The organism is Collinsella sp. HCP3S3_D1, assembly GCF_052064015.1.
Taxonomy (GTDB): domain Bacteria; phylum Actinomycetota; class Coriobacteriia; order Coriobacteriales; family Coriobacteriaceae; genus Collinsella.
The window spans coordinates 1-57,671 of record NZ_JBQHWK010000007.1 but is presented as its reverse complement, the minus strand read 5'-3'; the positions used below and the strand labels follow the sequence as shown (position 1 = coordinate 57,671).

The window sequence follows — 57,671 nt, the reverse complement described above, 5'->3', positions numbered from 1 at the left end:
CCGATGTGGATCGGGCCGTTGGCATACGGAGGGCCGTCGTGCAGCACGAACTTCTTGTGACCCTTGTTCTTCTTTAGAACTTGCTCGTAGACCTTGTTGTCCTGCCAGTCCTTGAGTCGCTTGGGCTCGGACTTGGAAAGACCGGCACGCATGGGAAAACCGGTCTTGGGCAGATTCATCGTCTGCTTGTACTCGTTTGCCACGGTACCCCTTTCTTGTCATGGGCGCGCACGCCCTCTGGGCACCAAAAAAGCGCCCGTCCCTGCAAGCTGGGACGAAGCGCCACAAGACAGGCAGTCTGCCCGTAAAAGCTCTTCGCTTAACCACCCAGCTTAGATGCCCTCGCCCGCGTCGCCGCGCGCTCGCATCCGTTACTCGGCTGGCCTGTATCGACGACCATCTCGGCGATATCTACTAAGACGTGCCTGCGCGGCACGTCCGTTGGGACCGCAGCTCCGGGGTGATTTTCATCGGTCGCATGCACGGGTTCTCAGCGCTCCCCGCTCTCTGTAGCATGCGGACGGCCGACTACTCGTCCCCATCAACGCTTATGCGGAGTATGCTAGCACGTTCCGCGCCGGCGAAAAACCCTCAACACTGGTTTTATACGTTCGAAATTTCTCACGGATGTGGGCCTTCTCTAGGAGCAAAATACCTGAAAGCACTTTATCGAACGAAAGAAGGTTGCTATGCGCACGATCGGAATGAGCGACTATACCGTCGGCGAGGACTGCTTCGACGAGCTGCCCGGCGCGCTGGCCGAATACGGTGCGACCAAGGTCGCAATCATCGGTGGCAAGCGAGCACTGGCTGCAGCACTTCCCGGTATCGAAGCCGCGCTGGCAGGCACCGGCGTCGAGGTTCTGGAGACGCGCGTCTACGGCACCAACAGCACACGCGCCAATATCGCCAAGGTCGTAAACTCCCCCGCCTGCCAGCAGGCAGACGTGCTCATAGCCTGTGGTGGCGGCAAGGCACTCGACACCGTGAAGACCGCAGCTATCGAGCTCAAGAAGATCGTCTTTACGGTGCCGACGATCTGCTCCAACTGCTCCGCCGCTACCGCCATTGCCGTTGTCTACAACGACGACGGCTCGCTCGAGGGCTATTCGTACCCCAACCGACCGGCGCACATTTTCATCAACCCCAAGATCATCGCCGAGGCGCCAGCAGAGTACTTCTGGGCCGGCGTGGGCGATGCCCTGTCCAAGCAGCCCGAGGTCGAGTACGCCACGAGCGCCGGAAATTTGGAGCACACCGCCGGTCTTGGCCTGGCACTCGCCCACACCTGCTCCGAGCCGCTGTTTACCTATGGCGTCCAGGGTCTTGAGGACGTGCGCCAGGACCTGTCGAGCGAGGCCGTCAAGCAGATCGCGCTCGACATCGTGGTCAACACGGGATATGTCTCGAACCTGACCAACCAAAACGATTACTACTACAACTCGAGCGTGGCACACGCGTTCTACAACGCCACTTGCAGCATTCCGCGTGAGGGCACCTACCTGCACGGCGAGGTCGTAAGCCTGGGCGTGCTCGTGCTGTTCGCCTACACGGGCGACACCGAGAACCTTGAGCGCTATGCCGCCTTTAACAAGCAGATGGGCCTGCCTGTGACACTTGAGCAGGTCGGGCTTTCCGAGGCCGATATCCCTGCCCTGTGCGAGTACGCGCACGCCACCAACGAGTGGAAGCAGGGTAACCCCGAGCCCTTCACCGACGAGAAGTTCGCCGCCGCCATCAAGGCCGCCAACGCCTACGGCTACACGCTCCTCGCCTAACCTACCAAAAAGGGACAGGTTTATTTTGGCAGGTTTTATCTGGGAAAACGCCGTTGAACATCTGTTGAAATTGTTTTGCTTGCCAGTAAAGGGGGCGACCATCTACTCGATGGCCGCCCCCTTTCATTTGCTATTCCAACATGCTCGGGTCAAATTCACTTGCGGGAATCACGCGATACCCGTGGCGCAGGAGCAGGTCGACGAAAACGCCGTTACCCGGTGTGAGCGTACCGCTAAAGGTGCCGTCGTAGACGCGACCTGCACCGCACGAGGGACTACGGTCCTGTAAGATGCACGCGGCGATCTCTTCCGGCCCGCCCGCCTGCTCGCACATGTCGAGTGCGCGCTCGGCACCCAGGCGAAACTCACGATCGACCGAGGCGCCCTCGCAGGTACGGACTTCGCCGTTCACAATTTCGGACGGCTTGCGCGGTGTGGGCAGGCCGCCAAAAACCTCAGGGCACACGAGGAGCACCTCGGTTCCCGTGCGCTCGCAAGCCTCGACCAGCTCGCGATGGTAATTATCGAGCCCGTTATACTTGCAGCTCTCGCCCATCAAGCAGGCACTTACCACGATCTTCATATACAACTCTTCCCAAGCAAAACGCCCCATTTGGGGTGAACACTCAAATGGGGCGAAATCACTGCGCAACTAGTATTACTGCTGCTTTGGCATCAGCGGATTCTCACGCGTGAGGAGATTCATAAACTCCTCGCCCGTGATCGTCTCCTTCTTGTACAGATAACGAGCCAGCTCGTGGAGCTTAAACTTGTTCTCCTTCAGGATTTGCAGGGCGCGGTCGTGCGCATCCTCGATCAGCTTGGCGACAATCGCGTCCACGCGCTCGGCCGTACCGGGGGCGCAGGTGAGCGACGTATCCTGGTTAAGGTACGCGTTCTGCACGGTACCGAGCGCCATCATGCCAAACTCATCGGACATACCAAAGCGCGTCACCATGTTACGGGCGAGCTTGGTGGCCTGCTCGATATCGTTGGCGGCGCCGGTCGTCATCTCGCCAAAGATGAGCTCCTCGGCAGCACGGCCACCGCAATAGACGGCGAGCTTGTCCAGGATCTCCTGGCGCGTGGTCAGGAAGCGCTCATCCTCCTCGACCTGCATGGTGTAGCCCAGAGCACCGCTCGTGCGCGGCACGATGGTGATCTTTGTGACCGGCGCAGAGCCCTTCTGGCGAGCGGCAACGATGGCATGACCGATCTCGTGGTAAGAAACGACCTGCTTCTCGTGGTCGGACAGCACCGTGGACTTGCGCTGCTGACCGGCGATGACGACCTCCACCGACTCCTCAAAATCGTCCTGCGTGGCGCGCTTGCGACCCTCGCGGACGGCACGTAGGGCGCCCTCGTTGATGATGTTGGCCAGGTCGGCGCCCGAGGCACCGGGCGTGGCGCGGGCAATCGCGGTCAGGTCGATCGGCGGCTGCGTCTTCACGCTCTTGGCGTGCAGCTCAAGAATGTTCTTACGACCGGTCAGGTCGGGCAGCTCAACGGGGATGCGGCGATCAAAACGACCGGGGCGCAACAGGGCCGGGTCGAGGCTGTCGGGACGGTTGGTGGCAGCAAGGACGACGATACCCTTGTGGTTATCGAAGCCGTCCATCTCGGTCAGCAGCTGGTTGAGCGTCTGCTCGCGCTCGTCGTTACCACTAAAGCCGCCGCCGTCGCGCTTCTTGCCGATGGTGTCGATCTCATCGATAAAGACGATGCACGGGGCCTTTTCCTTGGCCTGCTTAAACAGATCGCGAACCTTGGCGGCGCCGCGGCCGACGAACATCTCAACAAACTCAGAGCCCGAAATACTAAAGAACGGAACACCCGCCTCGCCGGCCACAGCCTTGGCAAGCAGGGTTTTACCGGTACCCGGAGGGCCGACAAGGAGGGCACCGCGCGGCAGCTTGGCGCCAATCTCCTCGTAGCGCTGCGGCTTCTCCAGAAAGTCGACGACCTCCTTGAGGGACTCCTTGGCCTCTTCCTGGCCAGCAACATCCTTAAAGGTCACGCCCACATCCTTGGAGGCAATCACGCGCGCGCCGGACTTGCCCAGTCCACCGCCGCCAAAACCGCCGCCGCCAAAGTTCATCGACGGGCCGTCATCACCCATGGCCTTCTTCATGCGGCGGTTGAGCCACCAGCCGATCAGGAAGAAAATCGCCATAGGAAGAATGAGGGTGAGCAGGTAGTAAGTCATCAAACCCGAGTTCTTATCGGGAACGACCGACTCAAGCGAGGCGCCAGATTCAAGCACGCGATCGGTAAAGCCCGCATCATTCGGCACACCGGTCGTCTTGTAGGCGATGTTCTCGTCCTCGCCCTTCTTGGTGTAATAAATCGAGTAATCGTCCGTGTTGTACTCGACCTTATCGACGCTCTTCTTGTCGAGCGCTTTGACAAACGTCGAGTAATCGGTCTTCGTAATCTGCTGCGTGTGACCGATGTTGGGGAACAGAACGGTCGAGAGCACGAGGTAGACGACGAAGGCGATGAGCACGTAGAGGATCATATTCCGTCTACGTTTGTTGTCATCCATCTCCATCTGCTTGAACTCCATCTACTGGGGTTGATAATGCTAACTAGAATACCCAACCCGGCCGGCGATAAACCGACACCGGGCACGAAAGGACAGAGATGGCATCACTGGAAGTCGGCAAGGTTCAAATCTATACGGGCGACGGCAAGGGCAAGACGACGGCTGCGCTGGGGCTCGCGCTGCGCGCCACGGGCTATGGACTTAACGTGCTCATGCTTCAGTTTGCCAAGAAGCTGCACTGCGCCGAACATGACGCAGCTCCTCGATTGGGGCTTTGCATCGTACAAGCCGACCGCGAAACGCCCGAAGCCTGTGCCGCACAGATCATGGAGCTGGCGCGCGAGCAGATTAGCCAAGTCGACGTGCTGATCTTGGATGAGCTGGGAGAAGCCATGCGACGGGGCTTTGTGACGCGCGAAGATGTCGAAGCGTTGATCGCGATGAAACCAACCACCACGGAGCTCGTGCTCACTGGCCGCGGCTTGCTGCCCCTCGCCGACCTTGCCGACCTCGTAACCGAAATGCGCCCCGTCAAACACTACTTCGACGAAGGCCTCCTAGCCCGCCAAGGCATCGAATACTAATTGATCCAAAGGGGACGGAGGAAAACGAATCATCGACATCACCACGGAGAGCAATGATCCGTTTTCCTCTGTCTCATACGGATCATTAGGCAGTGGCGCGGCCTAGCCAGTTGCCGCTGTGGTGGTAGATGGTGAACATCGCGGCCGTGATGAGCCAGGTTACGGGGTAAACCAGCAACAGGAGCTCAAGCGACGGATCGAAAGGCATGATCGCAAACACCCAGATCACCCTGAGCACGACGGTGCCGAAAATCGTGAGAATCATGGGCTGCAAGCTCACGCCGGCACCGCGAATGGAGCCCGACGCGTTTTCGATAATCGAGAAAATCGCATAGAACGGCGCAATAAAATGGATGATGGTCGTGGTGTAGGCCGAAATCGAAGCATCGTCGACAAACAGACGCGACAGAGGACCCGAGAACACCAGCAGCACGGCAGACAGGCCACCAATGAGCATAAACGACAGCACGAGCGACGTATGGTAGCCCTTGCGCATGCGCTCGTAGTTGCGCGCGCCAAAGTTCTGTGCCGAGAACGTGGTGATCGACACGCCAAGCGCCTCGGTAACCATCCAGACAATGCCATCTAAGCGGCCCGAAAGACCCCAAGCCGTGGTGACATCGGCACCAAACGAGTTGACCGACACCTGAATCAAGACGTTGGAAATCGAATACGCAGCAGACTGAAAGCCAAGCGGCAGACCACACGAGATCATGCTCTTGCAAATACCAGGATCAATGCCGAGTTTGGACAGTGAAAGCCGCCACGCACCCGGTGCGTGCATCATGCGAATCACGATCATCGTGGCGTTGGAGCAAATGGTCAGCGCCACCGCAATGCCGCAGCCCAGAGCCTCCATATGCAGCACGGCAACAAAAATGATATCCAGCACCACATTAACGAGGCAGCCGGAAGCGATGATCACGGCAGGGCCACGCGTGTCGCCCACGGCACGCAGCAGTGCCGTTCCCATATTGAGCAGCAGCGCCGCAACCATGGCGGCAAAATAGCAACGAGCATAGGCCACACCCTCGGCCAATAGTTCATGCGGCGTATTCATAAGCACCAGCATGGGCTCAACGAACACTATGCCCAGAATCGAGACGACGATACCGCCCACCAGAGCGAGCGTCATGGCCGTATGGACCGAACGACTCAGTCGCTCATCATCGTGCTGGCCAAAATACTGACCCGTAATAACAGCACAGCCGGCGCCAACACCGACGCAAAAACCGATGCAGAGCTCCGTGAGCACCATCGTGGCCTGGATGCCGCCCAACGCGAGCTTTCCGCCAAACTGACCGACGATATAGGTACCGATAAGTGTGTAGGCCTGCTGAAAGAACGAACTAAAAAAGATGGGAACGCACAGCGAAAGCAACTGCTGCCAAATAACACCCTGTGTTACATCGATAGCCGTAGATTTCTTAGCCACACGCCCTCCCCACCAGCGCACGTCAAACAACAAAACGTCAATTTAAGACCAAGGCCAGCACCAGCTTAGCACCGACCGGCGTCAACCGAAACACCCGGACTCAGAGCCCGGTGCAAAATATCTGACTAGTGATACAGTCCCGGCTGGTAGTGGTACTCGTTGCTCACGTGCGGACACAACTGCCAAAAAGCGACAGCACTCGCCGCGGCCACGTTGAGCGAATCGACCCCATGCGCCATCGGAATACGCACAGCCCGGTCACAGCCCGCGATGGTCTTGGCGCCCAGGCCGGCGCCCTCGGTGCCCATAAAGATCGCCAACCGGTCAATCTCTTGCAACGCGGGATCGTCCAACGACACCGAATCATCCGTCAATGCCATGGCGGCACACGAAAAGCCGGCATCGTGCAGCGCCGCCAGCCCATCATGCGGCCATACGCGCGCCTCGCTGCCAATGCGCGTCCAGGGCACCTGGAACACCGTGCCCATGCTCACGCGGGCCGAGCGGCGGTACAGCGGGTCACAGCAAGTGGGGCTCACCAAAATGCCATCGACATTCAACGCTGCCGCCGAGCGGAAAATCGCACCCACATTAGTATGGTCGACAATACCCTCGAGCACGCACACGCGCACCGGGCGCTCACCCGCCACCTCGACGACGCCGCCCAAGAACTCATCAACCGGAATCTGACGCGGGCGACGGAACGCCGCGAGCGCACCGCGCGTCACGTTAAAGCCCGTCAACTGCTCCATGAGCTCCATGGAGGCCACGAACACAGGAACCGGACCTGCGCCCTCGCGTACAACCAGACGCTCGAACAGCGGCATCATCTGATCGAGCCAGCGCTCACCCAAAAGAAAGCTCACCGGCTCGTATCCGGCACACACCGCGCGCTCGATGACCTTGGCGCTCTCGGCGATAAAGATGCCCTTTTGCGGCTCCAGCACGCAGCGCAGCTCGCGCTCCGTCAGTCGCACGTAGGCGTCGAGCCGCTCATCATTAAGGGAATCGATTCGCAGCACCTCAACGGCATCAGTCATAGCAGCCAGCCCGTACCCTTCTTTACAGCACATCTATACCAAACGAGGCGACGCTAAGCGCCGCCCCATGCATTCAATCAACCCGGTAATACCGTTCACGCCAGACGATTTAAGCATCAACACGACGATATGTCACAAACTCATAATCGAGGCCTTCGTCACCCTCGCCCGCGGCAATCGTGGCAACCCCGTCGCGCCGCGCAACTTCCCACGCAGGATCGACATCCAAATTGGGAAAGTACGTGTCCACGGCATGGGTGCAATGGTTGTGCGTGACCTCGGCCTCCACGCAGTACGGCAAAAACTGCCGATACACCTCGCCGCCACCGATCACCCACGCAACAGGTTCATCGACCACGGCGGCCAAGGCCTCGTCGATACTATGCACCACGTCGACGCCCTCGGGAGCAAAGCCCTCGTCGCGGGTGAGCACAATGTTGCGACGGTTCTTAAGCGGACGCCCGCCGGGAAAACTCAGCAGGGTCTTGCGTCCCATAATGACCGGGCAACCTTTGGTGCACGCCACAAAATGGCGCATGTCGGCACGGTTGAACACGACCATGTCGCCCTCGCACCCAATGCCCCAGTCATCGCACACGGCGACAATGGCAGAAAGCTTACACGTCATGCGCGTCACCTACACCGCAATGGGGATGTTCTTGACCTGCGGGCCGTGCTCATAGCCCTCAACGATCAAGTCGTCGGTCGTAAACGCGTAGAAATCATGCACATCGGGGTTGAGCGTTACCTTGGGCGCGGCAAACTGCGGACGCTCGATAAGCTCGCGGACGATATCGACATGACGGTCGTAAATATGGGCATCGGCGATCACATGCAGCAACTCGCCCGCGATCATATCGACCGACTGCGCGACCATCATCAGCAAAATGGCGTACTGGCACACATTCCAGTTGTTCGCGGCCAAAATGTCCTGGCTGCGCTGGTTGAGAATCATGTTGAGTGTTGGCTTGTCATCCTGCGGGCGCTGCGTGACGTTATAGGTCACGCTGTAGGCGCACGGATACAGGTGCATCTCGGACAGGTCGCTAAACACGTACGTATTGGTCATGATGCGGCGGCTGTACGGCGTGTGCTTAAGGTCGTACAGCACACGGTCCATCTGGTCAAAGTCACCCTCGGCATAATGGCTCTTCTGCCCAATCTGATACCCATAGGCCTTTCCGATGGAACCGGTCTCGTCGGCCCACTCATCCCAAATATGGCTGTTGAGGTCATGCACGTTATTGGACTTCTTTTGATAGATCCATAGAATCTCGTCCATGGCAGATTTGAGGGCCGTACGACGCAGGGTAAGCGCCGGAAACTCCTCACGCAGGTCGTAGCGTGCCGTAACGCCAAAGTTTTTAATGGTATAGGCAGGGGTGCCGTCCTCCCACACCGGACGAACCTTTTGGCCCTCGGTAGTGGTGCCATGGTCCAGAATATCGCGGCACATGGCTACAAACTGTTGATCAGCTTTGCTCATTGACCCTCCTGTCAGTCGCCTATAAGCGATTTTTATTGTAGCCCAGGCGCGCAGCATCGAATTGCACACTTGGGGCGGCACACGCAATGCACGGCAGTACGGCACCGCATTCGCAAATGCTGCACCTTTAGCTTTTTTGACATATGCCAAAAATAGCTTGAGTGGCTCCGCATACGCGCTATCCTATTGTTGACATATGTCAGATTTGGAGAGTGTATGGCAGGAAGACGCGAAAAATTGCGCCGCGTTGGGATCATTCCCGAATATCGCGGCTTTACCCCTGACGGCCTTGCCAGCGGAGACGCCATCGACATGACGGTCGATGAGCTCGAAGTCCTACGGCTTTGCGACCTGGAAGGCCTCAATCAGGAGGCCGTCGCCCAGCAAATGGGCATCGCCCGTGCCACCGTGGCGGCCATCTGCAGCCGCGCGCATCGGAAGGTGGCAAACGCGCTGGTCAACGGGCGAGCACTTAGTATCGAGGGCGGCAATATCGCATACTCCCCCACACCTACGACGACGGCCATATGGCCAGCAAAGGAGGTCGGCACCATGAGGGTGGCAACGACGTACGACAACGGCAACATCTTTATGCACTTTGGCCGCAGCGAGCAGTTCAAAATCTATGACATCCAGGATGGCAAGGTACTCGACGAGCAGGTCGTAGGCACCGGCGGCACTGGTCACGGCGCCCTAGCGGGTCTGCTCGCCAACGGTGGCGTCGATACGCTCATCTGCGGCGGTATCGGCGGCGGCGCCATCAACGCGCTCACCCAGGCAGGCATCACGGTCTATGCGGGCGCCCAGGGCAGCTGCGACGCCTGCGTCGAGGCCCTCATTGACGGCACGCTCGCGCAGACCGGCGAGGCCACCTGCGACTGCCATGGCCACGACCACGAGCACGCCCACGAGCATGGCGAGGCCTGCGGCTGCCACGGCCACCACGACCATGATGGGCACGAGGGCTGTGGCTGCCACTAGTGGCAAGCACCTCAACGCCAACACGCTTCCGCGCGTGAGAAAACCTGTGAACGAACGGCGAAGGCCGCCTGGAGTACCATCCAGGCGGCCTTCGCCATACTCGACTCAACCAGTCGTTACTTTTTATTACGCATCTGCGCTTCCATCTGGCGCAGCAGGTCCATATCGGACTTGGGACCACCTGTTCCCATGCCACCCAGGCCACCCAGGCCGCCCATGCCGCCCAGGCCCATGGCATCCAGACCGGGAATATTGGACATGCGCATCTTTTTGCCTTTTTTACCCTTCTTGCCCTTCTTGCCGCCGGCTTGCGCCTGGTTGGCCATCGAGCGCATGCGGCCCATCATCTTGTTCATCTCGCCCCACTGCTTCATAAGGCTATTGACCTCGGTGGGGGTCACGCCGGCACCCTTGGCGATGCGGGCGCGACGCTGGCCGTTGATGATGGAAGGACGCAGGCGCTCCTCCTTGGTCATCGACATTATGATGGCCTCGTTCTTATCGAAGATGCCCTCATCCAGGTTGCCGCCCATCTGGTTGAGCGCGCGCTGGCCGCCGGGAAGCATGCCCAGAATGCCCTTCATACCGCCCATCTTCTTGACGGCCTTCATCTGGTCGAGCATGTCGTTCATGGTAAAGCCCTCGCGCAGCATGCGCTCGGCAGCCTCGAGCTGCTCGGCATCGGCTGCCTCCTGGGCTTTCTCGATAATGCCGACGACGTCGCCCATGCCCAAGATGCGCTTGGCCATGCGATCGGGATAGAACGGCTCCAGCGAATCGGGCTTCTCGCCCATGCTCACGAACTTGATGGGCTTGCCGGTCACCTGGCGCACCGAAAGCGCGCCGCCGCCACGGGCATCGCCGTCGAGCTTGGAGATGATCACGCCGTCAAAGTCGGTGCGCTCGGCGAAGGTCGAGACAACGTTGACGATATCCTGGCCGGTCATGGCATCGACGACCATCAGCACCTGATCGGGCTTGACGGCCTTCTTGATGTCCACGGCCTCCTGCATCATCTGCTCGTCGATCTGCAGACGACCGGCGGTATCGACGATGACCACATCGCGCAGGTGGTCGACGGCCTCCTGGATGGCGCCCTTGGCAATATCGACCGGGTGCTCGCCGTCACCGCGAAAGACCGGCACGCCGATCTCTCCACCAAGCGTGGCCAGCTGGTCGGCAGCGGCGGGACGGTAGACGTCGCACGCGGCGAGCAGCGGCGAGCGGCCCTGCTTCTTGAGCAGGTATGCCAGCTTTACAGCCGCCGTGGTCTTACCGGAGCCCTGCAGGCCCACGAGCATAATGACGTTGGGAATGCGGTTGCTAAAGACGAGCTTGCTCTCGGTGGAGCCGAGCATCTCGGTGAGCTCGTCGAGCACGATCTTGACGACGTTTTGCGCCGGCGTCAGCGATTCCATGACCTCGGCGGTCATGCAGCGCTCCTTGGTCTTGGCGACAAACTCCTTGACGACCTTAAAGTTGACGTCGGCCTCGAGCAGCGCCATGCGAATGTCGCGCATGGCCGAGGTGATATCGGCCTCGGTCAGCTTGCCCTTGCCGCGCAGGCGGTCAAATGTGTCGTTGAGGCGATCGCTCAGAGAATCAAACACTGGTCACTCCTTAGTTGGACTCGCCCACCAGGGCGCGGCAGAAATCTTTGGCATTAAACTCCTGCAGGTCATCGACCTGCTCGCCCACGCCCACGCGCAGAATCGGGAGCTTGAGCTTCTCGGCCACGGCCATGGCGATACCGCCCTTTGCCGTGCCGTCGAGCTTAGTCATGATGATACCGTCCAGACCCAGCGCCTCATTAAACTCGAGTGCCTGGTTCAGGCCGTTTTGGCCCGTCGCGGCATCGATCACGAGGACGACCGAGACGGGCATGGGGCCGGCAGCCATATTGGCGGCGCGCTTACGCGTCACGTTGACCACCTTGGCAAGCTCGCGCATGAGCTCGGGGCTCGTGTGCAGACGACCGGCGGTGTCGATGAGCACCAGGTCGCTGCCGCGCTTATCGGCCTCGTCGAGCACGTCGTAGCAAACGCTTGCCGGGTCTGAGCCGCGGTCGCGCTTTATGACGGGGACGCCGGCGCGCTGGCCCCACACATCGAGCTGTTCGATGGCGGCAGCGCGGAAGGTATCGGCCGAGCCGATCACGACGTTCTTGCCACGGGCGGCCATGGCGCTCGCGATCTTGCCGACCGTAGTGGTCTTGCCGGCACCGTTGATGCCCACAAACAGCACGCAGCTCGGCGTGTCGGCGAACGGATCGCGCTCGACGGGTACAAAATGCTGCTCGAGCTGCTCGGCCAGGGCCCGACGTAGTTGCGGGGCGGTCTTGAGGTTCTTCTTGGCCGCGGCATCGCGCAGGTCGTCGGAGACCTGGATGGCGACCTCGGCACCCATGTCACCCATGACGAGGGTGTCCTCTAGGTCCTCCCAAAAATCCTCGTCGACCTCGCCGCCAAAGTAAAAGACCTCGTTGAGGGCCTCGCGGCTGCGCTCAAGTCCGCGCGAGAGAGCATCGAAGAATCCCATTATGCATTCACGACCTTTCCGGTTTCGCGATCGAGTTTTTGCGAGACGACGCGACTGACGCCGTCAGCTTGCATCGAGACGCCGTAGAGGACGTCAGCGTCCTCCATAGTACGGCGCTGATGCGAGATAACCAAGAGCTGCGTATCGGAACGCAGCACGTCAAGCGCGCCGATGAGCTTGGACAGGTTGGCGTCATCGAGCGCCGCCTCGACCTCGTCCAGCACATAGAACGGCACCGTACGCGTGCGATACACGGCAAAGAGCAGGGCGAGCGCCGTCAGGCTCTTCTCGCCGCCCGACATGAGCATCATCTTGGTGATGCGCTTGCCGCGCGGCTGCGCCACGACCTCGATGCCCGTCTCGGCCGGATGCTCAGGGTCGGTCATCTCCAGATGCGCCTGGCCACCCGGGAACAGCATGGCGAAGATCTCGCGGAAGTTCGCATCGACCTTTTCGAAGGTCACCAGGAAGGCTTTACGCATCTTGCGGTCGATGGCCACGGTAATCTTGGTGAGCGCCTTGCGCGCGCTCTCCAGATCGGCCAGCTGCTCCTCGATGTAATCGGCGCGGCGCTTGAGCTGCTCGTACTCCTCCATGGCAACCTGGTTCACAGGGCCCAGGTTGTTGATCTGGCGCACGAGCTGGTTGAGCTCGCGCTCGGCGGCGTCGCGGTCGGTGGGAGCAGGAAGCATGAGCGCTTCCTCAAGCACCGTGGTGCCATCGGCAGTAATGGCCTTGATGGCCGCCTCTACCTGCACCTCGAGCTTGCCGCGCGCGACCTTGAACTCGTTTTGTGTCGCCGTGGCGGCATCGACCCGCTCCTTGGCGCGGGAGACCTCGGCCTTGGCATCCTCGATGGTTTTCTTGAGCGAAGCCGAGTCTGCCTCCTCGAGTGAGGCCTGGTCACGCAGGCGCGCGGCCCAATCAGATGCACGCTCCAGCAGGGCCGAATAGCGCTCGTGCATGGGATCGACACGCAGGCGCAGCAGCTCGAGCGAGCGCGAAGCCTGACGTGTTCCGCGGATACGGCGGTCAATGCCCTCCAGGCGATGCTCCAGATCGGGCACGCGGCCCTTCAGAGAACGCAGGCGCTCGCTCGTCTGGGCCAGGCGCACCTTGGCATCGGCAAGCTTACCGGCTGCCTCGGAATCGTCACGGCGCACGCGATCGAGCTCGTCGTTGGCTTCGGCAATCTGGAGACCCAGGTCGCTTGCCTGCGCACGGGCCTCGTCGCGCGAACGGGTGAGCTCGTCAACGCGCGGGCGCGCGGCGCGAACGGCCTCGGCCGCCTGCTCGCGGCGCCTGGAGATGCGCGCACGCTCGACCTCGGCGTTGTTGGCGCTTTGCTCCAGGCGGCCAATCTCGGAGAGCAGCGAGCGGCGCTCGCCCTCAAGACGGGCGATCTCGCCGGCGGCATCACCCTCGGCGACACGCGCCTCCTCGACGGCCGCATTGGCCTCGATAACCTGGTTCGACACATGCTCAAAAACGGCAGCCAAATCGGGCTCCAGGCCTTCGAGCTCGCGAATGCGGCGCTTCCGCTCCAGGGCACCCGAGGCCTCGCCGGCATCGAGCCCCACGCGCACCAGGCCACCAAAGCTCACGCGAGCGCCATCGGGCGTCACATAAGTCACACCGTCAACGACTGGTGCCGCCAGCGCACAAGGCAAGTCATCGACCACGTAATAGCCGCCGAGCAGCGCCTCGACAATCGGGCCATAACCGGCACGCACGGACAGGCGATCAACCAGACGCGAACCGGCAGCACCCTCGGCAGCAGCAGAGCCGCTCACACCACGCGCCACCAGCAGTGCCTCGCCCGAGGCCTTCTTTTGGTCCAAAGCCGCACGACCGGCACGCTCAAGCGTGGCGGCGTCATCAAACAACAGGGCATCGATATCGCCGGCAAGCAGCTGCTCGACCAGGCCCTCAAGCTCACGCGGCGCCTCGAGCACGTCGCCCAGACGGCCCGTTACGTCATCGCCCAATGCCCCTACCAGACGGCTCACCAACGGCGAGCTATCGGCCATACGGGCATCGAGCTTCTTTTGGCTCGCAAGCTCAGAGCGCACCTCGGACAGCTTGTTGCGCGACTCGCTCTCACGGGCGCGCAAGTCCTTCAACGCCGCACGGGCGACCTCGGTGGCCTGGCGCGCATCGGCCTGGGCTTGGCGAGCCTGATCGAGCGCGCCGTCGAGCTCCTCGGCGCGGTCGCGACGACTCTCGAGCGAGGCCGTGACCTCCTCGAGCTGCTCGTCAATCTGCTCCAGGCGCGAGGCATACATGTTGTCCTCGACCTCGGCATTGCTCAGCGAGTCTTTCACCTTGGCAAGCTCGAGCGCAGCCTTGTCGGCCACGCGCTGCACATCGCGTTGCTCGCGCGTAAGCTGCGAAATCTGATTGTCGAGCGCAACACGGCGCTCGTGGAGCTCGGCGGCGGCAGGGCCGGCGGCGTCAACGTCGTCCTGGGCCTGCATGTGCGCACCGGTCACTTCCTCAAGCTGGGCACGTGCATCCTCGAGCTCCTCGACCACGCGACGACGCTGATGCTCGGAGCTCGAAATCTGGCCGCGCATATCGGACAGGCGCGACACCATATTGTGGCCCTTTTCCTCGAGCAGGCGCATATCGGAGTTAATACGGCCGACCACATCTTGCATATGACGGCGCTGCTCACCCAAGTCGCCCACAAACAGGCCCTTTTCCTCGAGCATCACCTGGAGCTTCTCGAGCTCGCGCTCCTTTTCGCCCAAGCGGTACTGCGCAAGCTCCAGCTCGGCGGCACCCTCTTTGGAACGGCTCTCCAGATCGTTCCACTGCGACTGCAGCGAACGAAGCTCGTCAACGGCCAGCATCTGCGTAAGCTCGTTCGCGCGCGAGGACAGCTCTTTGTACTTGCGCGCGCGATCGACCTGACGCTCCAACGGTCGCAGCTGACGGGCAATCTCCTTATTGATGTCGCGGGCACGAGTAAGGTGCTCGTCCATCGACTTAATCTTTTTGAGCGCACGCTCCTTGCGGCGCTTGTGCTTGGAAATGCCGGCAGCCTCCTCGATAAGGGCGCGGCGCTCCTCGGGACGGCTCTGCAAAATGGCATCGAGCTTGCCCTGGCTGATAATGGAATGCGTATCCTTACCCAAGCCCGAATCGTGCAAAATGTCCTGGATATCCATCAGGCGGCACGGACTCGAATTGATGAGGTATTCGCTCTCGCCCGAACGATACATGCGGCGGGTGATGGCAACCTCATCAAAGTCGACAGGCAGCACATGGTCCGAGTTATCGAGCACCAGCGTGACCTCGGCGACGCCCACCGGCTTGCGCGCCGACGAGCCCGAAAAGATGACGTCCTCCATGGCCTGGCCGCGCAGCTGCTTGGCGCTCTGCTCACCCAGTACCCACAGAATCGAATCGGAGATATTCGATTTTCCCGAGCCGTTAGGACCGACGATGACGGTCAGGCCCGGCTCAAACGTCATATGGGCGCGGTCGGCAAACGACTTGAACCCTTTGAGCGTAAGGGACTTGAGATACACGGTTCCTCGCTTAAACGGGCTTCTTGTTGAGAATCACACCGTTGGTGGTGTAACCCATGCGGTCGAGCGCCTCGAGTGCAGCGGCTCCCTCGGCCTCTTTCTTAGAGGCGCCGGTGCCGCGGCCCTGACGGATACCGTCGACAAGCACCACGGCGGTAAAGGTGGGCGCATGTGCCGGGCCCTCGGAGCCTACCAGCTTGTATGCCGGGGGCTCGTGACCGTCTGCCTGCACGCACTCCTGCAAGAACGACTTGGGGTTCGCGGGGTGCTCGGCACGCTCGGAGGCCAAATGGGGCTTAAGCGTGCGGTGGATGAACTCCGCCGCCGCATCCCAGCCGGCATCGAGGTACAACGCACCCACGAGCGACTCATAGACGTTCTCGAGCGCCGAGTTAAGGCCACGCGCGCCGGTACCGGTCTCGGAGGCGCCAAAGATGATGATGTCGTCGATGCCCAGCTCGTGCGAAACCTCGGACAGCGTGGCACCCGAAACAAGCGATACCTTCAGACGCGTGAGCTTGCCTTCATCGAACTCGGGATAAGACTCAAAGAGCGAACGGGCAACCACGGCGCCCAGAATGGAGTCACCCAAAAACTCAAGCCGCTCATAGCTGGCAGAGACCGGCTGCCCCTCTACTGCCGAGGGGTGGGTGAGCGCCGCGCGTAGCAGCACCTTGTTATTAAACTCATGGCCCAGGATTTCCTGAGCGCGCGTGAGTCGTTGAGATAAAGCCAAGACCTAGGCCTCCCTGGCGTTTTCGATAGCGTCGACGGCGTCGGCAACGGAGGTGAGCGACAACAGGGTCTCGTCATCGATCTCGAGGTCAAACTCGTCCTCGATGGCCGTCACCAGCTGCAGGCGCTCGAGCGAATTGGCATCGAGGTCATCAAAAGTCGTCTCATCACTGATCTCGGCAACGTCGACGCCCAGCACGTCGGCAGCGACCTCGGCGATCTTGTCAAAGATTTCGGAGCGATCCATAGCGCATCCTCTCATAAGTCGTGGAATACAATGTGTCGCGCGGGCGGAAGCCGCATTGCAGCACGGCTCCGATTCTACCCCACGATGCATAGCTTGAGCCACGTAACGGAGCTCTTGCTAAACGATACCTTCCATGGAATTGGCAATGCTTTCGATAAGCCCGGCTCGAACGGCCTGAGCCGCGGCGAGCGTACCGTTCTTAACGGCTTCGGCCGACGTGGCGCCATGGCCAATCAAAACGACGCCGCGAAGGCCCAGCAGGATCGCGCCGCCCTTGGCATCGCCCGAGAGCTTGGCTTTCATCTGGCGCATCTGCTTTTTGATGAGCAGCGCGGCGATCTTGGTGCCGAGCGAAGACATAAAGGCGCCCTTGAGCTCTTGCAGCAAAAACTTGGCAGCGCCCTCGGTTGCCTTGAGCGCAATATTGCCCGACATGCCGTCGGCGACCACAACGTCAAAATTGCCCGACGTAAGATCGGTGCCCTCGCAGTTGCCCACAAAACCGGGGACCGCGGCTTTCATAGCCGGGAAGCACGCCTTGGTAAAGTTAGAACCCTTCTCGTCCTCGGTGCCGTTGCCAAGCAGGCCCACACGCGGATGTTCGATGCCCAGGACCACGCGGGCATAGGCTGCACCCATCTGGGCAAAGCGAACCATGTCGTCGACCTCGACATCGGGGTTGGCCCCCATGTCACACAGTACCGTAAGGCCACCGGCGCGGTTGGGCAGCGCATTGGTGAGGCATGGGCGCACCGGCTGCTTCTTACCCTCTACCAAATATCTAAACGGCGTCACGTAGGCGGTGGCGGCAGCCGTCATGGCGCCGGTCGACCCCGCGGAGAAAAACGCGTCCGCGTTGCCCTTCTTAATAGCACGGCAGGCAAGCACGATCGAAGACTTACGCTTGGTCATCACGGCGCGGATGGGATCGTCGTCCATGGCGATGACATCGGGGGCCTCCAGAGCCTCCACGCGCGCGTGCGCCGCGGCAAAGGGGTTGACGATATCGGCGGGGCCAACAGCGATGACCTCGATATCGGGATCGGCGGCAAGTGCGGCCTCAATACCGTCGAGGACAACTTGGGGCTTCTCGTCTCCGCCCACAACGTCTACACAAACGCGAACGTTACTCATTTCAAGTGCTCCTTATACAAAAATGGCCGACTCATTGAGCCGGCCATTGTGGTTCCAGTTGGAACGGCATCGTATCCAGAGTATACAGTTACTCGGTAACGATAACCTCGCGGTCCTTGTAGAAACCGCAGCTGGGGCACACGTGGTGCGGGAGCTTGACAGCGCCGCAACGGGGGCACGTGGACTGAGCCGCAGCCGAGATCTTCATGTTGGCGGAACGACGGGTATGGGTGCGGATACGACCCTGCTTTTGTTTAGGTACGGGCATAGTGACCTTCCTTATGAACTATCCAGTGTGGCGATTACGCGCAAGTAGCGATACTACCACATTTTTACTCATCAAGATTGAGATTCTTCAATGCTGCAAATGGATTTTCCGTGGCAGCGGCCCATTCGGCCTCGGCCTGGGCGGCGCAATCGCATTGCTCGACGTTGAGATTGATCCCGCAGGTGGGGCACAGGCCGCGGCAATCGGGCTTGCAGAGCACCACAAACGGCGTGTCCATGACAACGGCGTCGTTAATGGGCTCCCCCAGATCGACAATGCGGTCCTCGCCCAAAAGCTCGTAACCGTCCTCGTAGGCCTCGGGATCCTCGGGCTCCTCAAAGAGATAGAACTCCTCGATCTCGCCGGCGATATCAAACGAGGCGAGCTCAAGGCAGCGGTCGCATTCGCCGGTGACGTGCGCTCGAACCATGCCGGAGAGCAGAACACCGGTGCCCGCATTGGTAAAAACCACGTCGTAAGCAATGCCGTCCTGCAGCTGGTACTCCTTCTCGCCCACCGTGTAGGTGGCGACATCGACCTTGCCGGTCAGCGGATACGAGTCTCCGGGAAACTCGAGCTGCTCGGAAAGATCGACGGTAACGCTCGGGAACTCAGCCATTACCACTGACCGTTCTGCTGGGCGGCACCCTCGTTGAGCTGCTGACGGCAACGGGTAACGGTGCCGGTCAGGCTCTTGAGGTTCTCCTCGAGATGCGTAAAGACCTGCTCGGCATAATCCTCAGCCGCATAGCGCGTCTCGCGCTCGTACTGCTGGGCACGATCACGGATATCGTCGGCCTGCTGCTGCGCCAAGCGGACGATCTCCTGCTCACCGGCAATGGTGAGTGCCTGCTGCTGAGCATCGGCAATGATGGAATCGGCCTGAGCGGCGGCGGAAGCCATAAGCTCGTCGCGCTCCTTGAGGATGCGACGGGACTTCTGCCACTCCTCGGGATAGCTCATACGGATCTCGTCAAGGATGTTAAAGAAGACGTCGGCATCGATAACCTTCATCTGGGCATTCTTGCCGAACGGCGTCTTAGCCTCTTCGATGAGCCCCTCGAGCTCCTCGACAAGGCTCACGATCCTGTCGCCAGGAAAATTCTCGCCCGGCATCCGGTCTCCTTTCATAGGTAACATGTCATCGTGTTAGTTTACCACATGCCATCAGGCAATATGAAACGTCACGAAAAGCGATGTTTAAGCGCTTCGACCACATTGGGCGGCACAAACGTCGACACATCGCTTCCGAGCGATGCGATCTGACGAACCACCGAGCTCGAGATATAGCCGTACTGCGGCGCACTCATGACAAAAATGGACTCAAGCTCGTTGTCCAGGCGATAGTTGAGGTCCGCCTGCTGCAGCTCGTACTCAAAGTCGGTCATGGCGCGCAGGCCCTTGACCACAGCACCCGCACCCTGCTCACGGGCAAAATCGACCAACAGGCCGGTAAAGGGCAGTACCTCGACACCGTCAATATCGCCCAGGGCCTCGCGGGCCAACGCCACGCGCTCATCGAGCATAAAGGTGGTACCCACGCCGTTTTTGCCCTGCGACTCCGCCACGGCGACAATCACGCTGGGAAAAATGCGGCGGGCGCGGCGGATTACATCGATGTGACCAAACGTGATGGGGTCAAACGTACCCGGAACGATCACGCGGTTGATAGTGTCATTCATGGGTATCCTCCAGAGGCACGTCCTCGTCAATATCGCTGTCATTAGCATGGTCGCACTCGTCCGCGGCCACCCAGCGCAGCAAGTCAACCGAGGTAATGCCGTAGCGTTTCTCTCGCACGGTCTCAAAACCAGCCGGATGAGCGCCCGCGTCGCTTGCGGCATGCTCAAACAGGGCAAAGGCCCCTGGTGCCAGCAAGCCCTGCTGGGCAAGATTGCGCAGCAGCTCCTCGACCGGCTCGGCACCAAAGGCATAGGGTGGATCGAGCAGGACCAGATCAAAGGGGCCACCCGGAACACGGCCGCGCGAGGCGCTCGCCAACACATCGCCGGTAACGACGCGCCAACGCGAGCGGTCGCGACACAGCGACTCGATATTCTTAGTGATCAGTCGGGCGGCATTGCGATCGATCTCGAACGTGATGAGCGAGCGAGCGCCGCGCGAGAGCATCTCGATTCCCAAGGCACCGGAGCCGCCAAAGGCATCCAGCACGCGGACCTCGTCCAGATCGAAATCGAATGCCGACATGACCATGGACGCACATGCCTCGCGCACGCGGTCGGTCGTGGGACGGGTGACATCGCGCCCACGCGGCTCTTCGATCTTGCGGCCGCGCCATTCACCGCCGATGATTCTCATCCTCCGCTGACCTCCTTGAAGATATGTCGATAACGCGTGGCGACCGCATCGCGCAAGGGACGCGTCGCCACGGAGTCAAGGTTGCAAGCATACCGCAAGAGCTCGACCGCGTCCAAATGGGCCCATTCGATAAGATCCTCGTCGGCGTCCAGGTCCACAAAACGCAGGGTCACACCGCCATGTTGGCGATAACCCAAGATTTCGCCCTCGTGGCGCAAACGCAGGTCCATCTGCGCAAGTGCAAAACCGTCAGCGGTCTTTTCGAGCGCCCGCAGGCGGTCTTGCGCAGCAGACACACCGCCATTGCCCTTGGAATGCGTCATGACCAGGCACGTGCCCGACACGCTGCCGCGGCCCACGCGGCCTCTAAGCTGATGCAGGGCCGCCAAGCCAAAGCGCTCGCCGTTCTCGATAACCATGACGGTGGCGTTGGGCACGTCGACGCCCACCTCGACCACCGTAGTCGAGACGAGCACGTCGATCTCGCCGCGCTTAAAGGCGTCGATCACGCGGTCCTTCTCCCCCGCCGGCATGCGGCCGTGAAGACGCTCGACGGAAAGCCCCGGCAATGCCAGACGCAGGCGGTCGAGCTCGGTCGCGGTGTCGTGCAACGGCACGGGCACCGTCACGCGACCTTCATCGTCGCGAGCAATGCCGGGAACGTCTTCCAAATCGTCCGCGGAGTCACTCGGCTCCACAAGCGGGCAGATAACGTAAGCCTGCTGTCCTTGGGCATGCGCCTCGCGAATGGCACCGTAGGCCAGGTCGCGGCTCGACTCGGTGAGCACGCGCGTCGAGACGCCGGCCCCGGGGACGGGGCGATGACGAATGATGGACGTGTCCAGGTCGCCATAGACCGAAAGCGCCAGTGTGCGCGGAATAGGCGTGGCCGTCATAACGAGCAAGTCCGCACCTGGGCCTTTGGCACGCAGGGCATTGCGCTGCCCCACGCCAAACCGATGCTGCTCGTCGATAACGACGAGTGAAAGATGTTTAAACGTTACGTTATCCGAAAGGACCGCATGGGTACCAAAGAGCACATTGAGCTCACCAGACTGCAGCCGTGCATGGATGCGCTCGCGCTCGGCGGCCGGGGTAGCACCCGTCAGGAGCGCCCAGGACATACCGGCCTGCGAGAGCAAAGGGCCGGTCTTATCGGCATATTGACGCGCCAGCACGCCCGTGGGTGCCATGACGCAGGACTGGGTACCCGAATCGGCCGCGACTGCCAGCGCGCAGGCGGCGACGGCGGTCTTGCCGGTACCGACATCGCCCAGCAGCAAGCGGTTCATCACGTGGTCGCCATCGCACATGTCATGCAGGATGTCTTGGAACGCGGCCTCCTGCTCGTCGCTCAGCGAAAACGGCAGGGCCCGCCTAAGCGCCGTCAAATGACCACCCGCGGTATGGGTGTAGGGAACCACCTCGACCATACCGCCGTCGTTGCGCAGACGAAGCGCCAGCTGAAGATAGAGGCATTCCTCATAGGCAAGCCGTGCGCGCGCGATATCGCGCTCGGCCATACTTGAGGGAAAGTGAATCGAACGCAGCGCACGGGCGCTGCTCATAAGGCGGCGCTTGGCGCGCAGGGGCGCGGGAATCGGGTCGAAGGGATTGCCGACAATCTCGAGCGCGCCGCTCACGATACGGCGCATCCAAGCCTGGCTCACACCGTCGCTCACATAGTGAACCGGCAGGATGGTGCCCGCGGCACGCCCGTCCTCGAGCTTTTCGAAATGCGGCGAGGCCATCTGCTTAAAGCCATAGGCAAATTCGACCTTACCCATCACGGCCAGGCGGTCGCCCTGCTTGAGCTGCTGGGCAATCCAGGGCTGGCGGAAAAAAGCGACTTGCAGCACGCCCGTCTCGTCCACAAGCGAGACCTCGGTAACCTGCATACGCGGGCGGGGCTGCTTTTGAACGATACGATCGACCGTGGCGACGATCGTGCACACCGTACCGATAGGCGCCATCTCGATGGACCAGGAGCGTGTAAAGTCCAGATATCGATGAGGGATATGGAGAAGGAGGTCCCCCACCGTCCTAATTCCCAGACGGCGAAGGGCCTCCTCACGTTTACCCGAAACATATTTGAGTCGCGCGATATCCTCGTCGAGCGCATTGCTCTGGGCAAAGCGCTCCGAGACGCGCGGCACGGAGCACAGCTCGGACATGGGCAGATGCCTACTCGATCGAGAAGATCACGGGATAGAGCGGCTGCTCGCCACGATGGGCGTCAATCTCCAGGTCGGGCTGAGCCTCCTCGATGGCGTCGACGATCTCCTGGAAGGCCTCATCGGACAGCTCCTCGCCGGCCAGAATCGTCAGCGCGTCGCCCTCCTCTTCCTCCTGCATGCGGTTGATGCAGTCGAGCGTTACCTGCTTCACATCGGAGCCGACCACGTCGATGGAGCCGGCAATGATACCCATGACGTCACCGGAGTGAATCGGCGAGCCGTCAGAGGCGCTGGAATCGCGCACGGCACGGGTGACCTCGCCATCGCGAACCTCGCTGATGGCATCGACCATGGCGGCGACGGCGTCCTCGAGCTCGGAATCGGGCAGCACCGCGAACAGAGCGGAGAACGCCTGCGGAACGGTCTTGGTGGGAACCACGGCGACCTTTTTGTCGGTGCAGGCAGAAGCGGCAGCCTCGGCAGCCATACGGATATTGCCGTTATTGGGCAGGATGATGACCGAAGTCGCGTTGACCTGGTCCACCGCGCCCAACAGGTCGGCGGTCGAGGGGTTCATGGTCTGGCCACCCGAAACGACTACGTCAACGCCGAGGGACTTGAGGATGTCGGCCTCACCGGAACCGGCGGCAACGGCGACAAAACCCAGGGCCTTGGCGGGCTCGGCGGCCTTTTCCTGGTCCTCGTGGATCTTAGCGGTACGGTCGTGGGCCTCCATCTCCATGTTGTGGATAAAGACCTCGTAGATCTGGCCAAGCTGCAGCATGTGCTCGAGCACCAGGTTGGGGGTGTTGGAGTGCACGTGGATCTTGTAGTCGGGGTAGGCGCCCACGAGCAGCTCGCAGTCGCCCATGGAACCCAGGAACTTAAGGCACTCGTCCTCGTCAAACGGGGCGTCGGCCTTAAAGAGGAACTCGTTGCAGTAGCGGAACTCCGAGCCCTCCCAGTCGTCGTTGGCCTCGATCTCGACGCGACCGAGGGCCGCATCGCGGGCAGAGCCAGCGGAATCAAACGTGGTGGAGAAATCCTCGACAACGGTGCTGCGGCCCAGAGCAGCGGCAACAAAGTTTTCCAGGAAGATGGCAAAGCCAAAGGCGCCGGAGTCGACCACGCCGTTCTCCTTCAGAACGGGCAGCAGATCGGGCGTGCGAGCCACAGACTGGTAGGCCTCGACGACGATGGCGTCGAGCGCGTCCTCGGCCGAGAACTTCTTCTTCTCGCACTCGTCGGCCTTGGTCGAGACGTCGCGCAGGACCGTAAGAATCGTGCCCTCGATGGGCTTGCGGACGGCCTGGAAGGCGACCTTGACGGCGCGACGGAAAGCATGCGCGATGTCGGCAGACGTGATGGGCTCATCGACAGAGACGAGGCCCTCGGCCACGCCGCGCAGGATCTGCGAGGTGATAACGCCGGAGTTGCCGCGGGCGCCCATGAGGGAGCCGTGGGTGATGGCGCCGGCGATGGCCTCCATATCGGCATCGGCGGGAAGGGCGGAAAGCTCCTTGGTCACCGAGGCGAGCGTGAGCGACATGTTGGTGCCGGTGTCGCCGTCGGGCACGGGAAAGACGTTGAGTTTATTGATCTCCTCGGCCTTGTCGGAAACGGCAGCCGCAGCGATCGGAAAACAGGTGCGAATGGTCTTTACAATCATGAGTATTTGAATCTCCGTTTTCGGATGCTAGTTCAGACGGCTCTTAAGCGCGTCGATGTGAATGCCGATCTTAAGGCTGGCGGGATCGATCTGGGCGATCTCCTGCAGGGTGAAAGCAACGGAGCTCGAAAGATTGTGGCAGACGGACTTCATGTTGACGCCGTTCTCGAGCACGACGTGAAGGTCGACCGTAAGGCCGTTCTCGTCGGCGGAGACAAGCACGCCCTTGCGGAGGCGCTGACCGGCAAGCAGGCGCACGCTCTCGGCGCCCTGGAGCTGCTCGGCCATACCGACGACGCCATAGCACGTCATCGCGGCATAACCGGCAATATCGGCAATAACGTCGTTCGAGACGCTCAGGCTGCCGTTAATGGTCTCAGACACAAGAATCTCCTTATCTGGTGCTCGCGGCACCATGTCGTGGGAGCAATCATTGCAATATTCTACAACGACCGCGCCATGTTGAGGTGGTGGGTCGCGGGATTACATCCTCGACACGAAATGTTGATATGGCAACGTTTGCGTTAAGCAATCGCGGCATGAAAAAACCCGCCGCAAAAGCGACGGGTTTCACAATCTGGCTCCCCGGGTAGGACTCGAACCTACAACAGCGCGGTTAACAGCCGCGTGCTCTACCATTGAGCTACCGAGGAATTTAAAGCCCAGCAGATTGGGCTGAGAAATTCTGGCTCCCCGGGTAGGACTCGAACCTACAACAGCGCGGTTAACAGCCGCGTGCTCTACCATTGAGCTACCGAGGAATAGGTGCATGCTCTCAAGCAACGAAGTTTATTATACGGACGAATCAGCTCAGGGCAAGAACTTTTTTAAGAAATTTTCCGACCCAGTCGTTGGGGACGTTCTTAAACGACTAGTCATTCAAGAACGTCCCCAACGACTAATCAACCTGACGCCCAGGGTAGTCTTTTTGGGACGGGGCTTTTTTAGCTACCCAATCTGGGGCCTTTAACGCTTGAGCCACGCATTGAGATAGGGCAGCTAAAAAAGCCCCGTCCCAAAAAGACTACCCGTGCCCCAACTGCCGGCCCTTGTTACATGAAAGCGCCCTCAAGCGGATGTGCTTGAGGGCGCTTCTTGCTTAACTAGCTTTCGATATAGTCTTTGAGCTTGCTGCTGCGGCTGGGGTGGCGGAGCTTGGCCAGGGTCTTGGACTCGATCTGGCGGATGCGCTCGCGCGTGACGCCAAACTCGCGGCCGACTTCCTCGAGCGTGCGGGGATGTCCGTCGACAAGTCCAAAGCGCAGCTCAATAACCTTGCGCTCACGATCGGCAAGCGAGTCGAGCACCTGGGTGAGCTGCTCCTGCAGCATGGAGAAGCTGGCGGCATCGGGCGGAACGATGGCCTGGGAGTCCTCGATAAAGTCGCCCAGCTGGGAATCCTCTTCCTCGCCGATAGGAGTCTCGAGCGACACGGGCTCCTGCGAGATCTTCTGAATCTCGCGGACGCGGTCGGCACTCATGTCCATCTCGGCACCGATCTCCTCGGGGGTCGGGTCGCGACCCAGATCCTGGAGGAGCTGGCGCTGCACGCGGACAAGCTTGTTGATGGTCTCGACCATGTGCACGGGAATACGGATGGTACGGGCCTGGTCGGCGATGGCGCGCGTGATGGCCTGACGGATCCACCACGTAGCGTACGTGGAGAACTTGAAGCCCTTCTGGTAGTCGAACTTCTCGACGGCGCGGATCAGACCGAGGTTGCCCTCCTGGATCAGATCCAGGAACAGCATGCCGCGACCGACGTAGCGCTTGGCGATGGAGACGACCAGACGGAGGTTGGCGCTGATGAGCGCCTGCTTGGCCTCGAGGCCCACGTTCTCGATACGAGTCAGACGACGCATCTCGGCGCGGGTGAGCTCGATCTCGCCCGCCTCGGCGGCCTCGAGCTTCTCGGTGGCCTCGAGACCGGCCTCGATCTTCATGGCCAGATCGACCTCTTCGGAGGCGGTCAGCAGGTCGACTTTGCCGATCTCCTTAAGGTACATTCGAACCGGGTCACCGGTCAGCATCACCGTGGAGGCATCGATGCCACGCACGCGAGAACGCGAGCGGGACGTGCGGACGGTGCGCTTCTTTTTGCTCTTGCAAGAACCCATCTCGACATCGGCCTGACGGGCCATCTTAAGCTCGTGATCGTCGAGCGAGCCGGAATCGTGCTCCTCGTCGTCATCGAAATCGTCGGTATCGTTATCGTCATCGTCGACGTCCATGGGGGCGTCGTCGTTTCCGCTCGCGGAGATAATCTGGATGCCGCTGTTGCGCAGCGCGGAATAGACCGCGTTGAGCTGCTCGTCAGAAACATCGATATCCTTCAGGACGACCTGGATCTCGTCCTCGGTTACCGAAGTCCTGTTTGAGCCGTTGCCCATGAGCTTAGCAACGTAGGATTCCAGCCCAGTACCCGTGCTCTCAGTCTTATTTGGCACAGATTCTCCCTTCGTAGTCCACAGGACACATTACTTTAGCACACACTTACACGTCTATACCCAAAATTCAGACTGGATATAGCAGATAACATGCCGATTGACCACAACATCTAGGCCTGATCGGGACCCGCGGCCTCCAAACCAATCAACCGGAACGGATCGGCCACGCCGCCAATCGATTTCTGGAGCTCGCGCTGGCGCAAAGAATCCTGCGCGGCCTGCATGGTCAATGCACGGCGCGCGTCATCGTCGAGCGACCGGTCCTGGCGCAGCTTGGCCTGAGCAGCCCGCATACGGCGCTTGATGGTGTAAAGCTCAAGCGTATCGAGCATAAAGACGATGTTCGTCTCGGTGGGGTGCTTGCTCGTCGCCGAGATGCGCCCGGCGCTGACAAGCGAAGCCGCCTCGGGACACACCGCGCGCGCGGCGTCCATGCACGCCGCGGGGTCGGTGCCCGGCGGCGTCGCGAGCACGGCCCACGCGATGGACTCGTGACGGGGGTCTACCCACTCAATCGAGCAGATGCGATCGGTGTACGTGCGGAATAGGTCGGGGTAGCTGGTGAGCATCGTCAACAGCTCGCGCTCCCCCGCCAGAGACTTCCGCTCCAGATCGGTCAGCACAATCGGCGTCGCCGGAACGGAAGCGGTCGAAGCAGACCCCGCGGGCGCCGCGTCCATGCCAGCAGGCACATCGATCGGCGGCATATCGTCGACGACCTCGACCGGCGCGGCCCCGTAGGCCTCGAGCGGCACATAGTCGTACGGTTCCTCCTCGACCGGTGCGGATACCGGCGGCGTCGTCCCCGACGCCCAGGCGCCGCGAGATGCCCCCTGCGGACCGGACACCCGACCGCCCGCGCTGCCTGCGCGCTCGGTCTGTGCCCGCTGGCGCTCGTAGTTCTGCTCGCGACGACGCTCGGCGTCCTCGCGTTTGGCGACATCGCGAAACACACGGCCCGAGCTCGAGCGTACCGTCTCCAAATCCAGGCCCAGAAGGTCGGCGATCTGGATAAAGTACGTATCGATCATGTAGCTATCGCGCAGCGGATAGATGAGCGTCAGCGCATCCTCGAGCGCCTTGGCGCGACCGCCCGGCGTGGTAATGTCGCTCGACTCCTGCAGTGAGCGGTACACAAAGTCCATGAGGGGCTCGGCGGCGTCGATACGCGCCTGCAGTGCCTCGCCACCATGCGCGGAGATGAACTCCATAGGGTCGTTGCCGTCGGGAAGCACCACGCAGCGCAGGTCCATCGAGTCCTGCTCGATAAACTGAATCGCGCGGCGCGCGGCCTTTTGACCGGCGGCGTCACCATCGAACATATACACGATGCGCTTGGCAAAACGGGTAAGCGTCTTTACGTGATGTTCCGTCAGCGCCGTGCCCAGCGTGGCGACGACGTTTTTGATCCCCGCCTCCCAGCAGGCGATGCAGTCGGTATATCCCTCCACCACGATGGCGGTATCCTGCGCGACGATAAACTCCTTGGCCCAGTTAAAGCCGTAGAGGTTTCTCTTTTTATGAAACACACTCGTCTCGGCGGTGTTGAGGTACTTGGGTTGGCCGTCGCCCATAATACGACCGCCAAAGGCGATGTTATGACCCTGTTCGTCAAAGATGGGAAACATCACGCGGTCGTAAAAACGATCGGCAAGCTGTCCGCGCCCGCGGCTCACGGCCACGTTGGCGTCGATCATCTCCTGCGGGGTAAAGCCCTTCTGCGACAGATGGGCCACCAACATATTGCGACCCGGCGCAAAGCCCAGGCAGTAGCGACGGCAGACGTCGCCACCCATACCGCGGCTGGCAAAGTACTCACGCGGACGGCTGTCCTTACCGCGCATGAGCATGGTGTGATAGAACTGGGCCGTCTCGGCGCAGAGGTCATAGATGCGGGCGCGCTTGGTGCCGCGATCGCGCTGCGCGCCGGTATCGTGCAGCTCAATGCCGGCACGATCGGCCAGGTAGCGAATCGACTCGGGAAAGCTCAGGTTCTCGCGCTTCATGATGTAGGTGAAGACGTCGCCGCCCTCGCCACAGCCAAAGCAGTGCCACACCTGCGTAGCGGGGATAATGTGAAACGATGGGGTCTTTTCGCCATGGAAGGGGCAGCAACCCCAAAACTCATGGCCGCGGGGCTTGAGCTCAACCGTTTCCTGCACAATGGCAACCAGGTCGGACGCAGCGCGCACCTGGTCTTTCTCCTCATCGCTAATCACGGATGCTCACCCCCTGCTCACCCAAGTTATGACGGATATCGTCAATATTACCCTCGACGGTCGCGATAAGCTCGTCCAGCGAATCGAACACGCGCGAAGGACGCAGCCAACGCGTAAACGCCAACGAAACCGAACGTCCATACAGGTCGCCCGCATACCCGATCAAGTTGGCCTCGAGATGCGCCGAAGCGGCATCGTCGGCATACGTCGGCGGCAGGCCCACGTTGACGGCAGCGGGCCACACGGTATCGTCGACCAGCACAAGGCCCTCGTAGACGCCATCGGCAGGCAGCTGGATTCCATTTGGCACCAGCAGGTTTGCCGTAGGAAATCCCATATCGGAGCCCTCGTGGCGGCCGCGGATCACGCCGCCGCGCACCATATAGGGACGGCCGAGTAGATCGGCTGCCAGCTCAACGTGGCCCACGCTCAGCTCACGTCGAATGCGGGTGGCGCAGATAGCCTCGCCGGCCTCGCACAGCAAATTGTGCCCATACACGTCAACACCGCGCTCGACACCCCATGCCTGCATCTCGACAACGCCCGAGGCACCGCCGCGGCCCAGCCTAAAATCGCTGCCAACGCGAATGGAGCGAATGTCGACAACATGCGCCAACAGCTCAAGAAAGCCCACGTGGTCGAGCGACGCTACCGCAGGCGTAAAGGGAACAGCCACCACGGCATCGACCCCAGTCTGAGCCAAGGCATGCAGGCGGTCGGCCGTCGTCATCAATTTTTGAGCGGGCGCAGGGCTCACCACAACATCTGGATCAGGGTCAAACGTTACGACTACCGCTTTGCAGCCGTGGACGCGCGCATCGCGAATGACCGCGTCGATCAGCTCACGATGTCCCCTATGCACGCCATCGAACACGCCGATGGCAATCGAGGCGGCACCCATAGACTCGCAGTCACCAAAAGCATCAGGCAAAACGATGCGGGCCTCCGCCGCCGCGCCCACAAAAAATGTGCGCGCGAGCTCGCGAGGGTCCAGCATCATCGAACACCGCCGATCGCCTGCGGAAAGACGTGCTCCATCACAAAGCGACCATCCTCGATACGAGCCAAAGCCTTGAGCTCGCCATCGAGCACCAGCGCAAACGGTGCCTTAGACACATCGAAGCCGGCGAGCGCGCGATCAATAGGAGTACGACGTCCGCACAGCAGATCGTCCGCAAGATTGCCCGGCAAGTCGACACGCGTGGCGCCGAGGGCCGAAATGGGGTCCAAGGCAAAGCCGGCAGCGGACTCGGCAGAAAGTTCCTCGACCGCATGGCAGGCGCCGATGGAGACAATGCCAGAAGCGGTACGGCGCAGCGCGGAAATATGCGCGGCACTATCGCAGGCGCGACCCAGGTCGCGAGCGAGCGCACGGATATAGGTGCCCTTGCTCACCGAGAAGGCAACGGTCCAAATGCAGGAATCGCCCTCGCCACTCACGGCGATCAGGTCGGCAGAATATACCTCGACCGGGCGCGCAGGCAACTCAACGGCATTGCCCTCACGTGCAGACTTATAGGCGCGCACGCCGTTGACCGAAATAGCCGAAAACGCCGGCGGGATCTGCATCTGAGGGCCCAGCATGGCGCTCAAGCGCTCACGGGCATAGGCCGGATCGCGCAGCTCGGGTGCAATGGCAACCGTACGGATGGCCTCGCCTTCCGCATCGTCGGTATTGGTCTCGGCGCCAAACGAGATATCGGCGACGTAACTTTTGGTATCGAGGGTAAGCATGCCCAGCAGACGCGTAGCCTGGCCCACGCCCACCACCATGACACCCGACGCCATGGGGTCGAGCGTGCCGGCATGACCGACGCGCCGCTCATGGAGGGCGCGCCGGCACCGCGATACCACGTCGTGGGACGTGCAGCCCACCGGTTTATCGACGGCGAGCAGCATATTCAATTGAGAAGGCGTACGACGAGCCATGTACCATCCAAAAAGTTAGAGCTCGACGATCACCGAAGCGGGATCCTCCCCCACCAGCTCGGCCAGCATGGGAAGTGCCGCGGTGAGCGTCTCGAAAATCGTTCCGTTATTGGTAAAGCCGGCAGCAGCGTGATGTCCGCCTCCGCCAAAGTTGGCCGCAATCTCGGAGACATCCATGTCGCCCTTGGAGCGCAGGTTTCCGCGCACCTTGGTATCGCCCTCGATGCCCTTAAGGAACAGGCAGACCTCGACACCCATCACCGAGCGCACCACATCGACCAAGCCGTCGCACTCATCCGAGGTGACGCCACATTCCTTAAGGTCGCTTTCGTACGCGTAGCTATACGCCACGCGCCCGTGCGCGACCGTCTTGATGCGGCCCATGACGATGGACTTGAGGTGCAAGAACTCGACGCGCATGCTCTGATAGACCTCGAGCGCGACACGCGCCGGGTCGGCACCGTGCGCCACCAGGCGCGAAGCCGCATGGAACGCAGCGGCATCGGCATTCTGATACTGAAAACGACCGGTATCGGTAACCAGGCCACAGAGCAGACAGGTGGCGATGCGATCGCGAACGACAATGCCGCAATCATCCAGAAAGCGGTCGATGATCATGGCGCACGCCGCAGCATCGACACGCCTCAGGCTTACCTCGGCAAACTCCTCGCGCGCCGGATGGTGGTCAAAGCACACCACATGTTTGGAGCGGCGGAGCACGTCGGCCGAGTTGTTCAGACGCTCGACAACCGGCACATCCACCGAGATAAACAGGTCGGGATCGCCCGTAAAGCTCGAAGCCGGCACCAGACGATCGGCGCCTTCCATAAAGCGGTAAATACGCGGAACGGGATCGTCGTCTGCGAGCAGCAGCGCGATGTCCTTGTCGGGGAACGCCTTCATGAGCGAGAGACCCAAGCCCAACACGGAGCCCAGGGCATCGCCGTCGGGAGAGGTATGACCCGAGATCGCAATGGAGGACGCACCCTCGATAAGCTCGAGGATGCGTCGTTTAATATCTGCAGACTCGCACGAGACGAGGTCGGCGGAATTAGTCATCTAAAGCTGCCTCCTGGGCGGCATCCGCTATGGGATAGCCGTCCTCGTCCTTTTCGATCGCCAGCGTGGCCGGGACATTCTCCAGCGCACGCGTAATGCGCTCGGCCTCATCGGTCGAGCGATCGATGCGAAAATCGAGCTCGGGCGTGACGCGCCAGTCGAGCGAGCGAGCCAACAGGCTGCGAATGCGGCCCTTGGCGCTGGCGAGCGCCTCCATGACCTCATCGTAGCGGCTCGCATCGCATGACACGTACACGCGCGCGAACGAACGGTCCACCGCGACCTCGACCGCGGTCAGGGTGACCAGGTCGAGACGCGGATCGGAAACCTCAAAGAGAAGGATATAACCGAGCTTCTCGCGAAGCTGCTCGCCCAGACGGCGGGTTGCCTGCGTTTGCTTCATAGCGCTACCCCCTACTCGGTACGGGCAACCTGGTCGATACGGTAACCCTCGATCTGGTCGCCGGGCTTGATGTCCTGGAAGTTCTCCAGGCCAATGCCGCCCTCGGAACCGCTCTTGAGGCTCTTGGCCTCGTCCTTGTAGTGGCGCATCGAGGCGATCTTACCGTTAAAGACAACGATGCCGTCGCGCACCAGGCGCACGGAATCGGTCGCGGCGATCTCGCCCTCCTCGACGCGGACACCGGCGGCGATACCGACTTTGGGCACCTTAAAGGTGTCCAGGACGGTCGCAGTACCCGTGGAGACCTCGACCTCGGTGGGCTTGAGCATGCCGATACGGGCAGCGTCGAGCTCCTCGAGGCACTTGTAGATAACGTCGTAGCAACGAATCTCGACGCCCTCGCGCTCGGCAGCGGAGCGGGCCTTACCGTCGGGACGCACGCCAAAGCCAATAATGATGGCGTTGGAGGCGTCGGCCAGGACGACGTCGGTCTCGTTGATGGCACCGACCGCGGAGTGGATCGTGTTGATGCGGACCTCGGACTGATCCATCTTGTCGAGCGAGTCCTGAAGGGCCTCGATGGAGCCCTGGACGTCGGCCTTGATGATCAGGTTGAGCTCCTTGACCTCGGCGTCGGCGATGGTCTCGAAGAGGTTCTCGAGCGTGACGTGCTTCACGCGGCTCTGCTCCTCGATGCGGGCCTTGAGCGAGCGCTCATCGGCCAGGGCGCGCGCCTCACGCTCGTCCTCGAACACGCGGAACTCGTCGCCGGCGTTGGGGACGGACTGCAGGCCCAGGATCTCGACGGCGTCGGAGGGACCGGCCTCGGTGACGGCGCGGCCCTTGGGGTCGAGCATGGCGCGAACGCGGCCATAGGTGAGGCCGGCGACCAGCGTATCGCCCACGTGCAGGGTACCGCGGGTCACGAGCACGGTAGCGACCGAGCCGCGGCCCTTGTCGAGCTTGGCCTCGAGGACGTTGCCCGAGGCGAAGGTATCGGGGTTGGCCTTGAGCTCGAGCACGTCGGCCTGGAGCAGCACGGTCTCCAGAAGATCGTCGATACCGATCTTCTGCTTGGCCGAGATGTTGACGAACATGTTCTGTCCGCCCCACTCCTCGGGGATGACGCCGTACTCGGTGAGTTCCTGGCGCACGCGGTCGGGGTTGGCGCCGGGCTTATCGATCTTGTTGACGGCGACGACGATGGGAACGCCGGCGGCCTTGGCGTGGTTGATCGACTCGACCGTCTGGGGCATGACGCCGTCGTCGGCGGCGACGATCAGGATGACGATGTCGGTCACCTTGGCGCCACGGGCACGCATGGCCGTAAAGGTAGCGTGGCCCGGGGTATCGATGAAGGTGATCTTGCGGTCGTTGATCATGACCTGCGATGCGCCGATGGCCTGGGTAATGCCGCCAGCCTCGCCGGCAGCGACGCCGGTGTGGCGGATGGCGTCGAGCAGGCTCGTCTTGCCGTGGTCGACGTGACCCATGACGGTGACGACCGGGGCGCGGGGCTTAAGGTCGGCGGGATCGTCGTAGAACGAGAAGGTGTTCTCCTCCTCGGGGGTGATGATCCTGATCTGACGGCCCAAGTCGTCGGCAACGAGCTCGACAAGGTCGTCGGACATGGACTGCGTCATGGTGAGCGGCGTGCCCAGCAGGAACAGGCGCTTGATGATGTCGTTGGCCGGAACGTCGAGCGCCTCGGCAAGCTCCTGGACGGTAACGCCCTGGGAGACCTTGATGGCGTCGAGCTCCTCGGGGTTCACGCCCTGGGCCAGCGCCTCCTCAATCTTGCGCTCCTCCTGAGCCCTAGCGGCCTCGCGCTCGCGCTTCTCCTTGCGCTTCTTGCGGCGACCGGTGGACTCGCGAGAGGCCTCCTCGACGGCGGCACGGGCCTCCTCGAGAACCTTCTCGCGGCTGTACTCCTCGGCCTCGCGCGCCATGCGGCTGTAGTGGTCCTCTTCGCTGTTGTGACCACCCTTGCGCTTCTTGCCCTTGCCCTGCTTATCGGGGTTGGGGAAATCCATGCCGGCAGCGACATTGTTGCTGGCGTTGGTGCGATGGCTGTGCGGGCGGTTCTCGGAGGCGTTGCGGTCGTTGCGACGGCCGCCACGACGATCGTTGTTGCCGCCGCGACGGTTGCCGCGCTCGGCCTTGGCCTTGTCCTCGGCGTCCTTCTTCTCCTTGAGCACGGTCTCCTGCGCGGCGATCTGATCGAGCAGCGAACGGAAGCGCGAACCGGAGTCGGAAGCGGGAACGGCGCGGCGCTGGGCCTCGCGAGCAGCCTCCTCCTTCTCGCGGGCAAGGCGCTCCTGCTCGGCCTTCTTCTTGGCCTCGGCCTCGGCACGGGCTGCCTCCTCGGCGGCCTGGGCGGCGGCAAACTGGCGGCGCTCCTCCTCGCGTGCCTTCTCGGCGGCGATGCGCTCGCGCTCGGCCTCGGCGGCACGCGCTGCCTCCTCGGCGGCGGCAGCCTCCTCCTCGGCCTGCTTGGCGGCCTCGACTTCCTGGGCGCGGGCCTCGATCACCGAGGCAAGCTGCTTGCGGACCATGGCAACATAAGCGTCCTCCAGGGCGGAGGAAGCAGACTTAGCGGGAATCTTCATTTCGGCGAGGTGACCCATCAGTTCCTTGGAGGTCATGCCGAACTCTTTGGCCAGGGTGGACACACGGACTTTTGCCATATGACTTCACCTACCCTTTCTGGCACCTTGGGTGCCTAGAGACTGAACGAGCGTGGGATGTGCGCCGGAACCTGTCCAGCGCAACCGCGCGCTAGATCAGGTCCTCCGCATCATCGAAGGCGTCGGTGTCGTGGACACCGCAGAAACGGGAACCGGGACGGGCCTGGTTGCGGCACTGGATGCCGTCCTCGGACACGTACTCGCAGCGACGGGCGTCGTCATCCTCCTCGTCACCGATCAGGTCGGCGGCGGGCTCCTCGTGAACGGGAACGTTCTTGAGGATGTCGGCGGCAAGGGTCTCGGACTTAATGTCGATGTGCCAGCCGGTCAGGCGTGCGGCCAGGCGGGCGTTCTGGCCCTCCTTGCCGATGGCGAGCGAAAGCTGGTCGTCGGGCACAATGACGCCGGCATAGGCCTTCTCCTCGTCGATAAGGACGCGAGTGACCTTGGCGGGCGACAGGGCGTTGGCGACGTAGACGGCCGGATCGGCATCCCACAGGATGACGTCGACGCGCTCACCGCGCAGCTCACCCACGACGGCGCGCACACGGCTGCCCTTGGGACCGACGCAGGCGCCCACGGGATCCAGGCGGTCGTCGAGCGAGTGGACGGCGACCTTGGAGCGCTGGCCGGGCTCGCGGGCGATCGACTTGATCTGGACGGTGCCCTCATAGATCTCGGGCACCTCCTGCTCAAACAGACGACGCATGAGCTCGGGGTGGGTACGCGAGATAACGATCGGCGGACGGCTGTGCTCGCCGCGAACCGGCGGAAGCGTGGAGTTGGGGTCGCGAACGTCAATGATCACGGCCTTGATGTGCTGGTTGTGCAGATAGCGCTCGCCCATGGGGCGCTCGTTGCGCTCGTTCTCGTAGCGGCGCTGATCAAAGTGCGGAAGCTCGGCCTCGACGCCTTCGCGGATCTTGACGATCGTAAAGTCGGGTGTGGACTGCAGTACGGTACCGCTGATGAGGTCGCCGATACGGCCGGAGAACTCCTCGTAGATCTGCTCGCGGGCGGAGTTGCGCACGATGGCGTTGATCTCGGCCTTGGCGTGCTGGGCGGCGATGCGGCTGGTGTTCTTGGGGGTGACGTCGATCTCCTCGAACTCGGTGAAGTTGCCCTCCTCGTCCATGGAATCGTCGATCGGCTCAAGGCGGTAGACATAGATCTTGCCGGTGGTGCGGTCGATGGTCACCTTGGCGCCCCACTCAAGATGCAGGATCTCGGCATAGCTCTTGGCGAGCGACTGCTCCAGGCGGTCGATCAGGTAGAGCTGGTCGATGTGCTTCTCCTGGCAAAGCTCCATCAGGGCGGACATCATGTCGGATGCTGCCATGTTAGTTTCCTTCCTTCGCGGGCTTGAAGTCATAGACGGGCTTCAACTTGCACTTTTTAACATCGGAAAAATCGAGGGTGACAGACTCGCCGTCCTCGAGCTCGAGGGTTACGTTGGTCTCGGTCGCGGCGGCAATCTTGCCGGAGTACTTGCGACGGCCCTCGGTGGCGGTGGAGGAAAGCTCGCAGTCCTCGCCCACAAAGCGGGCAAAGTCACGCGGACGGCGCAGCGGGCGCGCCATACCCGGGCTCGACACCTCGAGGGTATAGCTCGAAGAGATGGGGTCGAGCTCCTCAATCACGTCGCCGACCCACTTGGTGTTGGCCGTGACGTCGTTGAGCGACAGGCTCTGACCCTCGGCACCCTCGATACGCACACGCACGCAGGGGGCCTTGGTGGCACCCACGAGCTCAACGTCGACAATATCGACATCGTGCTGGGGGGCGACGGCCTCGAGCGCGTCGATGATCGCCTGCTCGATCTTGGTCTTGACCATTGCGGCACCTCCATCCATACAAAAAAGAAGCGGGGCCGAAACCCCACTTCTTTCAATTACAACTTCATTTGCAAGCAAACTATACCAATACCTGCGAAAACGTGCAACCATAGCACAAACCCGCAGGTCAGCGTGAGCACAGGTTCTCCACAAGAAATGGATAATTGGATGTAGTCGCAAGTATCCATATCCAAAAAGAGGGACGACCCAGCCGGATCGTCCCTCGTCTATTGTGCATCAACTATATGCGCGAGGTTTACTTAACCACCAGGTTGACCAGCTTGCCGGGCACGCAGATGGCCTTGACGACCGTCTTGCCCTCGAGCCACTTGGCAACAGCGGCCTCGGCGGCAGCCTGCATCTCCTCGTTGGAGGCATCGCGGGCCACATCGATGCGGCCGCGGACCTTACCGAGCACCTGGACGACGATCTGCACCGTGTCCTCGATGGACTCGGCCAGGTCAAACTCGGGCCAGGCGGCGGTGTAGGCGTTGCCCTCGCAGCCGAGCGCCTCGTGCCACAGCTCGTCGGCCCAGAACGGGCAGATGGGGGCAAGGACGCTCACGATGTCCTTGGCCACGCCGTAGCACAGTGCCTTGTCGCGCGATGCGCCCTCGGTGGCGTTGAGGTAGGCGCTCGCCGCGTTGACGAGCTCCATGACGGCCGAGATCGCGGTGTTAAACTGGCCGCGATCGAAGTCCTCGGTGCACTTGGCGATGGTGCGGTGACGCTCGCGATAGAGCTTCATCGCGGTCTCGTCGAGCACGGACTTGTCGAAGGCAACGTTGGCGTCACCCGACTGGACAAGCTGCCACACGATACGCCAGGCGCGCTTGATAAAGCGGTTGGCACCCTCGACGGCCTTGGGATCCCAGTCAAAGTCCTTCTCGGGCGGGGCGATAAACAGGATCGCCAGGCGCATGGTGTCGGCGCCGTAGGGCTCGATAACCGAGCTCGGGGGCACGACGTTGCCCTTGGACTTGGACATGGTGTCGCCGTTCTCGTCCTTGACCATGCCCTGGCACAGCAGGTTGGTAAAGGGCTCGTCCACGCTGAGCAGGCCCAGGTCGCGCAGCGCCTTGGTAAAGAAGCGGCTGTAGAGCAGGTGCAAAATGGCGTGCTCGATGCCGCCGATGTAGTTATCGACGGGCATCCAACGGTCTGCCGCCTCGCGGGAGAAGGGCAGCTCGGTGTTGTGCGGGTCGGTATAGCGCAGGTAATACCAGCTGGAGCAGGTGAAGGTGTCCATGGTATCGGTCTCGCGCTTGGCCGGGCGGCCGCAGACCGGGCAGGTGGTCTCGTAGAAGTCCTTGCACTCGGCGAGGGTCTCGCCGGCGCCCAGGTCCAGGTTCTCGGGCAGCGTCACCGGCAGCTGGTCCTCGGGCACGGGCACAATGCCGCAGTGCTCGCAATGGATGGCCGGGATGGGGTTGCCCCAATAGCGCTGACGGCTGATGAGCCAGTCGCGCAGGCGGAACTCGACCTTGCGACGACCGCAGCCCATGGCCTCGAGGTCGGCCACGATGGCAGCCTCGCCCTCGGAGTGCTTACCGCCGCGCATGCCGGTGTACTTGCCGGACTGGACGAGCGTGCCCTCGGCAGCGTGGGCGCAATCCCAGTCGACGGTCTCGGCATGGAAGGTATCGATGGTCTCGCCACTGGCCTCGACGGCAGCGCGGTCATCATCGTCCAGGATGATCGGGACGATCGGGAGGTCGTACTTGCGGGCAAACTCAAAGTCGCGCTGGTCGCCGCAGGGAACGGCCATGACGGCGCCGGTGCCGTAATCGGCAACGACATAGTCGGCAACCCACACGGGAACCTTCTCGCCGTTGACGGGGTTAACCACGTAGCGGCCCGTAAAGGCACCGTGCTTCTCGAGGGTGCCCTGGGCACGCTCGACGGCAGAGATATGCTTGGAGTCCTCGACGATCTTGGTCACGGCCTCCTCGTACTCCGTGCCCTCGACGAGCTCATGCAGACGAGCGTACTCGGGAGCCAGGACAAAGAAGGAGACGCCAAAGAGCGTGTCGGCACGCGTGGTGAAGACGGTGATCTTGCCTTCGTCGCCCTCGATGGGATCGCCGTTGGCATCACACAGGGTAAAGTCGACCTCGGCGCCCTCGGAGCGGCCGATCCAGTTGGCCTGCATCTGCTTAACGCGCTCGGGCCAGCCGGGGAGCTTCTCCAGATCGTCGAGCAGCTCCTGGGAGTACTCGGTAATCTTGTAGTACCACTGCTCCAGGTCGCGCTTCTCGGGCTCGGTGCCGCAGCGCCAGCACTTGCCCTCGGTAACCTGCTCGTTGGCCAGAACGGTCTTACAGGTGGGACACCAATTGACCGGGTTCTTCTTGCGGTAGACCAGGCCCTTTTCCCACATCTTCTCAAAGATCCACTGACCCCAGCGGTAGTAGTCGGGGCTGCAGGTCTTGACCATGCGATCCAGATCGTAGGAGAAGCCCATGCGCTTCATCGTGGCGAGCGCCTGGTCCATGTTCTTATACGTCCAGGCGGCAGCCTGCGTGTTGTGCTTGATGGCGGCGTTCTCGGCGGGCAGGCCAAAGGCGTCAAAGCCAATGGGATGCAGCACGTCAAAGCCGCGCATGCGGGCCTGACGGGCCATGGCATCGCCGATGGTATAGTTGCGCGCGTGGCCCATGTGCAGGTCGCCCGAAGGATACGGGAACATCTCGAGCACGTACTTCTTGGGCTTGCTGGCGTCGGTGTCGACGGCAAAGAGGTTGGAGTCCTCCCAGGCCTTCATCCACTTGGACTCAATGGCCTGCGCGTCGTAGGCAGGGATCTCGTCCTTATGATCTGTGCAATCGCACATATCAGCTCCTTTAATCTTAGCTGGGGTCGGTCGGCTTGGCTTTATTCGCTACTGCGGACAGTCCTGCGCAAGACGAAGAGCACATTAAGTGCTCTTCTTTGCGTGCGGAACTTGTAGCGAACAAAGCCAAGCCGACCGACCCTAAGGTTAACTTGACTGATGATAGCAAATACGACAAGCGAGATGCCTACGACTTGCAGGCATCTCGCTTTATCTTAATAACGTGGTTGTGAATCAACCGCTAATTGCTACCCGCTCAAGCATGGTCGGGTTTTCCAAGTGCCGCAGATTGCCGTGAAAGAGGAGCGACGCGTACTTTGGTACGCGAGCGACGGTTTGAACGGCAAGGTGCGGTGCTTGGGAAAGCCGCTTAGCGGTAGCTGACGCTTTGCTGCGAATCCTTGACGACAACGTCGTGGGCGCCGCCTTCGACAATCGAGGTCGAGCTCACCAGGGTCAGGCGTGCCTTTTTCTGGAGCTCGGGAATCGAGAGGGCGCCGCAGTTGCACATCGTGGACTTGATCTTGTAGAGCGTGCCGCCCACGCCGTCCTTGAGGGAACCGGCGTAGGGAACGTAGGAGTCGACGCCCTCGACGAAGCTGAGCTTCGCGGCGCCGCCCAGGTCGTAGCGCTGCCAGTTGCGGGCACGCGCAGAACCCTCGCCCCAGTACTCCTTCATGTACTGACCGTTGACGTTGACGCGCTCGGTCGGGCTCTCGTCAAAGCGGGCAAAGTAGCGGCCCAGCATCATAAAGTCGGCACCCATGGCAAGGGCGAGTGTCATGTGGTAGTCGTAGACGATACCGCCGTCGGAGCACACGGGCACGTAGACGCCGGTCTCCTCGTAGTACTCGTCGCGAGCGCGGCAGACGTCGATCAACGCGGTGGCCTGGCCACGGCCGATGCCCTTGGTCTCGCGGGTGATGCAGATGGAGCCACCGCCGATACCCACCTTGATAAAGTCGGCACCGCAGTCGGCCAAAAAGCGGAAGCCCTCGGCGTCGACGACGTTGCCGGCACCGACCTTAACATCCTCGCCGTAGTTGGCGCGGATCCACTCGATGGTGCGCTTCTGCCACTCGCTGAAGCCCTCGGAAGAGTCGATGCACAGGACATCGGCACCGGCCTCGATGAGCAGCGGCACGCGCTCGGCATAGTCGCGGGTGTTGATGCCGGCGCCGACCATGTAGCGCTTATCGCCGTCGAGCAGCTCGTTGGGGTTGGTCTTGTGGCTGTCGTAGTCCTTGCGGAAGACGATGCCCATAAGGTGATCGTTGTCGTCGACGATGGGCAGGGCGTTGAGCTTGTTGTCCCAGATGACGTCGTTGGCAACCTTGAGGCTGATGTTCTTGTCGCCCACGATGAGCTGCTCACGCGGGGTCATGAACTCGGAGACCTTCTTTTGGTGGTCATCGCGGCTGGGGCGATAGTCACGGCTGGTGACGATACCCAGGAGTTTGCCCTTGGGAGTGCCGTCGTCGGTGACCGGCATGGTGGAGTGACCGGTCTTCTCCTTGAGCTCGATGACCTGCTCCATGGTCATATCGGGGGTCAGCGTGGAATCGGACTGGACGAAGCCGGCCTTGTGATCCTTGACGGCCTTGACCATGGCGGCCTCGGACTCGGGGGTCTGGGAACCGTAAATGAAGGACAGGCCACCCTCGGTAGCGAGCGCGACACCCATGTCGACGCCCGAGACGGACTGCATGATGGCGGAAACCATGGGGATGTTCAGGGTGATTGCCGGCTTCTCGCCGCGCTTAAAGCGGGTTAGCGGCGTCTTAAGAGAGACGTTGTTGGGGATGCACTGCGAGGACGAATAACCAGGGACCAGCAGATACTCCGAAAACGTGTGGGACTCACCGGGAAAGAACGTAGCCATGTTTCTCCTTTTTCCATGCGACCGGTCGGCTGCAGGCCTCGTAGGACCCAGCCCAACCTTGGGCGCCCAATACTGGGCAAGTATCTTAACGCACTTTGACTGCTACAATGCATGATTTAAGAAGAGCACACGAGGGCTTAACGCAGGCTTTGCGTTTGCCCAGCAGACACTTTAGCGGAGAGACGTGGAGCGCATGGAGTACAAGACGACGGCAAAACTGGTCATTCAGTCGTGCGACAAAGATCTGCCGGGCGTGTTCGGCCACGGCTGCGTCTTGCTGCTGCAGGGTATCGCCCGCGAACACTCGATCAACCGTGCCGCCAAGAGCATGGGCATGGCCTATTCCAAGGCATGGCGCATTGTGAACGAGGCCGAGGGGCAGCTGGGGTGCAAGCTCATCGAGCGCGACGGCGCCCGCGGGAGCTCGCTCACCCCCGCCGGCGAGCGAGCCATAGCGGCCTACGAGGAGCTGCAGGCAGAGATCAACGAAGTCATAGCCGCAAGGGCCAACGACCTGATCGACACCATCAAAGAGTAGCTAATTTGGGACGGGGCTTTTTTAGCTACCCATCCAGAGCATTCTTAACTCATAGCCAAAAATTGACATTGGGTAGCTAAAAAAGCCCCGTCCCAAATTAGCTACTGTCGGAGGGCGTTATCGAGGGCGGCGGCTACCGTCAGGGGATCGTCGGTGCCGGCAAAGAGGCGGATGGTGTCCCCCTGCTTGCCACGTGGGGCCAAAAGACGCGTCGTTGCACCGCCGGCGAACGATGTGCGAAACTCCCCCGGCAAAGCGTCGAACAACTCTCCCGCGCTACGCTCGATAAGGTCAAACTCAACTGCCGGGCCAAAGCCATGCTCGAGGATTCCCGTTGCAACCGCATGGTCAGGATGCGAGCTCAGCCCGGGATAGCGCACGTTGCGCACCATCTCGTTCGCGGCCAGATACTCGGCCAGCGCACGGGCTCGATCGAAGTGAGCCTGCATGCGAGCGTTAAGCGAGGAAAACCCGCGCTCCAGCACGTCGGCCTCCTCAGCAGAAAGATCGAGCGCCGACGCACCGCAGCCCGCAAACAACGCATGCACGCACTCAGCCGCGGCATCCACACGATGGCGCTTGAGCTGCGATCGCGCCACCGAAGCGGCAACGAGCTTACGCGGGGCCTTACCGGCACACACGCGGTCGAGTGCCTCGAGCGACAGCACGGCGCCCAAGCTCAGCGGATTGCAGCCAAAGACGTCAGCCACGGTGTTGTCAACAACCAGCAGTGCATGGGCCTCACGCGCGGCGCGGCCTAACGCGCGCAAATCGGGCACACGCAGACCGAACGCGCCAATGGAGTTGGCGAACCACCACAGGTGCGGCCCCTCGGCATCAAGCGAAGCATCAAAGCCCTCGGACGCAGCAGCAAACGCCTCGGCGGACGGCGAGCCCACCAACACGACATCGCAGCCCTCAAAGCCGCACGCAAACGCTTCGGCAAAGTCATCCGCAAAGGCCACCAGGCGATCGCCGGGGCGCACAATCCCCAGAAGCGAAAGCGCCGCCGGCACATGCGAGGCCGCAACCAGTCGCGCCTCGCGCGCGCCAGCCCTTGCAGCCCAGGCCTCTTCTAGCTGTTGTGCGTCCACGTGACACCGTCCCTTCAAAACAAAAGCCCACGATGCGGATGTTTCCCCAATCTACTCGCTAGGGTTCTAGCCGTGGTATTCGCCGTTGTATTGGATAAGCGTTAGGTCCTCCACGCCATCGAGGGCACGGATAGCGTCGGCATAGGGCATATCCACACCGTCAGAGAACACCTCGACGGCCATCTCGACCTTGTCGCCACGCATAGTCTTGGACTTAACGGTGAACTTGGTGCGCCCAAACGCGCGCACGATATCGTCGCCAGTGGTCTGGCCCGTGTAGTGAATGACCATCATGTACACGCGCGACTTGTCCTGACTGCTCGCAAAGCCGGCGATCATCAGCACGATCACTGCTGCCGTGAGCCCCACGAGTGCATACATGCCGGCTCCCGCCGTAATGCCCGTGGTAATGGACCAAAACAGATACAGCAGGTCAAGCGGGTCCTTGACCGCCGTACGGTAGCGGACGATGGACAGAGCACCGACCATACCGAGCGAGATGACCACGTTTGTCGAGATCGCGAGCGTGACCATGCAGGTGAGCACGCACATGCCCACGAGCGTCACGGCAAAGCTACGCGAATACACCACGCCGGTAAAAAAGCGCTTGTACACGTAATAGATCAGGATGCCCATGGCGAGCGCCACGAGCAGCGACAGGCCGATCTTGGCAGGGTCGACCTGACCAAACGCCTCCAAGACGGAGTTCTTAAAAAAGTCCCTGGTGCTCATGGTCTAAATATCCCCTCGGTTCTCAAAATCCGATTCCCAGTAGTTAAAACCGCGCAGGTAGGCGGTCTTTTCGTAACACAGGCAGTACTTGGAAACCGCCGTAAGCTCGGCCGCGCCCGGCGGCACCATATCGCGCACCAGCTGCGGACAAAACTCGGTAAACTTGACCTCCATCACTAGCTTGCCGGGCTCCAGCACGGGCAGCGCGGGCAAGGTTGCGTCAAAGATATCAAAGCTACCCACCGCGGCACGCACGTTCATGTCAAACGTAATGCGCACGGTGCCCTCATCCATCACCCACGGCTCGCGCTCGTAGTCCACGATGGTCCGCGGGCGCATCATGTTGCAGATACACTCGATGTAGAACTCGCGGCAGAGTTGGTGCGGGCTCCTCAGCAAAAAGCCGTAGTCGCCAGCCAGGATCTGCTCAAACTCGCCGCGCGTGAGCGGCGCGTCCTCCTTGTAGATCCAGCTGCCGTACTTCTTTTTGCGCTCGAGCTTAATCACCCTGTCGCTGCCGTTATAGATGCGCACGCGATACTTTTTGCGCATGAGAATACCGGCGTCTTTTTCCTCGTAGGCCGAGTTGCAGTAGTCGTCAAAGTACAGGCTGCGAATGGTGTAACCACCCGAGCGCGCATGCTTGTCCAGTTTAAAGGCCGGCGCCATGCGACAGGCAAGCGCGGCGTGCTCGCCCTCGTTAATGAGATATTTGAGCTCGTGGCGATAACGCTCCTGCGTGGCACGCGCAGGCGGGGCCGCCAGGCGCTCAAGCAACGCGCTAGCCTTCCTCATACGTGTCCTCCACGACCTTACCGCCGTCTTGCACGTAAAAGCACTTCATGCCGTACTGCTTGCCGTCGTCGGTCACATAATAATCGAACGCATCCTGCGTATAGCCGTCGGAGTTGGTAGCACGCACGCGCACAAAGTACTGGCCGGTATCGGGCGCATCGCACGTTACCTCGGGCAGCAGCACGTCCTCGGCCTTAAAAAGCACGTCATTGATGGCGTAGTCGCGCGCAAGCTCGACGGTATAGCGAATATCGCGCGCCTCAAAGTCGTACGCGGCATCCCAGTTCACACGCAACTTGCCGTTTTCAATCTGCGGCACGCCGATGTAGAACGGCATGGGCTTCTTATAGCTTTCGCAGTAGCTCTTGTAGTTCTCCTCGATCTCGGAGGGAATCGCCGCGGCAATCTGCTCGTATTGGTCCTTGGTGACAGACAGATTGTCGATATCGGGCGAAGCAAAGACCAGGGATTCGGTAACCTCGCGGTAGTGCTTGATCATCCTGGCCAGACGTTTCTCGGTCAAATACGAGCGCAAGTCCTTGATGGCATCGTCGAGCTCGTTACGGAACGACTTGCTCTTTAGAGCGCGCCTGAACAAAACGTTGCCCCAGTAGTTGCTCACGCCGCGTTGCCAGTTCACAAAGTCCGAGAACCCCTTCAGGCTCAGCTCAAGCTTACACAGCATGCTGTCGTTATCCCAAGCCAAAAAGTACCAGGTATTTGAGTTGAGCGGGCTGTACAGATAGCAGTTACGGTTCTGCGTATCGCAGTTGCCCGTCAGGATCTGAAACGCCAGCCAATAGACCAAGTTCTCGGTATCAAAGTAGGTCGCAAGCACGTCCTCGATCTTTTGAGTGTCATCGTTGAGCGCATCGAGCATCTCGATGAGCTTGGTGTGGTCCGAGTCGCCCTTAATCTCGAGCATGCTCTCAAAAGCCACCTGGTTGTAATCGGGGTCGTCGGCGAGTTTAATGGTGTCCTCGTAGCGATAGAACTCAAAGAAGTTCAACTTGTACAGGTGTCCATTCTTATCTAGGCCATGTGCCTTAAGCGCCGTCTTATTAAGCTGCTCTACCTGTGTAAACAGGCCGTAGTCCTCGAAGGTATCGTTGGACTTTTCGGTCTGGTCGCACACCCACAGGTGCACAAACTGCGTGCGCAGGCCCATCATCTGAGGAATCCCGCGAATCAAATCGTAGGCCATCTTATTTCGAAAGCGCAAACCCTCACCCATATGCTTGTTGAGCGCAATGGAACGCTGCTGGCGCCAGGTACCCTTGCCCTTTTTGAGCTCCACCTTGTAATTCTTTTGCGTATAGGAGCTCGACGTCTGGCCGCGCACCTGCACGGTGGCATTGGGCGCTTCCTCGCCATAGCCAACCTCACCGGCAACCGGGCCTTCTTCGTCGCCCGCCTGCAAAAGGCCCATAACCTGATAGCGCGCCACGCCCATGTCGGCATAGTCATACACCGAGTACGTATTGATCTCGGCCCAGCTGTGATCAGTGTTCTCGGAGCTGTTGCCGCGCGAGACCGTCAGGTACATGGTCACAATGCCCGAGTCGTCGTAGACCTCGTACAGTTCGTCCTTATCGCGCAGGTGCTTGACCTCATTCGAGGTCTCGGCTTTGTTAATCTTGCCCTGCTTCTTGGCCTTTTTTGTCGAGGATTCGTCCTGCGCAGAGCAGCCCGAAAGCAGCAGTGTGCCGGCAGCCGCCTCAATCAAGCGGCGACGCGATATCATCCTATCGGTCATCAGAACCTCCCCAAAGGTTGCGATACACACGGACCACCGTGCGTTCAAACGCGCCGTGCGGCTCGCCCTTATGGCGGGCTTCCTCATAGCGCCGCTCGGCACGGTCGAGCCAGCGGCCCAGCTGTGTAAAGCGACCCGTCTTGTCGGTCGCCACCATGGGCTGCTGGCTCAGGATACGATACGGCAAGTTGGCAGTATAGGTATCGAGCCGCATCAGCGCCACGATAAAAAACACCGCCGCACCCAACAAAAAGCCAAAGCCGTAAAACTGCTGCGGCAAAAGCAACGACACGGCAGTCGCCAGCCCCGCCACACCGGCAAACAGGCCCGAGGCCAGCACGGCCCCCTTGTAGTCGGTAAAGTACAGCAAGATGAGCATCACCGTATTGCCCACGGCATACAGGCCATAGCCCACGCACAGCGTGCGAAAATACCCGTGCATAAGACTGTTAAAGCCCAGCGGCAGGGCCGAGAGCACCGTGGTCTCGAGCGAGATGACCGCCGCCGTCACAAACAGCTGCTTGAGCGCGCAAAAGCGCAGTTCGCTGTTGAGCGTGGAGAGCATCTCCTCCTCGGCCACCACAATATCGCCCACTACGCCGCCGTCGTTGAAAAGGCTGTAGTAGTCGCGGTAGCGCGGATAAAAGTTGACCTCGACCGAGACCACAAAGTTTACGGTCGTGACCAGGACCGTCAAAAACGCGATGAGCGCCGGAACATCGTGGTAGGGCGCGCCATAAAACAGGCCCTTGACCTGCACGCCAATGGGACCGGCCCAAATAATTACCAGGTGCGCAAAGAGCCCCAGGTTGGTAAACAGGCCCGTGAGCGCCAGCGGCATAAACTGATCGAGCCACTGCAAAAAGAGCCAGGGACTGCGGTCGCTCTGTGGAAAATACCGGTACAGCAGCACCACGTCCCAGGCGAGCATGACGCCGTAGCCCAGGGCGATTGATGCCAACAGGCTCTCAACCGGCGGCAGCCCCAGTGCCAGCGCTGCCAGGGCGCACAGGAACGCCACGCCAATGGCAGCCGTAAAGCTGCACAGAATGCCACGGTAATCCTTAATAGCGGTGAGATAGCTCATGCCGTTCCAGTTGACAATCATAATGTTGAACAGCCACAGGCACAGCAGCCCCTGCAGCAGTGTGGCGCCCGAGAACAGCAAAAAGACGCCGTAGAGCGCCGTGCCCGTAACCAGCATGATGGCGTTGGAACCCCAAAACGAGGGCAAGACCTCTTCTTCGCGCTCGGCGAAGAGCATGTCCGCCAAAAAGCGCGTGACGGGCATGGAGAAAAAGCTCGTGAGCGTAAGCGACGCCAGCAGCGTATAGGTCACCATGCACACCAGCAGATCCTGGTTGGCGCGGCCCACATCCCACAGACCGCACAGCACCAAGATACCCACCTGGAGCAGCACGCCCAGCAGCATGGGGCCCGTGCACACAATGCCGGCGTAGCCATAGGCGCGCATCGTGGCAAACAGACCCTTGCGCCTAAACAGGCGTTTGAGCTCAAAACCGATTCCGGCCACCGGCTACTCCCCCTCTCTGGGCAAATCATACGCACGCGCCGTCTCGTCGTACAGCGCGCGATAGTTGGCGAGCATCTGCTCGTGCAAAAAGTACGTGGCAACGCGACGCTGGCCGCGCTCCCCCATCTCAATGCGACGGGCACGGCTTGAGCACATGCGCTCCATGGCATCGGCCAAGCCCTTGCGATACATAGGCGGCGTCACAAATCCCGCCACGCCAAAGTCGTCGCCCGGGGCGCCTTCGAGCAGCTCACGGCAGCAGCCCACCTCGGTCGTCACGCAGGGACGACGCGCGGCAAGCGACTCCAGCACGCTGAGCGGCTGGCCCTCGGAGATGCTCGTCAAAATGGTAAAGTCCAGCTTTTCCATGTACTCGACCACGTTGACGCGGCCGGTAAAGATCAGGTCGCGCACGCCCAGGGTATCGACCAGCGCATGGCACTCGGCGCCGTACTCCTCGTCGTCCACGCCGCCCATGATATGCAGGCGCACCTTAGGGACGCGCTCGTGCAGCTCAAAGAAGGCATAGATCATGGTCTTGACGTCCTTGATGGGCGCCAGGCGCACCACCGCGCCAATGTCAACCCAGCCGTCATCGGGCTTTAAGGGAATGTCCTTAAAGCGGTCGAACTGAATGCCATTGGGGATGACCAGGCATTTGTCCGCATCGCAGCCCATATCGATCTGCGTCTTGCGGGCATTGTGAAACAGGCTCGTCACACGAAAAGCGCGACGGTAGATCTCCTCCGAAAGCAGGTAGAAAAAGCGAATCCAGCGGTCCTTAAACGACGGCACCACCCAGTCGGCGCGAATGATCTCCTCCTCGCGCTCGCGCGTGTAGATGCCGTGCTCGGTGAGCAGCACCGGCGCATGGTGAACGCTTGAACCCAAGCAGGCGAGCAGGCCGCCGTAGCCGGTCGAGATGGCGTGGTACACATCGGCCACCGGCACCTCGCTGCCCAGCAGGTAGAGCACGGGCAGCAGCATGGAGCGCATGGTATGGAATGCGTCGGCAAAAGGCGTGTAGGGGTACTCGGCCAGGCACACGTCGCGAAAGATATCCATAAACGTTCGGCTCTGCAAAAACGAGAGCGGATGCACGCGACGGCGGTGGAAGATATCGAACAGCACGTCCCAATCCGGATTAGAGAGCGACACCAGGCGGCGCAGCGCCTCGCGCTCGCGGTCGTTAAAGTCCGCCTCTTCCTGCTCGCCCGAAAGACGCAGGGCATCGTCCAGAAACACCTCGTGTACCTCGACCACGTTACCAGGCAGCTCGTAGACAAACTTGCCGCGGTCGGCCGCATGCGCGCCAATCACCCACAGCACAAACTCGTGCTCGGGCATGGCCTGTATATAGCCATGCATCCAGGTGGACACGCCACCGTGCACATAGGGGTAGCAACCTTCGAGTACCAAGCAGATTCTCATTTGTCGCTACCCTCCTTGCGCGCAATGGTCACCGTCTTGTCCGTAGCTTTGACCAGGTACAGGTCGCCCGTCAGATGCGTAATCTCGCCACCCGTGACTGCACCCGGCTCGCCGTTATTGGCGCGGAACATGAGCCACGCCTCGTCGTGAAAATTGCCCAGGTTAAGCGTCCAGGCATCCGCGTCTGTATCCACGCTCACCGTCACGGACGAAAAGCGCTGGATGGCGCCCGAGCATTCCGAGCCGGTCTGGCGACGCAGGTCGGGCGCAGACTTGGTAAGCCAGTCCAGGTAGTCGGTCAGGCCGCCCTTGTAGACCTCCCAGCCTTGCCTGGCGCCGCGATCGGGATCGAGCAGGTCGTCCGGGTGCATAAAGTGCGTGCTCACGTAGTGCATGTTGAGCTCGGACACGGCAGCCAGGCGCATATAGGAATCGTCGACCATGCCGCCCGAGACAATACGCGGCTGCTCCACAATGCCATCGCTCGCCACGCTAAACTCCTGCACGTACGGCAGGTCGGTACCATCCTCAAAATACGTACTGGCGATGGTCTTAATGCGCGGCACGTCCTCGCCAATAATCTTGCGAGCGCGGGCCGAAAGGATATTTGACGGCGGCACGTAGACCGAACCGTGCGCGTTGGGTAGCACCTCGTCCTGAAAGGCGATAAGCTCGTTGAGCGATGCAACAAGCGTCTCCTTGTTCTTCCACGTCTTGTAGTCGTACAGCGTGCCATAGTCGGTATCCCAGAGCGCCAGCGGCTGATGGTTGTAGCCGTGAAAGCCCAGCTCTCCGCCCATCTGCAGCAGCATGCCGCCAAAGTAGCGAAACTGCGTGGTATCGGCCTGGCGCGCGGGCTCGGTCCGATTGACCGCGTCCTCGTAGTTTTCGATCATCACGCCGGTATAGCGAATGCCGTATTTTTGCGCGAGCTTTTGCAGATCGGGCCACCAGACCTTGGCATAAAAGTCGGCGATGGAAAGCCCGTAGTCGCGCTTGATGTAGGTGCCGTCGCCCGAGGGCACGGGGCTGGGAAAGTCGTCCAGATAGAAGACGGCACTGTTGATGACCGGATAGGCCGTGGCATCGCCGAGCAGGCTGATCGCCGCGGCGTAAAACCCGCGCATGACCTTGTCGTAGACACCGATATTACATACCACGGTGCGTCCGCTACCGCAGTCATTGGACCAAATGAGCGGGGCGCCTGCATCGCCGGTCTTAGCCCACACACGCGCCGTCTCGCGCAGCGAAACCGAAAGCGACGAATCAAAGGGGTCCGAGAGCCCGTAGCGCTCTCCCCCGCCCAGCATAAAGTCCTCGCTCGGCACAATGCTTTCGGCTATTACATAGTCGTATCCGGCCGATTCAATACCAAGCTTGGGAGCAATCACCTGCAGATAGCTCGAATTATCCGGCGGCATGGCGAGCATAAGCGAACCGCCGGCACTCACCCAACTCATAATATCGGTCAGGTGCGTACCGAGCCCATCGAGCGACGGCATGAGCAAAATCACGCGATCGAAGGACGTCAGCGAGGGAACGGCATCCGCGCCGTCCAGGGCAAGGTCCACGTCGCGGTGCGCGATCTTCATGTCGAGCAGGATCTGGTCGAACTGCTCCTTTACGTCCTCGACGCCCGTCTGATCGGAATCGGTAATGACCAGGCACGTGGGCTTTTGACCAAATATTGCCGAGGAGGCCGGCACCGCATCGTTGGCGGCAAGCATCCCCAGCTTATGCTGGCCCGCACTGTACTGCACGCCGGCACGCTCCACCAGCAGCACGGCGGCCATGGCAATAAAGACCGCCCACACCACGAGCAGGCCCATCCAGCGAAAATGGCCCGCACGGTCGCGGATATGCTGAACCACGCTCATCGGGCCTCCTCCCCGTCGCGCCAAAAAGCCAGCTCCTCGCGGTTGGCGGCGCTCAAGTACACATGCTGTTTGTCGATCGCATCGATCACGCGGTGGACCTCGTCACCGTCGCGGCGCATCACGGCCAGGCGCAGGCAAAGCATCCAAACCTCCTGCTCCTCGGGCACGTCGAGCACGAGCTGGTCGGTCACGGCCTGCGCCTCGTCGATCTGTCCGACATCGGCCAGCGCCGCAGCATACCGAATACGCAGCTCAAAGGTGTCCTCGCGCTCGCAGCGGCGCGCAAGCAGACGTGCGTACTGTTGACGCTGAATCTGAGCCACGCGCCCCTCAGCCAAACCCGAGTCTAAATACTCACCAAGAAAATCGCAGTATTCGTCGAGGTTTTGCGCGCTCGGGTCGGTCTTAAAGGCGCGCTCCAGCTGCTGCAGTTTAAGGTCGGACTCCTTGGAGATCTGCGCCACCGCCGTCGCGGCATAGTGCGCCACTTCAACGTCGTCGTTCAGCTTAGCCGCCTGCAGCTGCGCCAGGTACGCATCGGGGTCCTCGGTAAGCATGGAGAGCATGAGGCGGCGCCGGTCTGCCGGGTCGTTGACGATGAGCGCCTCCTCGAGCGGGATCACGCCCGCATCGGCTTCACGGTCGTGCACCAAGATGCTGCGATGCAGCTCGTCGTTAATGCGCAGCGACTCTAGCGTGTCGTCCTTAAGGTCCGTGCCAAACACGGCGCTACGCGTGATAAGCAGCACCACCAGCAGCGGTCCCCACAACGGCACGAGTACCATCACGGCCAGCATATGCCCGCGCACCGGCAGCAGGCCCAACTTCATAAGCGTCCACAACACCAGGCAAACCAGCACATGAATCAGCAGCAAGACGGCAGCAACGACAAGCGAGATCAAGCGACATCCTCCTCACCGTCACCGGTGTCAGCGATGTGCTGCAGAAGCGCCACGATGTCCTCGCCGTCGACGGGCTCCACCGCAATCCGCTTCGCGCTCAGGCGCTCGCGGATAATGGGGAGGTCGCACGGCTTTGCCTGGCGCATAAGCAGGTAAAGCACGTCACCGTCGACCAGGCCCGCTGCATCGCTCTCGCGGATTGCCGACCCAATTGCGCCCACCAGCTCGCCGACAGGCTCCATGCCCGGCACCACGCGCAGGAGCAAAAAGCTGCCCATCTTGCCATCCGACAGCGCCTGCTCGGCCGCGAGCTCTTGACCAAAGGCCGCCTGCTTGAGCACGCACGTGCCATCGACGCAGCGTTTATCCTGCGCCACCGCCTCATAGTCAAAGGCACGCCCCAGCGCGCTTTCGACCAGGCCGCACAAGATGCGGAACAGGTTTTGGTAATAGAGCGTCATTTGGTTCTCGGCCGCACGACGCACAAAGATCAACACGGCGGGCGCCCCGTCGCGCTCGATCGTATATCCAAACATGGGAAGCCCCGGCGTCAGCTCGCGATTGACCCACAGGTTCGAACGACCCCCGCCGCCCAAAAGGGGTGCAAGTTGCTCAAGCGTGAGCGAACGCGTGGCGTCTTCGGCAATCACGGGACTCGCCGCCACCAGACGTGCAAACGCCCCGCCCGAAACGTGGTAGATCGTCACCGAATTGTTTTCGAGAATCTCACCCATGAGCTCACAGCACTTGCGGTAGATGTCGCGCGGGTTGAGCACGTCGAGCTCTTGCGTCACGGCAAAGATCTTGCCAAAGCTATCGTGACGCCCCACAATCTGGCGCTTGTAGGTGCGCTTGTCCTCGATAGCATCGTGATAGAGCTGCGTGAGGAACGTATTGCGATTACGCACGAGCTCGTTTTGGTCGCGCTCCACCTTAATGGCCTCGCTGTTGCGCAGCTGCACGTAGCCGCATACGGCACCCACCACAAAGTACGCGATAAACGGCAGCCAGTTGGACGGCTCGTAAAAGAGGCCCTGGAAGGTATAGCCATACTGGGTAAAGTAGCTCACAGCCAACCCAACCGATGCCAGCAGCGCCGCAACCAGACCAAAGTCCAGGCCATACAGCGTGCCGATGAGCACGACGTAGAGCAGGCGATAATCGAGCACGTTGAGCTGGGCAGATTGCGAGAACAAATACTCCAGCACCTCGAACAGGACCCAGGCGACGCCCGTCTCCAGGCATTTAATAGGCAGCGTGTGCATCTGGATGCGGTCGATGGCGGCGCGCAAGGGGTTGACCTTCCCTGCGCGGCCAGCATCCCAGCGAGCATGAATGGTCGAAAGATCACGAAACGGGTCGTAGCGCTGAAACCAGCCATAGCGAACGCGAACGATGTCGCTGACGGGCAGGGCATAGCCGGCAGAATCGCCATAGGCAACTGAGAGCCCTGGGAACAGCGCCTTGAGGGCCTCGCCCACCTCACCTGACGTGTGATGGAAGGTATCGGCAACATCGAGCGTCTCAAAGGAGGCGTCCCAGCTGTCAAAGATGCGATGCACCAGCACCGCGAGCTCCTCGGCACACAGCAGCGGAAACGGCGCGTCCTCCGCGCCCTGTAAAGCGACCGATCCGGTTGAGCACGCGTCAAATAGCGGCACCAAAAACGGATCATCCAGCGCGGCAGACGCGGTATACAGGAACGGCACGCGCAGGATCTTGGTTTGAACGCCCTCGCGAGCAGCGTAGTAGCGGCACAGGTCGTTGGCTGCGCGCGCGATAATGCCCTTGCCCGTTCGCCCCGTGGCATCGGCGGCACCCGCGGCACCCGCGGGCCCCGCTACATACAGCAGCTGGACCCGGCGACCCGCGCACGCACGAAAGACCGAGCGCAGCAGCTCGATATCGCCCACGATATCGGTATGCGGGGTAAGGTAATTGGATAGGTAGACCACGCGGTCGAACTCGTAGGCCTGCTCCAAGTGCTGGAGGAGCTCATTCCACGAGGCATGGGGCGATGACTCGTCGCGGCGCGCTTCCGCGGCAGCGACGACCTTAACATGGTCCCCGGGGAACGCCTTGGCACAAAAGTCATCGTCAACATATGCGGTGTTGCCAACAACCAGCACCTCCATGGCGCACCCCTCCCCTTAATTCGACATTTGCCATAGTCAAACATGCGTATTGTACGCCGTCAACGCGAGCCGGGACGCCTTTAAGGCAGTTTTAAGAACATCTTTAGAGGATGTGGGGGCGACGAGGGTGCTGAATGAGCGCCCATTCCGGAAGTATGCGGCAAATTCTTGACATGCCGGCTACGCCGGATAGAGACAACGCATCTATCTGCGGTTTCGTTTCATGAAAAGGGCGGTGCGCTCGAGAGTTCCGATTTTCCCCGCACTTCCGAAATAACGGCTCCGCATCGAGGGCTCTAGCAACAAAGGCGGCATCCGCGACAACATCCAGTTGTCGCGGAAACGTCAAAGGGCCGTTGCCGGAAACCCGGACAACGACCCTCCTTTGTCTCCGCCTCACATAGAGTCCGCGGCGACTGCATCACTGAAATCATTTTACAGCAACGTCAAGCACCCGGGATCCCCGGAGATGTGCACTCTATTCCGCAAACTGATACCTAACCTTGAGGCTATTCAACTGGCTATATGGCAGATACCCATCTTTTTGCAAACGACCCACTACAATTCCCGGGGCAATTCCTATCTCATTGGCAAAAGACGCAACGGAACTACGTGTCTTGCTTCCATCAACGAGCTGAGCATATGCCTCTGGAGGAATCAAGGTATCACGCGCGAAAGCATCCGCCGCGCGCTCCTCCTCTTCGGTAGTCCCAGTGGTCCGTCCAATGTGCCCTTTAATAACATGTGCCAATTCATGGAAAAGACTAAACCAGAACTTATCGGCATCGGCCCCTCGCAGCGTAAGCGCGAGCACAATCTTTGATCCGTCATAGAACGTCGCACCATTGAGAAACGTGCGCTCAAGATGGGGCAAAAAGACCGTTGCAATCCCACATTCAGCCAACATAGACACAAGGGCTGGCTGAAAATCTGCAGGATCCATAGACGTAAGCTCTCTGAGCTTGGGAATATACTCCTCAAGCTTACCAACATTGATCTTACCGGTCGTTATCCCTCGCGCATCGATCTTGGCCTTCTGGGCCCAAGCCAAAAGTGCATATTCGGATTCAGCGGTTTCCTTCTGGCGACGATAAGCGATTCTCGGAGCAAGTCGGTCTTCATTCAGCAGCGTAAGCCTAACAACCTCAAAGAATTTTCTAAGCTCGACCACTTTAATAGCCACGGAGCGCGTCGGCTCGACCCATCCCAGTTTGGCCATTTGTGCATAAGGAAACTTCCTGGCTATCTGCTTATCCTCTTCGATAGAATTTTCGTCCTCGACCTGCAGCAACTTCTCACGATAACGCGCCTCAAGATTCATCCAAAATGCCGAGGGAACGCCCAGCACCATCTCGAGCCTATGTGCAGTATTTGGAGTAAGCTCAACTTGTCCATTTATAAGCTGACTTATGAACTTCTCAGAGTAATCCATGCGCCTAGCAAACTCGCGCTGGCTCATACCGCGATACTCAAGCTGCTCCTTTATGGTAGCCCCTGGTGGTGTTGCGATATAAGTCTTGCTCCTTGCCATGACCTCTCACCTCTTAAGCATTCTCCTATTTACAAACCTCTTGCTAGTGGTAGTCAACGATTTCTTGAATTTCCGCTATCTGAATCTCATCCCTAATGACTTCAAATACCAATCGCAAAGGATGTACCAAGTCCATTGCAAATTGCCCTTTACGGTCACCAACAAGCTGGTGGCATCGCCCGATCCCAAACTGAACGAGCATCTCAACGGAATCAGCAGCGTGAATCTCATCTACACGCTGTTGGATAAGCCCCACGGTACGCTTATCGTATTTTTTGGCAGCAACAGAAGCGTTTGTGCAGATCTTTTCGATTTGACGGTTCTTATAGTTGACCTGCATAACCACCTCCTACCAAAGTTTTACCCCTACGGTAAAACTAATATAGCAGCTAAATAGGACAAGAACAATATCTGCAGGAAAAGCAGACATGCGCTTAAAGATTGACCACAGCATGCGTTCTGGCAATAATGACGGCATCCACAGCAGCATTCAGCGGTCACTGCAAATAAAGTCGGAGAGTATCCTTCGCAAGAAACATCCCCTCCCCAACATTCCCCAGAAAGTTCGCTGATGTTGACTGTTGTTCCCGTAAAATAAACCGCAACAAAATATGTGCGGAGTGCTGGCCTGGAGCTGCCTTCGAACCCTATTGGCTGCTCACCGAGAGGCTCCGCTATGAAACGACCCCTTTACTACCTGCTCTGCGCGATCGCGTGCACGTCCATGGTCGGCGCGACGATGCTATGGCAGCCATCGCAGAAGCCGTACAGCCTCAGGCAACAGCCGAGCAGCAGGCGCAGGCCGACGCCACGAACAGCGACATAGGCAAGGCTGAAGACGGCGCCAGCACAAATGCGACAGCAGATACCGTTGAGGACAGCACCGCAACATCCACCGGCACCAGCGCAGCCAACACGGAAAGCGCCGACGGCACCGCCGCCCCATACCTCCGCACCCAAACCAACGGAACGCCCGAGGCGATCTCCGCCGCGGCAGAAACCGGCTACGCCCACTCCGCCACCGCAAGCCAAAACGGCGTCACTTTCACAGTCTCGTGGAACGACGCCCCCGCGGGCACCGCGACGACCTTCCACGTAACCCAAACCAACGGCTCGTCGCAGGCCAAGGCGCGCATGGACGTGCCCACCTACTGGGACGGCGGCAGCCAGGAAAGCGTCTGCGACCCGTCGCGCCCGGCATGGGCCAGCTACTACAGCCTTCGGGCCCGCGCTCGCGATCGGGCCCAAAGAATCCACGTGGGACCACAATTCACTTGCATGGAGCTAGCGAAGGTGCCTATCCCAAATCAGAAATGGTAAAACCAGCAGCAGCGCGTTGCAGAGGGGCGCGGCCAGCAGGATGGCCACGCCCGAGTTGATGCGCTCGCGAATTTCTTGGGGGCTCAAGAGATGAGCTCGTTCACGCGCTTTTGCACAGACGCATAGAGGCTTCCGAGCTTCTTTGAATAGCAGGGGGGGGGGGGGGGGGGGGGGGGGGGGGGGGGGGGGGGGGGGGGGGGGGGGGGGGGGGCGGCGGGTGGGGGGTAGTGGTGTGTGGAGGGGCGAACGCCCGCGCCCGC

At 60.8% G+C, this 57,671-nt stretch carries 48 protein-coding genes and 2 tRNA genes (1 of these 50 running past the window's edge); 5 read left to right on the top strand and 45 right to left on the bottom strand.

Translation table 11 applies throughout. The features are described from left to right. Positions 1-179, bottom strand: partial view of an isoleucine--tRNA ligase gene (gene ileS / locus ACTNDJ_RS03620; RefSeq protein ID WP_441083362.1) — the 5' end (the start) only. 2,599 nt of this gene lie to the left of the window's left edge; the window shows 179 of its 2,778 coding nt (coding positions 1-179); it begins with the start codon at positions 177-179; the stop codon falls past the left edge of the window. Between the two features lie 510 nt (positions 180-689). Here ileS and ACTNDJ_RS03615 point away from each other — a divergent pair. Continuing rightward, positions 690-1,778, top strand: coding sequence for an iron-containing alcohol dehydrogenase family protein (locus ACTNDJ_RS03615; protein ID WP_441083344.1), 1,089 nt, complete (start codon positions 690-692; stop codon positions 1,776-1,778). Between the two features lie 130 nt (positions 1,779-1,908). On the opposite strand, the gene ACTNDJ_RS03610 is transcribed toward ACTNDJ_RS03615, so the two are convergent. Continuing rightward, on the bottom strand, positions 1,909-2,361 hold the full coding sequence (locus ACTNDJ_RS03610) for a DUF523 domain-containing protein (RefSeq protein ID WP_441083343.1): 453 nt from the start codon (positions 2,359-2,361) through the stop codon (positions 1,909-1,911). Positions 2,362-2,436: 75 nt separating this feature from the next. Beyond that, a complete protein-coding gene (gene ftsH / locus ACTNDJ_RS03605; protein ID WP_195838531.1) occupies positions 2,437-4,329 on the bottom strand; it encodes an ATP-dependent zinc metalloprotease FtsH in 1,893 nt (630 codons plus the stop codon). Positions 4,330-4,421: 92 nt separating this feature from the next. On the opposite strand from ftsH, the gene ACTNDJ_RS03600 reads away from it, so the two are divergent. Beyond that, on the top strand, positions 4,422-4,907 hold the full coding sequence (locus tag ACTNDJ_RS03600; RefSeq protein ID WP_441083342.1) for a cob(I)yrinic acid a,c-diamide adenosyltransferase: 486 nt from the start codon (positions 4,422-4,424) through the stop codon (positions 4,905-4,907). An 85-nt stretch (positions 4,908-4,992) separates the two neighbouring features. On the opposite strand, the gene ACTNDJ_RS03595 is transcribed toward ACTNDJ_RS03600, so the two are convergent. The 4 genes from ACTNDJ_RS03595 to thyA form a co-directional block, all read right to left on the bottom strand. Next, positions 4,993-6,342: an MATE family efflux transporter gene (locus ACTNDJ_RS03595; protein WP_427794670.1), complete on the bottom strand. Its 1,350-nt coding sequence runs from the start codon at positions 6,340-6,342 to the stop codon at positions 4,993-4,995. A 125-nt stretch (positions 6,343-6,467) separates the two neighbouring features. After that, positions 6,468-7,382 carry a TrmH family RNA methyltransferase gene (locus tag ACTNDJ_RS03590; RefSeq protein ID WP_441083341.1) on the bottom strand — a complete coding sequence of 305 codons (915 nt, stop codon included), beginning with the start codon at positions 7,380-7,382 and terminating at the stop codon, positions 6,468-6,470. Between the two features lie 109 nt (positions 7,383-7,491). After that, positions 7,492-8,010, bottom strand: a complete 519-nt coding sequence (locus ACTNDJ_RS03585) for a dihydrofolate reductase (protein WP_441083340.1) — start codon at positions 8,008-8,010, stop codon at positions 7,492-7,494. Positions 8,011-8,019: 9 nt separating this feature from the next. Then, positions 8,020-8,868 carry a thymidylate synthase gene (thyA, locus tag ACTNDJ_RS03580; protein WP_154515464.1) on the bottom strand — a complete coding sequence of 283 codons (849 nt, stop codon included), beginning with the start codon at positions 8,866-8,868 and terminating at the stop codon, positions 8,020-8,022. 216 nt (positions 8,869-9,084) lie between these two features. On the opposite strand from thyA, the gene ACTNDJ_RS03575 reads away from it, so the two are divergent. Continuing rightward, positions 9,085-9,849, top strand: a complete 765-nt coding sequence (locus tag ACTNDJ_RS03575) for a NifB/NifX family molybdenum-iron cluster-binding protein (RefSeq protein ID WP_441083339.1) — start codon at positions 9,085-9,087, stop codon at positions 9,847-9,849. A gap of 116 nt (positions 9,850-9,965) precedes the next feature. On the opposite strand, the gene ffh is transcribed toward ACTNDJ_RS03575, so the two are convergent. From ffh to ACTNDJ_RS03440, 27 genes are all read right to left on the bottom strand, one after another. After that, positions 9,966-11,459, bottom strand: coding sequence for a signal recognition particle protein (ffh, locus tag ACTNDJ_RS03570; RefSeq protein ID WP_441083338.1), 1,494 nt, complete (start codon positions 11,457-11,459; stop codon positions 9,966-9,968). Positions 11,460-11,469: 10 nt separating this feature from the next. After that, positions 11,470-12,387 carry a signal recognition particle-docking protein FtsY gene (gene ftsY, locus ACTNDJ_RS03565; RefSeq protein ID WP_271807278.1) on the bottom strand — a complete coding sequence of 306 codons (918 nt, stop codon included), beginning with the start codon at positions 12,385-12,387 and terminating at the stop codon, positions 11,470-11,472. After that, entirely contained in the window at positions 12,387-15,923 is a 3,537-nt protein-coding gene (smc, locus tag ACTNDJ_RS03560) for a chromosome segregation protein SMC (protein ID WP_441048814.1), read from the bottom strand. Before smc ends, ftsY begins: the two co-directional genes overlap by 1 nt. Positions 15,924-15,933: 10 nt before the next feature. After that, on the bottom strand, positions 15,934-16,659 hold the full coding sequence (gene rnc, locus ACTNDJ_RS03555) for a ribonuclease III (protein ID WP_154515455.1): 726 nt from the start codon (positions 16,657-16,659) through the stop codon (positions 15,934-15,936). Between the two features lie 3 nt (positions 16,660-16,662). Next, positions 16,663-16,905 (bottom strand): acyl carrier protein, encoded by a 243-nt coding sequence (locus ACTNDJ_RS03550; RefSeq protein ID WP_154515452.1) that lies wholly within the window; start codon positions 16,903-16,905, stop codon positions 16,663-16,665. A 117-nt stretch (positions 16,906-17,022) separates the two neighbouring features. Then, a complete protein-coding gene (gene plsX, locus ACTNDJ_RS03545) occupies positions 17,023-18,039 on the bottom strand; it encodes a phosphate acyltransferase PlsX (protein ID WP_154515449.1) in 1,017 nt (338 codons plus the stop codon). A gap of 88 nt (positions 18,040-18,127) precedes the next feature. Next, a complete protein-coding gene (gene rpmF, locus ACTNDJ_RS03540) occupies positions 18,128-18,307 on the bottom strand; it encodes a 50S ribosomal protein L32 (RefSeq protein ID WP_022094017.1) in 180 nt (59 codons plus the stop codon). Positions 18,308-18,371: 64 nt separating this feature from the next. Continuing rightward, positions 18,372-18,926, bottom strand: a complete 555-nt coding sequence (locus ACTNDJ_RS03535) for a YceD family protein (RefSeq protein WP_441041153.1) — start codon at positions 18,924-18,926, stop codon at positions 18,372-18,374. Further along, positions 18,926-19,423, bottom strand: a complete 498-nt coding sequence (locus tag ACTNDJ_RS03530; protein ID WP_154515443.1) for an ATPase — start codon at positions 19,421-19,423, stop codon at positions 18,926-18,928. Before ACTNDJ_RS03530 ends, ACTNDJ_RS03535 begins: the two co-directional genes overlap by 1 nt. A gap of 68 nt (positions 19,424-19,491) precedes the next feature. Then, positions 19,492-19,989 (bottom strand): pantetheine-phosphate adenylyltransferase, encoded by a 498-nt coding sequence (gene coaD / locus ACTNDJ_RS03525; RefSeq protein WP_154515440.1) that lies wholly within the window; start codon positions 19,987-19,989, stop codon positions 19,492-19,494. Continuing rightward, positions 19,982-20,626 carry a 16S rRNA (guanine(966)-N(2))-methyltransferase RsmD gene (rsmD, locus tag ACTNDJ_RS03520; RefSeq protein WP_154515437.1) on the bottom strand — a complete coding sequence of 215 codons (645 nt, stop codon included), beginning with the start codon at positions 20,624-20,626 and terminating at the stop codon, positions 19,982-19,984. Before rsmD ends, coaD begins: the two co-directional genes overlap by 8 nt. Then, complete coding sequence (gene recG, locus ACTNDJ_RS03515) at positions 20,623-22,800, bottom strand: ATP-dependent DNA helicase RecG (RefSeq protein WP_441083337.1); 2,178 nt, start codon at positions 22,798-22,800, stop codon at positions 20,623-20,625. Before recG ends, rsmD begins: the two co-directional genes overlap by 4 nt. Positions 22,801-22,810: 10 nt before the next feature. Next, a complete protein-coding gene (locus tag ACTNDJ_RS03510) occupies positions 22,811-24,472 on the bottom strand; it encodes a DAK2 domain-containing protein (protein ID WP_154515431.1) in 1,662 nt (553 codons plus the stop codon). Between the two features lie 27 nt (positions 24,473-24,499). Then, complete coding sequence (locus ACTNDJ_RS03505; protein ID WP_187361832.1) at positions 24,500-24,889, bottom strand: Asp23/Gls24 family envelope stress response protein; 390 nt, start codon at positions 24,887-24,889, stop codon at positions 24,500-24,502. Positions 24,890-25,050: 161 nt separating this feature from the next. Further along, a tRNA-Asn gene (locus tag ACTNDJ_RS03500) sits at positions 25,051-25,125 on the bottom strand. Positions 25,126-25,158: 33 nt separating this feature from the next. Further along, positions 25,159-25,233 (bottom strand) — tRNA-Asn (locus tag ACTNDJ_RS03495). A 342-nt stretch (positions 25,234-25,575) separates the two neighbouring features. Further along, a complete protein-coding gene (rpoD, locus tag ACTNDJ_RS03490) occupies positions 25,576-26,919 on the bottom strand; it encodes an RNA polymerase sigma factor RpoD (protein WP_441083336.1) in 1,344 nt (447 codons plus the stop codon). Positions 26,920-27,029: 110 nt separating this feature from the next. Then, positions 27,030-29,138 (bottom strand): DNA primase, encoded by a 2,109-nt coding sequence (gene dnaG, locus ACTNDJ_RS03485; RefSeq protein ID WP_441063433.1) that lies wholly within the window; start codon positions 29,136-29,138, stop codon positions 27,030-27,032. Beyond that, the gene (gene ribF / locus ACTNDJ_RS03480; protein ID WP_441083335.1) at positions 29,131-30,138 is read right to left on the bottom strand and encodes a riboflavin biosynthesis protein RibF; all 1,008 of its coding nucleotides are present in this window, start codon (positions 30,136-30,138) and stop codon (positions 29,131-29,133) included. Before ribF ends, dnaG begins: the two co-directional genes overlap by 8 nt. Next, positions 30,135-31,067, bottom strand: a complete 933-nt coding sequence (gene truB, locus ACTNDJ_RS03475) for a tRNA pseudouridine(55) synthase TruB (protein WP_441083334.1) — start codon at positions 31,065-31,067, stop codon at positions 30,135-30,137. The genes ribF and truB overlap by 4 nt, the downstream gene beginning before the upstream one ends. Positions 31,068-31,082: 15 nt before the next feature. Next, positions 31,083-32,126, bottom strand: a complete 1,044-nt coding sequence (locus ACTNDJ_RS03470) for a DHH family phosphoesterase (RefSeq protein WP_441083333.1) — start codon at positions 32,124-32,126, stop codon at positions 31,083-31,085. Then, on the bottom strand, positions 32,119-32,529 hold the full coding sequence (gene rbfA, locus ACTNDJ_RS03465; RefSeq protein ID WP_006234038.1) for a 30S ribosome-binding factor RbfA: 411 nt from the start codon (positions 32,527-32,529) through the stop codon (positions 32,119-32,121). Before rbfA ends, ACTNDJ_RS03470 begins: the two co-directional genes overlap by 8 nt. 11 nt (positions 32,530-32,540) lie before the next feature. After that, on the bottom strand, positions 32,541-35,216 hold the full coding sequence (gene infB / locus ACTNDJ_RS03460; protein ID WP_441033496.1) for a translation initiation factor IF-2: 2,676 nt from the start codon (positions 35,214-35,216) through the stop codon (positions 32,541-32,543). A gap of 91 nt (positions 35,217-35,307) precedes the next feature. Beyond that, a complete protein-coding gene (gene nusA, locus ACTNDJ_RS03455; RefSeq protein WP_154515419.1) occupies positions 35,308-36,555 on the bottom strand; it encodes a transcription termination factor NusA in 1,248 nt (415 codons plus the stop codon). Position 36,556: 1 nt separating this feature from the next. After that, positions 36,557-37,051, bottom strand: coding sequence for a ribosome maturation factor RimP (rimP, locus tag ACTNDJ_RS03450; protein ID WP_441068673.1), 495 nt, complete (start codon positions 37,049-37,051; stop codon positions 36,557-36,559). Between the two features lie 256 nt (positions 37,052-37,307). Then, complete coding sequence (gene leuS / locus ACTNDJ_RS03445; RefSeq protein ID WP_441083332.1) at positions 37,308-39,884, bottom strand: leucine--tRNA ligase; 2,577 nt, start codon at positions 39,882-39,884, stop codon at positions 37,308-37,310. Between the two features lie 370 nt (positions 39,885-40,254). Then, positions 40,255-41,766, bottom strand: coding sequence for an IMP dehydrogenase (locus ACTNDJ_RS03440; RefSeq protein WP_154515410.1), 1,512 nt, complete (start codon positions 41,764-41,766; stop codon positions 40,255-40,257). Between the two features lie 193 nt (positions 41,767-41,959). Between ACTNDJ_RS03440 and ACTNDJ_RS03435 the strand changes: the two genes are divergently transcribed. Next, complete coding sequence (locus ACTNDJ_RS03435) at positions 41,960-42,304, top strand: winged helix-turn-helix domain-containing protein (protein WP_427719637.1); 345 nt, start codon at positions 41,960-41,962, stop codon at positions 42,302-42,304. A gap of 101 nt (positions 42,305-42,405) precedes the next feature. Here ACTNDJ_RS03435 and ACTNDJ_RS03430 read toward each other — a convergent pair whose 3' ends face one another. The 11 genes from ACTNDJ_RS03430 to ACTNDJ_RS03380 form a co-directional block, all read right to left on the bottom strand. After that, positions 42,406-43,398, bottom strand: coding sequence for a PLP-dependent transferase (locus tag ACTNDJ_RS03430; RefSeq protein ID WP_441083331.1), 993 nt, complete (start codon positions 43,396-43,398; stop codon positions 42,406-42,408). A gap of 66 nt (positions 43,399-43,464) precedes the next feature. Beyond that, positions 43,465-44,130: a DUF4956 domain-containing protein gene (locus tag ACTNDJ_RS03425; protein WP_441063443.1), complete on the bottom strand. Its 666-nt coding sequence runs from the start codon at positions 44,128-44,130 to the stop codon at positions 43,465-43,467. A gap of 3 nt (positions 44,131-44,133) precedes the next feature. Continuing rightward, a complete protein-coding gene (locus ACTNDJ_RS03420; RefSeq protein WP_441083330.1) occupies positions 44,134-44,925 on the bottom strand; it encodes a polyphosphate polymerase domain-containing protein in 792 nt (263 codons plus the stop codon). After that, entirely contained in the window at positions 44,912-46,681 is a 1,770-nt protein-coding gene (locus tag ACTNDJ_RS03415; RefSeq protein WP_441083329.1) for a CotH kinase family protein, read from the bottom strand. Before ACTNDJ_RS03415 ends, ACTNDJ_RS03420 begins: the two co-directional genes overlap by 14 nt. After that, positions 46,671-48,215: an exopolysaccharide Pel transporter PelG gene (pelG, locus tag ACTNDJ_RS03410; protein WP_441083328.1), complete on the bottom strand. Its 1,545-nt coding sequence runs from the start codon at positions 48,213-48,215 to the stop codon at positions 46,671-46,673. The genes ACTNDJ_RS03415 and pelG overlap by 11 nt, the downstream gene beginning before the upstream one ends. A 3-nt stretch (positions 48,216-48,218) precedes the next feature. After that, positions 48,219-49,646, bottom strand: a complete 1,428-nt coding sequence (gene pelF / locus ACTNDJ_RS03405; RefSeq protein ID WP_441083327.1) for a GT4 family glycosyltransferase PelF — start codon at positions 49,644-49,646, stop codon at positions 48,219-48,221. Further along, on the bottom strand, positions 49,643-51,523 hold the full coding sequence (locus tag ACTNDJ_RS03400; RefSeq protein ID WP_441083326.1) for a DUF2194 domain-containing protein: 1,881 nt from the start codon (positions 51,521-51,523) through the stop codon (positions 49,643-49,645). The genes pelF and ACTNDJ_RS03400 overlap by 4 nt, the downstream gene beginning before the upstream one ends. Beyond that, complete coding sequence (locus tag ACTNDJ_RS03395; RefSeq protein ID WP_441083325.1) at positions 51,520-52,425, bottom strand: hypothetical protein; 906 nt, start codon at positions 52,423-52,425, stop codon at positions 51,520-51,522. Before ACTNDJ_RS03395 ends, ACTNDJ_RS03400 begins: the two co-directional genes overlap by 4 nt. After that, on the bottom strand, positions 52,422-54,560 hold the full coding sequence (locus tag ACTNDJ_RS03390) for a DUF4118 domain-containing protein (RefSeq protein ID WP_441083324.1): 2,139 nt from the start codon (positions 54,558-54,560) through the stop codon (positions 52,422-52,424). Before ACTNDJ_RS03390 ends, ACTNDJ_RS03395 begins: the two co-directional genes overlap by 4 nt. A gap of 478 nt (positions 54,561-55,038) precedes the next feature. Further along, positions 55,039-56,091: a helix-turn-helix domain-containing protein gene (locus ACTNDJ_RS03385; protein ID WP_441083323.1), complete on the bottom strand. Its 1,053-nt coding sequence runs from the start codon at positions 56,089-56,091 to the stop codon at positions 55,039-55,041. A 43-nt stretch (positions 56,092-56,134) separates the two neighbouring features. Further along, complete coding sequence (locus ACTNDJ_RS03380; protein ID WP_441083322.1) at positions 56,135-56,431, bottom strand: type II toxin-antitoxin system RelE/ParE family toxin; 297 nt, start codon at positions 56,429-56,431, stop codon at positions 56,135-56,137. Between the two features lie 404 nt (positions 56,432-56,835). Here ACTNDJ_RS03380 and ACTNDJ_RS03375 point away from each other — a divergent pair, with 404 nt between their 5' ends. After that, a complete protein-coding gene (locus ACTNDJ_RS03375) occupies positions 56,836-57,411 on the top strand; it encodes a hypothetical protein (protein WP_441083321.1) in 576 nt (191 codons plus the stop codon). Positions 57,412-57,671 lie beyond the last annotated feature (260 nt).

Excerpts from the sequence above, each read along its gene's own strand:
- ACTNDJ_RS03530 (WP_154515443.1), bottom strand. The coding sequence starts at position 19,423 with ATGCCGGGCGAGAATTTTCCTGGCGACAGGATCGTGAGCCTTGTCGAG.
- plsX (WP_154515449.1), bottom strand. The coding sequence starts at position 18,039 with ATGAGTAACGTTCGCGTTTGTGTAGACGTTGTGGGCGGAGACGAGAAG.
- ACTNDJ_RS03425 (WP_441063443.1), bottom strand. The coding sequence starts at position 44,130 with ATGAGCACCAGGGACTTTTTTAAGAACTCCGTCTTGGAGGCGTTTGGT.
- thyA (WP_154515464.1), bottom strand. The coding sequence starts at position 8,868 with ATGAGCAAAGCTGATCAACAGTTTGTAGCCATGTGCCGCGATATTCTG.
- rbfA (WP_006234038.1), bottom strand. The coding sequence starts at position 32,529 with ATGAAGCAAACGCAGGCAACCCGCCGTCTGGGCGAGCAGCTTCGCGAG.
- ACTNDJ_RS03535 (WP_441041153.1), bottom strand. The coding sequence starts at position 18,926 with ATGGCTGAGTTCCCGAGCGTTACCGTCGATCTTTCCGAGCAGCTCGAG.
- ACTNDJ_RS03470 (WP_441083333.1), bottom strand. The coding sequence starts at position 32,126 with ATGACTAATTCCGCCGACCTCGTCTCGTGCGAGTCTGCAGATATTAAA.
- ACTNDJ_RS03375 (WP_441083321.1), top strand. The coding sequence starts at position 56,836 with ATGGCAGCCATCGCAGAAGCCGTACAGCCTCAGGCAACAGCCGAGCAG.
- rsmD (WP_154515437.1), bottom strand. The coding sequence starts at position 20,626 with ATGAGAATCATCGGCGGTGAATGGCGCGGCCGCAAGATCGAAGAGCCG.
- ACTNDJ_RS03385 (WP_441083323.1), bottom strand. The coding sequence starts at position 56,091 with ATGGCAAGGAGCAAGACTTATATCGCAACACCACCAGGGGCTACCATA.
- rpmF (WP_022094017.1), bottom strand. The coding sequence starts at position 18,307 with ATGCCCGTACCTAAACAAAAGCAGGGTCGTATCCGCACCCATACCCGT.
- truB (WP_441083334.1), bottom strand. The coding sequence starts at position 31,067 with ATGGCTCGTCGTACGCCTTCTCAATTGAATATGCTGCTCGCCGTCGAT.
- ACTNDJ_RS03505 (WP_187361832.1), bottom strand. The coding sequence starts at position 24,889 with ATGGTGCCGCGAGCACCAGATAAGGAGATTCTTGTGTCTGAGACCATT.
- ACTNDJ_RS03600 (WP_441083342.1), top strand. The coding sequence starts at position 4,422 with ATGGCATCACTGGAAGTCGGCAAGGTTCAAATCTATACGGGCGACGGC.
- ACTNDJ_RS03380 (WP_441083322.1), bottom strand. The coding sequence starts at position 56,431 with ATGCAGGTCAACTATAAGAACCGTCAAATCGAAAAGATCTGCACAAAC.
- ACTNDJ_RS03440 (WP_154515410.1), bottom strand. The coding sequence starts at position 41,766 with ATGGCTACGTTCTTTCCCGGTGAGTCCCACACGTTTTCGGAGTATCTG.
- ACTNDJ_RS03615 (WP_441083344.1), top strand. The coding sequence starts at position 690 with ATGCGCACGATCGGAATGAGCGACTATACCGTCGGCGAGGACTGCTTC.
- ACTNDJ_RS03575 (WP_441083339.1), top strand. The coding sequence starts at position 9,085 with ATGGCAGGAAGACGCGAAAAATTGCGCCGCGTTGGGATCATTCCCGAA.
- ACTNDJ_RS03510 (WP_154515431.1), bottom strand. The coding sequence starts at position 24,472 with ATGATTGTAAAGACCATTCGCACCTGTTTTCCGATCGCTGCGGCTGCC.
- ACTNDJ_RS03585 (WP_441083340.1), bottom strand. The coding sequence starts at position 8,010 with ATGACGTGTAAGCTTTCTGCCATTGTCGCCGTGTGCGATGACTGGGGC.
- ACTNDJ_RS03415 (WP_441083329.1), bottom strand. The coding sequence starts at position 46,681 with ATGACCGATAGGATGATATCGCGTCGCCGCTTGATTGAGGCGGCTGCC.
- nusA (WP_154515419.1), bottom strand. The coding sequence starts at position 36,555 with ATGGCAGCATCCGACATGATGTCCGCCCTGATGGAGCTTTGCCAGGAG.
- ACTNDJ_RS03390 (WP_441083324.1), bottom strand. The coding sequence starts at position 54,560 with ATGGAGGTGCTGGTTGTTGGCAACACCGCATATGTTGACGATGACTTT.
- ACTNDJ_RS03420 (WP_441083330.1), bottom strand. The coding sequence starts at position 44,925 with ATGAGGAAGGCTAGCGCGTTGCTTGAGCGCCTGGCGGCCCCGCCTGCG.
- ACTNDJ_RS03435 (WP_427719637.1), top strand. The coding sequence starts at position 41,960 with ATGGAGTACAAGACGACGGCAAAACTGGTCATTCAGTCGTGCGACAAA.
- ftsH (WP_195838531.1), bottom strand. The coding sequence starts at position 4,329 with ATGGAGATGGATGACAACAAACGTAGACGGAATATGATCCTCTACGTG.
- ACTNDJ_RS03400 (WP_441083326.1), bottom strand. The coding sequence starts at position 51,523 with ATGAGCGTGGTTCAGCATATCCGCGACCGTGCGGGCCATTTTCGCTGG.
- recG (WP_441083337.1), bottom strand. The coding sequence starts at position 22,800 with ATGTCCGAGCTGTGCTCCGTGCCGCGCGTCTCGGAGCGCTTTGCCCAG.
- leuS (WP_441083332.1), bottom strand. The coding sequence starts at position 39,884 with ATGTGCGATTGCACAGATCATAAGGACGAGATCCCTGCCTACGACGCG.
- pelF (WP_441083327.1), bottom strand. The coding sequence starts at position 49,646 with ATGAGAATCTGCTTGGTACTCGAAGGTTGCTACCCCTATGTGCACGGT.
- ACTNDJ_RS03550 (WP_154515452.1), bottom strand. The coding sequence starts at position 16,905 with ATGGATCGCTCCGAAATCTTTGACAAGATCGCCGAGGTCGCTGCCGAC.
- ACTNDJ_RS03610 (WP_441083343.1), bottom strand. The coding sequence starts at position 2,361 with ATGAAGATCGTGGTAAGTGCCTGCTTGATGGGCGAGAGCTGCAAGTAT.
- rimP (WP_441068673.1), bottom strand. The coding sequence starts at position 37,051 with ATGGTCAAGACCAAGATCGAGCAGGCGATCATCGACGCGCTCGAGGCC.
- ftsY (WP_271807278.1), bottom strand. The coding sequence starts at position 12,387 with ATGGGATTCTTCGATGCTCTCTCGCGCGGACTTGAGCGCAGCCGCGAG.
- ribF (WP_441083335.1), bottom strand. The coding sequence starts at position 30,138 with ATGATGCTGGACCCTCGCGAGCTCGCGCGCACATTTTTTGTGGGCGCG.
- ACTNDJ_RS03590 (WP_441083341.1), bottom strand. The coding sequence starts at position 7,382 with ATGACTGATGCCGTTGAGGTGCTGCGAATCGATTCCCTTAATGATGAG.
- coaD (WP_154515440.1), bottom strand. The coding sequence starts at position 19,989 with ATGAATGACACTATCAACCGCGTGATCGTTCCGGGTACGTTTGACCCC.
- infB (WP_441033496.1), bottom strand. The coding sequence starts at position 35,216 with ATGGCAAAAGTCCGTGTGTCCACCCTGGCCAAAGAGTTCGGCATGACC.